General features: G+C 58.7%; 67 protein-coding genes and 1 other RNA gene (1 of these 68 running past the window's edge). 14 read left to right on the top strand and 54 right to left on the bottom strand.

Annotation, left to right across the window (positions count from 1 at the left end):
- From EAY64_RS06245 to EAY64_RS06235, 3 genes are all read left to right on the top strand, one after another.
- On the top strand, nt 1-486 hold the end of the coding sequence (locus EAY64_RS06245; protein ID WP_103523921.1) for a transporter. The gene continues 534 nt to the left of window position 1, outside the view; the window shows 486 of its 1,020 coding nt (coding positions 535-1,020); its start codon lies off the left edge, out of view; the stop codon is at nt 484-486.
- Between the two features lie 125 nt (nt 487-611).
- Nucleotides 612-953, top strand: coding sequence for a zinc ribbon domain-containing protein YjdM (locus EAY64_RS06240; RefSeq protein WP_103523920.1), 342 nt, complete (start codon nt 612-614; stop codon nt 951-953).
- A 104-nt stretch (nt 954-1,057) separates the two neighbouring features.
- The gene (locus EAY64_RS06235; RefSeq protein WP_103523919.1) at nt 1,058-2,425 is read left to right on the top strand and encodes an MATE family efflux transporter; all 1,368 of its coding nucleotides are present in this window, start codon (nt 1,058-1,060) and stop codon (nt 2,423-2,425) included.
- Between the two features lie 9 nt (nt 2,426-2,434).
- Here EAY64_RS06235 and EAY64_RS06230 read toward each other — a convergent pair whose 3' ends face one another.
- The 4 genes from EAY64_RS06230 to EAY64_RS06215 form a co-directional block, all read right to left on the bottom strand.
- Nucleotides 2,435-3,772 carry a Y-family DNA polymerase gene (locus EAY64_RS06230; protein WP_103523918.1) on the bottom strand — a complete coding sequence of 446 codons (1,338 nt, stop codon included), beginning with the start codon at nt 3,770-3,772 and terminating at the stop codon, nt 2,435-2,437.
- Nucleotides 3,772-4,200, bottom strand: coding sequence for a LexA family protein (locus tag EAY64_RS06225; RefSeq protein ID WP_103523917.1), 429 nt, complete (start codon nt 4,198-4,200; stop codon nt 3,772-3,774). Before EAY64_RS06225 ends, EAY64_RS06230 begins: the two co-directional genes overlap by 1 nt.
- A 144-nt stretch (nt 4,201-4,344) precedes the next feature.
- The gene (locus EAY64_RS06220) at nt 4,345-4,533 is read right to left on the bottom strand and encodes a hypothetical protein (RefSeq protein WP_103523916.1); all 189 of its coding nucleotides are present in this window, start codon (nt 4,531-4,533) and stop codon (nt 4,345-4,347) included.
- Nucleotides 4,534-4,608: 75 nt separating this feature from the next.
- The gene (locus EAY64_RS06215; RefSeq protein ID WP_103523915.1) at nt 4,609-4,872 is read right to left on the bottom strand and encodes a hypothetical protein; all 264 of its coding nucleotides are present in this window, start codon (nt 4,870-4,872) and stop codon (nt 4,609-4,611) included.
- A gap of 215 nt (nt 4,873-5,087) precedes the next feature.
- On the opposite strand from EAY64_RS06215, the gene EAY64_RS06210 reads away from it, so the two are divergent.
- Nucleotides 5,088-5,747 carry a YkgJ family cysteine cluster protein gene (locus EAY64_RS06210; protein ID WP_158604622.1) on the top strand — a complete coding sequence of 220 codons (660 nt, stop codon included), beginning with the start codon at nt 5,088-5,090 and terminating at the stop codon, nt 5,745-5,747.
- Here EAY64_RS06210 and EAY64_RS06205 read toward each other — a convergent pair.
- Complete coding sequence (locus tag EAY64_RS06205) at nt 5,738-6,373, bottom strand: LysE family translocator (protein WP_059285629.1); 636 nt, start codon at nt 6,371-6,373, stop codon at nt 5,738-5,740. The two genes, EAY64_RS06210 and EAY64_RS06205, sit on opposite strands and share 10 nt — an antisense overlap.
- 68 nt (nt 6,374-6,441) lie before the next feature.
- On the bottom strand, nt 6,442-6,576 hold the full coding sequence (locus tag EAY64_RS20775; RefSeq protein ID WP_255424533.1) for a hypothetical protein: 135 nt from the start codon (nt 6,574-6,576) through the stop codon (nt 6,442-6,444).
- A gap of 94 nt (nt 6,577-6,670) precedes the next feature.
- Here EAY64_RS20775 and EAY64_RS06200 point away from each other — a divergent pair, with 94 nt between their 5' ends.
- From EAY64_RS06200 to EAY64_RS06185, 4 genes are all read left to right on the top strand, one after another.
- Nucleotides 6,671-7,102 carry an EamA family transporter gene (locus tag EAY64_RS06200; protein WP_199104939.1) on the top strand — a complete coding sequence of 144 codons (432 nt, stop codon included), beginning with the start codon at nt 6,671-6,673 and terminating at the stop codon, nt 7,100-7,102.
- 98 nt (nt 7,103-7,200) lie between these two features.
- Nucleotides 7,201-7,566: a transfer-messenger RNA gene (gene ssrA / locus EAY64_RS06195) on the top strand.
- 177 nt (nt 7,567-7,743) lie between these two features.
- Nucleotides 7,744-7,863 (top strand): Arm DNA-binding domain-containing protein, encoded by a 120-nt coding sequence (locus EAY64_RS20510; RefSeq protein ID WP_147456193.1) that lies wholly within the window; start codon nt 7,744-7,746, stop codon nt 7,861-7,863.
- A gap of 613 nt (nt 7,864-8,476) precedes the next feature.
- The gene (locus tag EAY64_RS06185) at nt 8,477-11,353 is read left to right on the top strand and encodes an RNA 2'-phosphotransferase (protein ID WP_103523912.1); all 2,877 of its coding nucleotides are present in this window, start codon (nt 8,477-8,479) and stop codon (nt 11,351-11,353) included.
- Nucleotides 11,354-11,484: 131 nt separating this feature from the next.
- On the opposite strand, the gene EAY64_RS06180 is transcribed toward EAY64_RS06185, so the two are convergent.
- From EAY64_RS06180 to terL, 30 genes are all read right to left on the bottom strand, one after another.
- Entirely contained in the window at nt 11,485-12,279 is a 795-nt protein-coding gene (locus tag EAY64_RS06180; protein ID WP_103523911.1) for a DNA adenine methylase, read from the bottom strand.
- Nucleotides 12,242-12,442: a Com family DNA-binding transcriptional regulator gene (locus EAY64_RS06175; RefSeq protein ID WP_103523910.1), complete on the bottom strand. Its 201-nt coding sequence runs from the start codon at nt 12,440-12,442 to the stop codon at nt 12,242-12,244. The genes EAY64_RS06180 and EAY64_RS06175 overlap by 38 nt, the downstream gene beginning before the upstream one ends.
- A gap of 148 nt (nt 12,443-12,590) precedes the next feature.
- Entirely contained in the window at nt 12,591-13,121 is a 531-nt protein-coding gene (locus EAY64_RS06170; RefSeq protein ID WP_103523909.1) for a phage tail assembly chaperone, read from the bottom strand.
- Entirely contained in the window at nt 13,118-13,933 is an 816-nt protein-coding gene (locus EAY64_RS06165; RefSeq protein ID WP_103523908.1) for a hypothetical protein, read from the bottom strand. The genes EAY64_RS06170 and EAY64_RS06165 overlap by 4 nt, the downstream gene beginning before the upstream one ends.
- Before the next feature lie 9 nt (nt 13,934-13,942).
- Entirely contained in the window at nt 13,943-14,539 is a 597-nt protein-coding gene (locus EAY64_RS06160; protein ID WP_103523907.1) for a pyocin knob domain-containing protein, read from the bottom strand.
- On the bottom strand, nt 14,540-15,109 hold the full coding sequence (locus EAY64_RS06155; protein WP_103523906.1) for a YmfQ family protein: 570 nt from the start codon (nt 15,107-15,109) through the stop codon (nt 14,540-14,542).
- Complete coding sequence (locus EAY64_RS06150; RefSeq protein WP_103523905.1) at nt 15,106-16,170, bottom strand: baseplate J/gp47 family protein; 1,065 nt, start codon at nt 16,168-16,170, stop codon at nt 15,106-15,108. The genes EAY64_RS06155 and EAY64_RS06150 overlap by 4 nt, the downstream gene beginning before the upstream one ends.
- A complete protein-coding gene (locus EAY64_RS06145; protein WP_103523904.1) occupies nt 16,170-16,523 on the bottom strand; it encodes a phage GP46 family protein in 354 nt (117 codons plus the stop codon). The genes EAY64_RS06150 and EAY64_RS06145 overlap by 1 nt, the downstream gene beginning before the upstream one ends.
- A 70-nt stretch (nt 16,524-16,593) precedes the next feature.
- Nucleotides 16,594-17,148: a YfbU family protein gene (locus EAY64_RS06140; protein WP_103523903.1), complete on the bottom strand. Its 555-nt coding sequence runs from the start codon at nt 17,146-17,148 to the stop codon at nt 16,594-16,596.
- Nucleotides 17,149-17,274: 126 nt separating this feature from the next.
- Nucleotides 17,275-17,529: a hypothetical protein gene (locus tag EAY64_RS06135; RefSeq protein ID WP_103523902.1), complete on the bottom strand. Its 255-nt coding sequence runs from the start codon at nt 17,527-17,529 to the stop codon at nt 17,275-17,277.
- A 74-nt stretch (nt 17,530-17,603) separates the two neighbouring features.
- Nucleotides 17,604-18,215 carry a phage baseplate assembly protein V gene (locus tag EAY64_RS06130; protein WP_103523901.1) on the bottom strand — a complete coding sequence of 204 codons (612 nt, stop codon included), beginning with the start codon at nt 18,213-18,215 and terminating at the stop codon, nt 17,604-17,606.
- A complete protein-coding gene (locus EAY64_RS06125) occupies nt 18,212-19,360 on the bottom strand; it encodes a phage baseplate assembly protein (RefSeq protein ID WP_199734394.1) in 1,149 nt (382 codons plus the stop codon). Before EAY64_RS06125 ends, EAY64_RS06130 begins: the two co-directional genes overlap by 4 nt.
- Nucleotides 19,344-20,615 (bottom strand): DNA circularization protein, encoded by a 1,272-nt coding sequence (locus EAY64_RS06120; protein ID WP_158604621.1) that lies wholly within the window; start codon nt 20,613-20,615, stop codon nt 19,344-19,346. The genes EAY64_RS06125 and EAY64_RS06120 overlap by 17 nt, the downstream gene beginning before the upstream one ends.
- On the bottom strand, nt 20,615-22,726 hold the full coding sequence (locus EAY64_RS06115; protein ID WP_103523899.1) for a phage tail tape measure protein: 2,112 nt from the start codon (nt 22,724-22,726) through the stop codon (nt 20,615-20,617). Before EAY64_RS06115 ends, EAY64_RS06120 begins: the two co-directional genes overlap by 1 nt.
- Nucleotides 22,727-22,838: 112 nt before the next feature.
- Nucleotides 22,839-23,216 carry a hypothetical protein gene (locus EAY64_RS06110; protein ID WP_147456192.1) on the bottom strand — a complete coding sequence of 126 codons (378 nt, stop codon included), beginning with the start codon at nt 23,214-23,216 and terminating at the stop codon, nt 22,839-22,841.
- 2 nt (nt 23,217-23,218) lie between these two features.
- Nucleotides 23,219-23,590, bottom strand: coding sequence for a phage tail protein (locus EAY64_RS06105; protein WP_103523897.1), 372 nt, complete (start codon nt 23,588-23,590; stop codon nt 23,219-23,221).
- Nucleotides 23,591-23,733: 143 nt separating this feature from the next.
- Nucleotides 23,734-25,158: a phage tail sheath subtilisin-like domain-containing protein gene (locus EAY64_RS06100; RefSeq protein WP_103523896.1), complete on the bottom strand. Its 1,425-nt coding sequence runs from the start codon at nt 25,156-25,158 to the stop codon at nt 23,734-23,736.
- Nucleotides 25,158-25,418, bottom strand: coding sequence for a DUF2635 domain-containing protein (locus tag EAY64_RS20570; RefSeq protein ID WP_226034148.1), 261 nt, complete (start codon nt 25,416-25,418; stop codon nt 25,158-25,160). Before EAY64_RS20570 ends, EAY64_RS06100 begins: the two co-directional genes overlap by 1 nt.
- Nucleotides 25,415-26,080 carry a DUF1834 family protein gene (locus EAY64_RS06090; protein ID WP_103523895.1) on the bottom strand — a complete coding sequence of 222 codons (666 nt, stop codon included), beginning with the start codon at nt 26,078-26,080 and terminating at the stop codon, nt 25,415-25,417. Before EAY64_RS06090 ends, EAY64_RS20570 begins: the two co-directional genes overlap by 4 nt.
- A complete protein-coding gene (locus tag EAY64_RS06085; RefSeq protein ID WP_103523894.1) occupies nt 26,080-26,499 on the bottom strand; it encodes a gp436 family protein in 420 nt (139 codons plus the stop codon). The genes EAY64_RS06090 and EAY64_RS06085 overlap by 1 nt, the downstream gene beginning before the upstream one ends.
- Nucleotides 26,499-26,765, bottom strand: a complete 267-nt coding sequence (locus EAY64_RS06080) for an HI1506-related protein (RefSeq protein ID WP_147456191.1) — start codon at nt 26,763-26,765, stop codon at nt 26,499-26,501. Before EAY64_RS06080 ends, EAY64_RS06085 begins: the two co-directional genes overlap by 1 nt.
- Before the next feature lie 13 nt (nt 26,766-26,778).
- The gene (locus EAY64_RS06075; protein WP_103523892.1) at nt 26,779-27,687 is read right to left on the bottom strand and encodes a Mu-like prophage major head subunit gpT family protein; all 909 of its coding nucleotides are present in this window, start codon (nt 27,685-27,687) and stop codon (nt 26,779-26,781) included.
- Between the two features lie 10 nt (nt 27,688-27,697).
- Nucleotides 27,698-28,102, bottom strand: a complete 405-nt coding sequence (locus tag EAY64_RS06070) for a hypothetical protein (RefSeq protein WP_103523891.1) — start codon at nt 28,100-28,102, stop codon at nt 27,698-27,700.
- A gap of 4 nt (nt 28,103-28,106) precedes the next feature.
- On the bottom strand, nt 28,107-29,174 hold the full coding sequence (locus EAY64_RS06065) for a phage protease (RefSeq protein ID WP_103523890.1): 1,068 nt from the start codon (nt 29,172-29,174) through the stop codon (nt 28,107-28,109).
- A 61-nt stretch (nt 29,175-29,235) separates the two neighbouring features.
- Entirely contained in the window at nt 29,236-29,865 is a 630-nt protein-coding gene (locus EAY64_RS20255) for a hypothetical protein (protein ID WP_147456190.1), read from the bottom strand.
- Complete coding sequence (locus EAY64_RS06060; RefSeq protein WP_103523889.1) at nt 29,862-30,902, bottom strand: ParA family protein; 1,041 nt, start codon at nt 30,900-30,902, stop codon at nt 29,862-29,864. Before EAY64_RS06060 ends, EAY64_RS20255 begins: the two co-directional genes overlap by 4 nt.
- Nucleotides 30,903-31,136: 234 nt before the next feature.
- Nucleotides 31,137-31,700, bottom strand: coding sequence for a phage virion morphogenesis protein (locus EAY64_RS06055; protein WP_103523888.1), 564 nt, complete (start codon nt 31,698-31,700; stop codon nt 31,137-31,139).
- Between the two features lie 98 nt (nt 31,701-31,798).
- On the bottom strand, nt 31,799-33,073 hold the full coding sequence (locus EAY64_RS06050) for a phage head morphogenesis protein (RefSeq protein ID WP_103523956.1): 1,275 nt from the start codon (nt 33,071-33,073) through the stop codon (nt 31,799-31,801).
- The gene (locus EAY64_RS06045; protein WP_103523887.1) at nt 33,060-34,643 is read right to left on the bottom strand and encodes a DUF935 domain-containing protein; all 1,584 of its coding nucleotides are present in this window, start codon (nt 34,641-34,643) and stop codon (nt 33,060-33,062) included. The genes EAY64_RS06050 and EAY64_RS06045 overlap by 14 nt, the downstream gene beginning before the upstream one ends.
- A gap of 8 nt (nt 34,644-34,651) precedes the next feature.
- On the bottom strand, nt 34,652-36,268 hold the full coding sequence (gene terL / locus EAY64_RS06040; protein ID WP_103523886.1) for a phage terminase large subunit: 1,617 nt from the start codon (nt 36,266-36,268) through the stop codon (nt 34,652-34,654).
- A 21-nt stretch (nt 36,269-36,289) separates the two neighbouring features.
- Here terL and EAY64_RS06035 point away from each other — a divergent pair, with 21 nt between their 5' ends.
- On the top strand, nt 36,290-36,781 hold the full coding sequence (locus EAY64_RS06035) for a hypothetical protein (RefSeq protein ID WP_147456189.1): 492 nt from the start codon (nt 36,290-36,292) through the stop codon (nt 36,779-36,781).
- Here the strand turns inward: EAY64_RS06035 and EAY64_RS06030 are convergent.
- From EAY64_RS06030 to EAY64_RS06010, 5 genes are read right to left on the bottom strand one after another with little or no spacing between them, the layout of a single operon-like run.
- Nucleotides 36,778-37,278 carry a DUF1804 family protein gene (locus EAY64_RS06030; RefSeq protein WP_103523884.1) on the bottom strand — a complete coding sequence of 167 codons (501 nt, stop codon included), beginning with the start codon at nt 37,276-37,278 and terminating at the stop codon, nt 36,778-36,780. The genes EAY64_RS06035 and EAY64_RS06030 overlap by 4 nt on opposite strands.
- On the bottom strand, nt 37,278-37,499 hold the full coding sequence (locus EAY64_RS06025) for a hypothetical protein (protein ID WP_103523883.1): 222 nt from the start codon (nt 37,497-37,499) through the stop codon (nt 37,278-37,280). Before EAY64_RS06025 ends, EAY64_RS06030 begins: the two co-directional genes overlap by 1 nt.
- Nucleotides 37,486-38,091, bottom strand: a complete 606-nt coding sequence (locus tag EAY64_RS06020; protein ID WP_103523882.1) for a hypothetical protein — start codon at nt 38,089-38,091, stop codon at nt 37,486-37,488. The genes EAY64_RS06025 and EAY64_RS06020 overlap by 14 nt, the downstream gene beginning before the upstream one ends.
- A complete protein-coding gene (locus EAY64_RS06015) occupies nt 38,088-38,315 on the bottom strand; it encodes a DUF2644 domain-containing protein (protein WP_233566470.1) in 228 nt (75 codons plus the stop codon). The genes EAY64_RS06020 and EAY64_RS06015 overlap by 4 nt, the downstream gene beginning before the upstream one ends.
- Entirely contained in the window at nt 38,263-38,727 is a 465-nt protein-coding gene (locus tag EAY64_RS06010; RefSeq protein ID WP_226034147.1) for a M15 family metallopeptidase, read from the bottom strand. Before EAY64_RS06010 ends, EAY64_RS06015 begins: the two co-directional genes overlap by 53 nt.
- An 823-nt stretch (nt 38,728-39,550) precedes the next feature.
- On the opposite strand from EAY64_RS06010, the gene EAY64_RS06005 reads away from it, so the two are divergent.
- Together EAY64_RS06005 and EAY64_RS20250 are read left to right on the top strand one after the other, a co-directional pair.
- Nucleotides 39,551-41,095, top strand: a complete 1,545-nt coding sequence (locus EAY64_RS06005) for an AAA family ATPase (protein WP_158604620.1) — start codon at nt 39,551-39,553, stop codon at nt 41,093-41,095.
- A gap of 8 nt (nt 41,096-41,103) precedes the next feature.
- The gene (locus EAY64_RS20250) at nt 41,104-42,204 is read left to right on the top strand and encodes a hypothetical protein (protein WP_147456188.1); all 1,101 of its coding nucleotides are present in this window, start codon (nt 41,104-41,106) and stop codon (nt 42,202-42,204) included.
- Nucleotides 42,205-42,575: 371 nt separating this feature from the next.
- Here the strand turns inward: EAY64_RS20250 and EAY64_RS05995 are convergent, their stop codons facing one another.
- The 12 genes from EAY64_RS05995 to EAY64_RS05940 form a co-directional block, all read right to left on the bottom strand.
- Nucleotides 42,576-43,025, bottom strand: a complete 450-nt coding sequence (locus tag EAY64_RS05995) for a Mor transcription activator family protein (RefSeq protein ID WP_103523878.1) — start codon at nt 43,023-43,025, stop codon at nt 42,576-42,578.
- A complete protein-coding gene (locus EAY64_RS05990; protein WP_103523877.1) occupies nt 43,022-43,441 on the bottom strand; it encodes a gp16 family protein in 420 nt (139 codons plus the stop codon). Before EAY64_RS05990 ends, EAY64_RS05995 begins: the two co-directional genes overlap by 4 nt.
- A gap of 81 nt (nt 43,442-43,522) precedes the next feature.
- Complete coding sequence (locus EAY64_RS05985) at nt 43,523-43,828, bottom strand: HU family DNA-binding protein (protein ID WP_226034146.1); 306 nt, start codon at nt 43,826-43,828, stop codon at nt 43,523-43,525.
- A 27-nt stretch (nt 43,829-43,855) separates the two neighbouring features.
- Nucleotides 43,856-44,464 (bottom strand): DUF3164 family protein, encoded by a 609-nt coding sequence (locus tag EAY64_RS05980; protein ID WP_103523875.1) that lies wholly within the window; start codon nt 44,462-44,464, stop codon nt 43,856-43,858.
- Nucleotides 44,461-44,841 carry a helix-turn-helix domain-containing protein gene (locus tag EAY64_RS20505; protein WP_181836551.1) on the bottom strand — a complete coding sequence of 127 codons (381 nt, stop codon included), beginning with the start codon at nt 44,839-44,841 and terminating at the stop codon, nt 44,461-44,463. The genes EAY64_RS05980 and EAY64_RS20505 overlap by 4 nt, the downstream gene beginning before the upstream one ends.
- Nucleotides 44,842-44,858: 17 nt before the next feature.
- Nucleotides 44,859-45,176, bottom strand: coding sequence for an HI_1482 family protein (locus EAY64_RS05970; protein WP_226034145.1), 318 nt, complete (start codon nt 45,174-45,176; stop codon nt 44,859-44,861).
- Nucleotides 45,154-45,501: a hypothetical protein gene (locus tag EAY64_RS05965; protein WP_103523874.1), complete on the bottom strand. Its 348-nt coding sequence runs from the start codon at nt 45,499-45,501 to the stop codon at nt 45,154-45,156. The genes EAY64_RS05970 and EAY64_RS05965 overlap by 23 nt, the downstream gene beginning before the upstream one ends.
- Nucleotides 45,488-46,129: a helix-turn-helix domain-containing protein gene (locus tag EAY64_RS05960; RefSeq protein ID WP_103523873.1), complete on the bottom strand. Its 642-nt coding sequence runs from the start codon at nt 46,127-46,129 to the stop codon at nt 45,488-45,490. Before EAY64_RS05960 ends, EAY64_RS05965 begins: the two co-directional genes overlap by 14 nt.
- A 10-nt stretch (nt 46,130-46,139) precedes the next feature.
- The gene (locus tag EAY64_RS05955) at nt 46,140-46,880 is read right to left on the bottom strand and encodes an AAA family ATPase (protein ID WP_103523872.1); all 741 of its coding nucleotides are present in this window, start codon (nt 46,878-46,880) and stop codon (nt 46,140-46,142) included.
- A 10-nt stretch (nt 46,881-46,890) separates the two neighbouring features.
- A complete protein-coding gene (locus EAY64_RS05950; protein ID WP_103523871.1) occupies nt 46,891-48,966 on the bottom strand; it encodes a Mu transposase C-terminal domain-containing protein in 2,076 nt (691 codons plus the stop codon).
- Nucleotides 48,963-49,445, bottom strand: coding sequence for a hypothetical protein (locus EAY64_RS05945; protein WP_103523870.1), 483 nt, complete (start codon nt 49,443-49,445; stop codon nt 48,963-48,965). The genes EAY64_RS05950 and EAY64_RS05945 overlap by 4 nt, the downstream gene beginning before the upstream one ends.
- 65 nt (nt 49,446-49,510) lie before the next feature.
- The gene (locus EAY64_RS05940) at nt 49,511-49,816 is read right to left on the bottom strand and encodes a helix-turn-helix domain-containing protein (RefSeq protein WP_103523869.1); all 306 of its coding nucleotides are present in this window, start codon (nt 49,814-49,816) and stop codon (nt 49,511-49,513) included.
- 261 nt (nt 49,817-50,077) lie between these two features.
- On the opposite strand from EAY64_RS05940, the gene EAY64_RS05935 reads away from it, so the two are divergent.
- The 3 genes from EAY64_RS05935 (at nt 50,078) to EAY64_RS20355 (ending at nt 51,206) form a co-directional block, all read left to right on the top strand.
- Nucleotides 50,078-50,425: a hypothetical protein gene (locus tag EAY64_RS05935; protein WP_103523868.1), complete on the top strand. Its 348-nt coding sequence runs from the start codon at nt 50,078-50,080 to the stop codon at nt 50,423-50,425.
- Between the two features lie 117 nt (nt 50,426-50,542).
- The gene (locus EAY64_RS05930) at nt 50,543-50,812 is read left to right on the top strand and encodes a hypothetical protein (RefSeq protein WP_147456187.1); all 270 of its coding nucleotides are present in this window, start codon (nt 50,543-50,545) and stop codon (nt 50,810-50,812) included.
- A gap of 223 nt (nt 50,813-51,035) precedes the next feature.
- Entirely contained in the window at nt 51,036-51,206 is a 171-nt protein-coding gene (locus EAY64_RS20355) for a hypothetical protein (RefSeq protein WP_158604619.1), read from the top strand.
- 722 nt (nt 51,207-51,928) lie between these two features.
- Here EAY64_RS20355 and EAY64_RS05925 read toward each other — a convergent pair.
- Nucleotides 51,929-52,987, bottom strand: coding sequence for a hypothetical protein (locus EAY64_RS05925; protein WP_158604618.1), 1,059 nt, complete (start codon nt 52,985-52,987; stop codon nt 51,929-51,931).
- Nucleotides 52,988-53,243: the final 256 nt, after the last annotated feature.

Raw genomic sequence — 53,243 nt, 5'->3', positions numbered from 1 at the left:
GTGGACCACATCGAAGATCGTTTCCTGGCCGAGCATTTGCAGGATCACCGTGCCGAGCTGTCCGGCATGCGCCGCACCCTGGTGCGCATGCAGCGATTGCTGGCGCCAGAACCCGGCGCCTTGTTCCGTCTGCTGAACCGTCCGCCCGTCTGGCTGGCCGAGCACGACGTGCAGGCCCTGCGCGAATCGACCGAGGAGTTTTCGCTGGTACTGAACGACCTGGCCTCCCTGGTGGAACGCATCAAGCTGCTGCAGGAAGAGCTGGCCGCCAAGCTGAACGAGCAGACCAACCGCACCTTGTTCACCCTGACGATGGTGACGGTGCTGGCACTGCCCATCAATATCGTGGCCGGTTTTTTCGGCATGAATGTAGGCGGTGTGCCGCTGGCCAATCATCCGCATGGCTTCTGGGTGCTGGTGCTGCTGGTTGCCAGTTTTACCTTTCTGGCCGGTTGGTGGGCGTTCAGTCGGCAGAAGCCGCGCTAGGCCGGTAGTGGCCAGACCATGAGCGCAGTGGGTGATCTTGCCGGCGTGCTGGCGTACAATACCGCCTTTGCGCCATCGGCTGCGGTCGATGGATTTGATTCTTTTGTTAGCGAGCAAGGTATAGCATGAGCGGTTTGCCCAATTGTCCCCAGTGCGGTTCCCAATTCACCTACGAAGACGGTGCCATGCTGGTTTGCCCGGAATGTGCCCACGAGTGGTCGGCCCAGTCCGATGCCGCTGGTGAGGAGCAAGGGCGCGAAGTGCGTGATTCCAATGGCAACCTGCTGCAGGATGGCGACACGGTGACGGTGATCAAGGATCTCAAGGTCAAGGGCTCGTCGCTGGTGGTCAAGGTGGGGACCAAGGTTAAAAATATCCGGCTGGTGGACGGTGACCATGATATCGATTGCAAGATCGACGGCATCGGCGCCATGAGCCTGAAGTCGGAGTTCGTGAAAAAGGCCTGAGTCTGCCGCAGCACTCCGTTGATGAAAAAGCACCCCGCGCGGGTGCTTTTTCATTTCTACTCTGGCGCTGCCGCCCTCCGCGATGTGGGTGGCGCTCTGTTACCATGCTGTTTTCCCGCCTGTCCGCTTTTCTCATGTCTGATGCTGCTGCTCCCCTTGCTGCACCTTCTTGGCGGCAATTGATCGCCTTTGCCGTGCCGGTGATGCTGGCCGCACTGGCTACGCCCTTGATGGGACTGGTGGATACCGCCGTGCTGGCCCGGCTGGGTCATCCGGTGGCGCTGGCCGCGGTGGCGGTGGGTGGCAGTATTTTCAATGTGGTGTACTGGTGCTTCAGTTTCCTGCGCTTTACCACGACCGGGCTGGTGGCCCAGGCGGCAGGTGGGCAGGGGCGGGAGGCCGTGGTGCTGGCCGGCTTGCGTCCCATGCTGGCGGCCATGCTGGGTGGTGTGGGCTTGCTGTTGCTGCAGCAGCCGATTGCCTGGCTGGCCTTGCGCCTGCTGGCCCCACCGACCGAGGTGGCCGGGCTGGCCCGGCAGTATTTTGATGCCCGTATCTGGTCGGCCCCGTTTACCTTGCTGGCTTATGCCCAGTTTGCCTGGCTGCTGGGGCTGGGGCATTCCCGCCAGGTCATGCTGCTGCAAGTGCTGATGAATGTCCTGAATGCGGCGCTGGCCATCAGCTTTGTATCCGGGCTGGGCTGGGGCGTGTCCGGTGCCGGCTGGGCGACCGCCATCAGTGAAGCCGCCGCCAGCCTGCTGGCGGGGTGGGTGATGCTGAGGCAGGTGCCGTGGCCGCAGTGGCGTGCCGCCTGGCACCGCCTGGGGGGCATGGCGCCGTGGCGGCAGCTGTTTGCTGCCAACCTGGACATCATGGTGCGGACCTTGCTGCTGACGGTGTCATTTGCCCTGATGACGCGCAGCGGGGCGCAGCTGGGGACGCTGACGCTGGCGGCCAATCAGCTGTTGCTGCAGGCCTTCATGGTGTGCGTCAGCCTGCTGGATGGATTTGCCGTGGCGGCCGAGGTATATGGCGCACGGGCCATTGGAGCGGGCTCGCGTTCAGGGCTGGTGCTGGTGGTGCGGCGTTGTGGCTGGCTGTCGCTGGGCTGGAGCAGCATGCTGGCGCTGGCCATGGCGGTGCTTGGCTTGTTTTACCTGCCGCTGATGACGCCGGATGTGCAATTGCAGCATATGGCGGCGGCCTTCTGGCCCTGGCTGGTTGTGTTGCCGCCGGTGTGTATCTGGGCCTTTTTCTGGGATGGCGTGTTCATGGGGGCGATGCAGACGCGAGTATTGCGCAACGGCATGTTGCAGAGTTTTGCGGCCTATGTGCCGGCCTTGTGGCTGTTGCAGCGCGGCTTTGGCAATCATGGCATCTGGGCGGCCTTGCTGGTGTTGATGGCCATGCGCGGCCTGCTGCTGACCCTGGCCTGGCCGGCCCTGCGTGATGGTGTGGGCCAGCCGCGCTAAGCCTTGGGCTTATTCATTGCCACTATCGGGCTGGCGGCGTGGCCAGTACAGGCGATAGCCGGTGGGTGCGCTGGTGTGTGCTTGCCGGTTGGCCATGATCGCCTGCTGCGGATCTGTGCTGTAGCAGGGTGAGCGCATGGCCTGGCGCATCTGCCAATCCTGGCTGATATCCTCGACGGCCAGCCGGATGCTGCCTTTGCCCAGTCGGCGGTTGAGCTGGTCGATGGTGGACATCAGCCGGGCGCGGCGCGGGTCTGGCGCAGGGGCGAACATATCCTGTTGCTGGATGGCCTTGTCACCGATTTCCATCAACACCACCCCGGCCTTGTGATAACGCAGACCGGGCTGGAACAGCTGGCGCAGCCCGGCCTGGGCCGCCTGGTTCAGGCTGAGTGTGTCGTCGCTGGGCTGCAGCAGCGGAATGCAGGTATAGCCGTGATAGGGGGTGGCGCTGCCAAAAGCGTTGGTCTGGATGCTGACGCCTATCATCGCCGCGGTACTGCCCTGGGCGCGCAGCTTTTCTGCCGCACGTGCAATGTGATGGGCGATGCTGGCCGATAGCGGTGGCAGACTGCTGACCTGGCGGCTGAAGCTACGGCTGGAAATGATGTGCTGCTTGCTGCTGGCGACATCATCCAGCGCCAGGCAGGATACGCCGTTGAGCTCGGCCACCGTGCGTTCCAGCACCACGTTGAAATTGCGCTTGAGCTGGCGGGCGTCAGCTCTTTGCAGATCCAGCGCGCTGCGGATGCGCAGCTGGTGCAGTTTTTCTGCCAGTCGCCGCCCCACACCCCATACTTCGCGCACATCCATGCTGGCCAGCAGGCCTTCTGCCTCGGCCGGTGTCAGATCGGCCCAGTCGAACACGCCTTGCCAGTGTGCTTGTTGCTTGGCCACATGGTTGGCCAGCTTGGCCAGTGTCTTGCTGGGGCCAATGCCCACGCAGCTGGGCAGGCCCAGCTTGTCCAGCAGGGTCTGACGGATATGCCGGCCATGGGCCAGTGGAGTGGCCATGCCGCTCAGGTCCAGAAAGCATTCATCAATACTGTAAATGTCCTGCTGCGGTGCAAAGCGCGCCAGGATATTCATCATGCGGCGCGACATGTCGCCATACAGGGTGTAATTGCTGGAAAACACCGCCACCCGGTGCTTGCGGCACAAGCTCCGCACCTGGTAGTAGGGCAGAAAGGCCGGAATGCCGATGGCCTTGGCCTCGGCCGAGCGCGCCACCACGCAGCCATCGTTATTCGACAGCACGATGATGGGCTTGCCGATCAGGTCGGGCCGGAATACCCGCTCACAGCTGGTATAGAAGCTGTTGCCATCCACCAGGGCAAAGCGGCTCATCAGTAACGGCGCACGCAGCCGCAGACCACGCCCCAGATCAGCAATTCCTGCTCGCTCTGGGGCACCAGTACCGGGTAAGCCGGATTTTCCGGCAGCAAAGCCAGCCGGCCATGGCGGCGGTGCAGGCGCTTGACGGTGAAGTCGCCATCCACCACGGCCACCACGATATCGCCATGCAGTGCCGGGCGGCCCTTGTCGACAATCAGCAGGTCGCCCTCCATGATGCCGGCGCCGCTCATCGAATCGCCCTGTACCCGTACCACGAAGCAGGCGTCAGGGTCGCTCATCAGGTAGCCATTGAGGTCGATGCTGCTGTCGAGGTAGTCGTCGGCTGGCGAGGGGAAGCCGGCGCGGATGCCCATGCCGGCCAGCGGCAGGCTGCAGGGCGGGCTGGGCGCGATACGGCCGCACAGGGTGATATCAGACATGGCGGGTTATTTTGAAAATGTACATAATCAAAATATAGCAGATGAGCACACCATACGGGCTGGTTTTTTCATGCGTTCATGGCTGGGACAGACAAAAAAAGCCCGCCTAAGCGGGCTGGGTGTGGCGGGGATTCCGCAGGAATCTCAGGCCGTGGTGTTGATGGTATTGCCGATAGTGGCGGAAACCGGGCGGTTTTTGCTTTCTGCCACACCAGGCTTGCTGCCGTCATTGTCGCCATCGCTATCGCTGCCGCGCTGGGCCAGTGGCTGGCTGACGGGGCGCAAGGGCTGGGAAGGCGCGGTACTACCGATATTGCCGATACCCGATACCATGATTGATCTCCAGAAGGGGCTTATTCCCCGTGCGGATTATTATCGGGGCGGCTTAAGCCAGGCTTAAGCGTGTCATCAGGACTGATGGGTGGTGGTGAGGATGGCCAGCAGGGCGCCCGTGGTAGCGGCACTGAAAGGCTGCTGGGCCTGCGCGCCAACCAGTTCGCACAGCTGGTTGAAAACGCTGCGTGCCGGATGGCTCAGGGCTTGCAGGTCGTCCAGTTTCAGCTGGCTACCCAGGTGGCTGGAACCCAGCAGCAGCGCCAGTTCGGCCAGGATGGCCCGCTCGGCGGCAGAATCGATATCCCGTATCAGCCGGATAATGTCGGTTTCCGTCATGGCTTGTTGTATGTTGATTTGTCATTGGCATTATTTTAACCCTGCCGGTGTCAGGCAGAATGGCCTCCTTGCAGTCGGTATGATCATGATCAACTAATTGAAACATGCGTTGGTTTTGTCGCTGCGCACACGATGGACTGTCACGATCCGGCTGGCCCGCTAGCGGCTATAATCAGCCCTGGTCTCCGACTGGAATGACTGAAACGATAGGGAGGATGGCTATGCTGCACGCAGGCGAAGCCGCTGCCTTGCAGGCTTCGATAGAGCGGGTGGGTGCGCGGGTAACGGCAGCGCTGCAGGCCAATCCCGGCGTCGCGTATGCCGTCGCGTTTGTCGGCAATCTGCATCGTGGCATCGATCAAACCATGGCGCAGGCCGCATTGCGTGGCGAGCCGGTGGCCTGCCAGGCGCGCTGCACCAGTTGTTGCAGCCTGCGGGTGGAAGTGGTGCCGGCAGAAGCCTTGCTGATTGCCCAGCAGCTACGCAGCGGCCCGGCTGACCGTCTTGCGCAGTTGCGGCAGGCCCTGCAGCAGCAACAAGCCTTGCTGGCGCAAGGTGCTGCCCAGCGGCCAGCTTGTGCGTTTTTGCAGGATGCGCTGTGCAGCATCTATCCGTGGCGGCCGGCCAGCTGCCGCAAGGCGCATTCCTTTTCTGCCGAGGCCTGCCTGAGCGCGGCAGCACAACTGCCGCAGGATCTGTCCATCACCCTGGCGGCAGAAGCCTTGCAGCGCGGCACGGCATTGGGCTATCGCCAGCGCGGGCTGGATGGTGTGGTGCAAGAGTTGAGCGCCGCTGTATTGCAGGCGCTGGACGACGACACGGCGGCCAGCCGCTGGTACGCCGCGGCGGACAGCGGCGCGACCGCTCAGGGCTGACCCGGACGTTGCAACAGCAGCAGTCGGGCGGCCAGTCCGAGAAAGACCAGGGTCAGCGCCCGGCCTTGCCACAGTGCAAAGCGCGGCTGTGTCTGCAAATAGCGCCCCAATGCCCCGCTGAACTGTGCCAGTAGCGCATTGAAAGCCAGCCCGGTCACCGCCAGCACCAGCCCCAGCAGCAATACCTGCTGTGCTACGTGGCCGTGGGCGATATTGACGAACTGCGGCAGGAATACCATGAAAAACAGTAGCGCCTTGGGGTTGAGCAGGCTGTTCAACATCGCCATGCGTACCACCTGACGGTGACTGCGGCGCTCACCGCCCAGCAGGGCCAGCATGCCGCCGGCTCGCCAGGATTTCCACGCCAGCCATAGCAGATACGCAGCCCCGCCCAGCCGCAGCAGGTCGAACATCGGCGGCCAGCCTGCCAGCATGGCGGTAATGCCGCTGGCGGTGAGGATGGTGAACACCATGTCCGCCACGGCAATGCCCAGCGCCGCTGCCAGCCCGCCGGAGCGGCCCATGGTGGTGGAGTACGACAGCACAAACGCCATATTCGGCCCCGGCGACAAAAACAGTAGCAGCACGGTTGCCATGAACAGCAACAGGGTTGAGGCAGAAATCATGGTCTGTCCTTGATGTTTATCGCGGCGGGCAAATGGCCGTTGCCTGGCCTGCCATACGTGTTCAGCATTTACAGAATGCGGATGATGTTCTTGATCAGCCTGGTCTGCCCCGCGCTGGCCGGCTTGTTTTCCTGGCGGTGCCCGGCCAGCAAGGCCAGCGCCAGCAGCAGGGTAAACAGAAGTATCGTTTTGGATTGAGACATGGCGGCAGCCGAAGCAATAATGTTTGAGCGGCCATTTTAGGCCGGTCGGCGCTGGCCGGATAGCTTCGGTTTCAATGAAAGGGAGAAAATCATGATGGGAACGGCCAGCTGGTTGTTCTGGGCCTTGTTGTCGGCGGTATTCGCCGCACTGACCGCGATTTTTGCCAAGATAGGCATCCGCGGCGTGGATTCCGACCTGGCCACGCTGATTCGTACCGGCATCATCAGCGTGGTGCTGTCGCTATTTGTCTGGCTTGGCGGCAAGTGGAGCAACCCGCTGCAGCTATCAGGCAAGACCTGGCTGTTTCTCGGCCTGTCCGGCATTGCCACCGGCCTGTCCTGGGCCTGCTATTTCCGCGCCCTGCAAATGGGTGATGCCTCGAAAGTGGCCCCGGTCGACAAGCTGAGCCTGGTGCTGGTGGCGGTGTTTGCCGTGATCTTCCTCGGTGAGCGCCCGGCCCCGCGCGAATGGCTGGGTATCGCCATGGTGGCTGGCGGGGTAGTGGTGCTGGCCTTCAAGCGTTAAGCCCCCCGGCCATTGCCCGGCATGCTGCCGGCTGATTTTGCTGCGGCAGCCAGACTAGTCGCCACGGGTGTTTCACTGTATACTTGTCAGTCTTATCTGGGGGCGACTCTGGTTTCGACGGGGGTTGCGAAGCGGATGAGGGCATACCGGGATTTCAGTCACCCCGTAAAAAGCTGAATTTTTTTAGTCGCAAACGACGAAACTTACGCTCTAGCAGCCTAACGGCCGGCTAGACACTACAACGGTTCGCAGATGGGCCGGGGGCGTCAAAACCCTGTAGTGTCACTCTACATCTGCTAGTGCTGTGCCGGGTTACTTGGCACCGTGCGAAACTCAAGGTAACTCGCCAAAGCCCAGCCTGTCCGTCGGCGTGGTGGAGGTTAAATCCAAATGACACGACTAAGTATGTAGATCTCACCGTAGAGGACTTTCGGACGCGGGTTCGATTCCCGCCGCCTCCACCAAATTAGCATTTCACACCGTGTCATGGTGTGCCAAGAACCCCGAGAAATAAGCCTCTCGGGGTTTTTTTATGGCTTTTTACCGTGTCATGACGTGTCTTGACATGCCCCCACCTCAGGGGGCATAAAAGGGGGCATAAGCAACGGGGGCACAAGTCGATGCCCCCAAGCCCCTGAAAGATGCCCCCTATGCCCCTGACCGCCACCGCCTGCAAGAACGCCAAGCCACGCGAGGACGGCAAGCCCCTACGCCTCAGCGACGAAAAAGGCATGTACCTGGAGGTCATGCCGAATGTGTAACTTTGCGGCAGTTTTGGCACTCGTTTGCACTTTTATTGTCACCGCCAATTTGCAGGGTTTTTGGCACTATTTGCGCTTATTTTGTCACCGGCGCTCAAAAATATAACGCTTCCTTACTGCTTCCTTTTGCTGTGATGGAGCAGGGTGCCCAGCCTTACTTCTCTGTGTTCTACCACTACCTGAAAATGAAAACACCTTGCGTGAAGGTAAGGTGTCGAGTCTGTGTAACTTTGCGGCAGTTTTGGCACTCATTTGCACATTAATTGTCACCGCCGATTTTCAGGGTTTTTGTTACTATTTGCGCTTGTTTTGGCACCGGTGCGCAAAAATCTAACGCTTCCTTACTGCTACCTTTTCCTGTGATAGAGGAGGGTGGTCCAGTCCTAGTTCTCTGTGCTCTACCACTACCTAAAAATAAAAACACCCTGCGTGAAGGCAGGGTGTCGAGTCAGTAGTTCGGCCAAAGCAGACGTTCAACTAGCAAATGGACGGTGCCCGCTTACCGATTAGAAGCGGACACAGAAGTATCTAATAAACGTAGGGCGATTCATCTCAATTGAATACGCTATGATGAGTGGGTTGAAATTTCTCGATCTGGAAGAAATGGCAGGCTATGGCACGAACTGATGAAATCTCCTGTGCGCTACAAGTATGGACACCTGAATTGACTGAGAGTTTTCACTCGCTGGCATACCTTGGATCAGAGCCCTCTATCAAATGGCTCACCGAATCTGAGTGGTCATCGCAACTGGAGTCTCTGACTCATCAGGATGGTCACGTGATCGCAGCTGAGATGTGGCGCAAGGTGCTCAAGGAGTCCGCTCAACTCTCAGCGCCAGTACTACTCCTAATACTTGAACACATGCGCCGAAATCCTGCCAATACGGGAAGTTCATTGGCGGCAGTCGGACTTGAGTTCTCCAAAACGTTAGCAAATCTTGCGTTCCGAGCAGCAGATGCTTTGCACGAGGGGGCTAAACAGAGTTTTGCTGGTGATGAGATTGACGTGGCCATTGCTCGATTCCAAGCAGCACTCTCAGAATTCCGGTTCTCCATCGAAAGCCAACTACTTACGGGCCCCACTAGGCGACTAGCTACTGGTAAATACGCAACTGCAGTTGCAATGATTGGCCGTTGGGTCAACGTATCGCCTGAAGCCGTCTCAAGAGCTCTGTTATATTCCAAAGAATCAATGACGCTGGGAAACCTGAAACCCGAGACACTTATCTATCGACTTGAGCTTCTGGTTTTACAGTTCGATCAAACTGGTGATGCCCAGCTACTGCGGGAGGCACTAGAACTTCTGTCGGAGAATCAGAAAATTGCAGAGGGGTCTGAGCTCGCCGAGGCAGAGGCCCGATTTCGGCTTGCACAGATCTCAGAGTCCGGGCCCAGAGACTCCAGGCGCTACCTTAAAGCCGCTGAGAGAAGACTCGTACTGTTTCGTCCAAAGAGCGGTGTTGAAGAGTCCCGGCGCAGCGTATTGTCTACGCTAGTAGCGGAGGCCAAGCAGGGACGGCTCGTTATGTCTGCTCGTTCAATGGGTATCCCGAGAGGTTTGCTCGCTTCAATGGCGACGAAGCCATCTACTACCCTTTGGGTAACTATAAGACGAGTAATTGATGAACTCGAAAATTTGCGAATCAATCGTGGATCGGTACCTGCGGCAGTGTTGAGTGCTCGGTTCTTGCGGCAGATGATTGATGGGCCTCCGGAATTGCTTGATGCAAGCAATCTTTCTAACTACGTTGAGGCCACGAGTTGGCTCGCAACGAAATCCTCTTGGAACCGCCATGTTCAATGGGAGGCTGGAGCGGCTGCGTTATCAGTGGCGAAGCGAACTGGAAATCAAGAGTTGGCACAACAAGCTCAGTTGATATTTGATGAGCTGGCCACATTGCATTCGACTTGGCCGCTTCCACGAATCGGTCTTGCGCGAGTGCGCGACTACCTTGTTGGAAGCAACAATAATACTTCATCTACAGATGACAGTTGGCAAGATGCGGCATCACTTGCTTTAAAGTCAGCAGACTACGCACGATCAAATCTTGGCGGACGCAATGAGGTTTTTGCTGTTGCTGACGCCAGGGGTTTTTTATCAGAGACATTTGTGTTTAAGCGTACTACCAGAGGAAAGGCTGACCACGAAGCATCTATGCTCAGTGCACTGCGGGAGGAAATCACACGGCAGGGCAACGCACATCGGTTTGAAGTGCCACGCTCGCTTGCGATCGTAAAGGTTCCCGCTGACGATGAACGGCAATGGGTACATGTCTCTCAACGAGCTGCTGGACGTTTGGTAAGCGAACTCCGTGGGGAGGAGGTATCAGAAGTACTTGACTCAATTGTTGACCTTCTCGCCGTCTTTCATCGTGTTGCAGGTGAGCCTCCTGCCGGAAAATCAGCGTGGCGTTCGCTAAAGGACCACCTTAAGTTATGGTCGAAAGCCCTCTTCGAGCGTGAGCAGGCAGACCGCTTTGTCAAATCTTTACACGGTATCTTTCCCAGCAAGCTTCCGTTGGTAAGAAAGCGGGATGGTCATGCATCCAATTGGCTAGTGGACTCAGCAGGACGCATCATAGCCATTGATCTAGAGTCAGTCGATTTTATACCGATTGGCTATGACGTTGCGCAACTGATTGAAGATGACGCCCTGATTCAAGCGAATCCAGATGGGTGGCACAGACGCTTAGCAATAATTAAGCGCTATATAGAAAACATGGGTGAAGAAATTAGTAGCTCTGATGTGGCCGCTGCATATGGTTGGTTTGCCCTTACCCGAGCATTGCGGCTAGGTACTGAAAGGGAGGCCGGTAAGCAATTACGCCGCCATGCGCGCGAACTTTGCGGACTACTGGTTGAGTGCGGTGATGACTCAATCAAAGGCTTAGCTCGGGACCTAATGCATGCGCTTTCACGGATCGAACAGCTAGATACAAATGAATCAGCCCCAGGCCCTGACCATCGGAGACTAAGTAAAGCAATGGCATACCAACTCCGTCATCATGGACCTTCAAACGATATTCAGATCGATAAAGCTGGGTTCGCGTCGATGGATAAGCTAGCACTTGTACTCAATGTGGATTCAAGTCAGTTACTGGCCGTCGCAGAGTATCCAGGTGAGCCAAGATTCGAGATTCGAGATGGCCGCATCAGGGCGCTCTATGGTCACTCGTTAGATGTTGTCATTGATGCTGGCATCAAAGTTGGTACACCGACCTCACTGTTTCATGGTTCTAGCTGGTCTGCCCTAGATAGGATCGTCCATGACGGCTTGGTTCCGATGCAGCGGCGTATGGTCCATTTGACGAATATTGCAGAGGAGGCCATGGCCGTGGGGGCGAGGAAGGGGGTGCCTCTTGTTCTTGCGATCGATCAAAGCCATGATGAAGTACCCGTTGCCGAGGGTATTTGGGTTGCTGAGAGAGTTAGCCCTGATCGCATATCAATTATGAATCCATTCGTTGGGGAGGCCGGGGTAATTCGATGAGCAAAAATGGCTTCTCAAGCGAATACCCTCAAGTGTGGAGATGCCGGCCATTCGCCTAAGACCCTCGCAACGACTGCTCTGGCCGATTTTCTGCCGCACAAAGGGAGCATAAGCTCCCTTTGTTTTTGCCCTCAGAACAATCCCCCCATCACCTCCGGCTGCCAGTTGGTGATCACAAGTTCCTTGCTGCTATCCGCTGCCCCGTGGCTGTTGCCGGTGTTGTATTTTATTTCCAGCCCTTCCATCCAGAAGCCGTTAAACACGTCACGGATATCGGGATGGTCGTTGATGCTCACCATCACCTTGCCTTTACAGCGCTTCATCAGGTTGGCAAGGCGTTGGTATTGCTCCAGGCCGAAGGGGACGCCGTAGCCTTCGGTTTGCCAGTACGGCGGATCGGCATAGAAGAAGCTGTGGCTGCGGTCGTAGCGCTGTAGGCATTCGTCCCAGGGCAGGTTTTCGATATTGGTACCGGCCAGTCGCAGGTGGGCGGCGCTGAGGTTCTCCTCGATGCGGCACAGGTTAATCATCGGCGTGGTGGTGGCGGTGCCATAGTTTTGACCCTGTACCTTGCCGCCGAAGGCGTGCTGCTGCAGGTAATAAAAGCGGGCAGCGCGCTGGATGTCGGTCAGGGTTTCCGGGCGAGTCATTTGCTGCCATTTGAATACTTCACGGCTGCTGATAGCCCATTTGAACTGGCGTACAAACTCTTCCAGATGGTGTTGAACCACACGGTACAGGTTGACTAGTTCGCCGTTCACATCGTTGAGCACCTCGGTTTTTGCCGGATGATGGCGCAGGAAGTACAGGGCTGCGCCGCCACAGAACAGTTCGACATAGCAGTCATGTGGCGGAAACAGCGGCAGTAGTTTGTCGGCCAGACGGCGTTTACCGCCCAACCAGGGAATGATGGGTTGGCTGTGCATCAGTTGGTGTCCTGTCTGGCACGCCCTGGTGCGCTGGTGAATGGCTCGTGGCCTGGTAATGATTTAGCACCCGGCAGCGCGGGCATTTGATGCTGAGGACCAGCACGTGGCCCTCGGCGAGTTTGCGGCCGCAATGGCCGCAGCGGATTTCGGGTAGTGACATCGGCAAGGTGGTCCGGGACCGTTTAACCGTTAGACTGTCCGGGCTTTCTGCGCAGAAAGTGGCAGCCTTGGGGTGACTTGCAGGGTCGTTCTGCGGGTCAGCTGGCCGGCCTGATGTTGACGCATCATGGTCGGTCGCTGTCTCTCACTTATTCAGATTCGGGCAGGGTGGTTGTGGCTGCGTCCTCCTCTCCGCCTGGCGTTAGCGCTGGCCACGCAACATCAGGCCAGTCCGGCGCTTGGCTCAAATCCCGCAGCTGCTGGCGGTAGGCCTTCACTGCGTCCAGGTCGGCCGTGCTGATGGGGTAGTCCGGCATCAGCAGGTAATCGGTGGCCTGCAGGCGGCGGTCGCGTTCGGCGCGGGTCAGGCGCTCCTGTTCTTCCGCTGACAGCGGCGCGGGCCAGGCAATGGCATTGGCCGGGTCGAAGTCAGTGATGAAGGTGTCCAGCTCGGCGCATTGTTCGGCATTCAGCTGCCAGGTGTAGTCGGCGTCGTCCAGCTCCAGCACCGACTTGTCGGCCGGCTCCGCCAGCAGGTAGCGGATGCGAATAGGCACACCTTGCTGCGTGCTGTCCTCGCTGGCCGGGCGTGGGGTAAGGACTGGAATAAGCCGGGTGTGGAAGGTGCCGTGAGCGCGCTGCAGGCGGGTGATGCTGCCGTCAAAGATCAGGCTGTTCATGGTGCGTTTCCTCGGATGTCGCCGCGATTGATCCAGCCAAAGGCAGCGTTACTACAGATGATGGCGGAGCCGGCAGGGCCGCCAGCTACCGGGTAACGGGCACCTCCAGCCTGTTTGAACAAGCCGTCGCCGCCTTTCTCGCCCCAGTTGCCACCTGGAACATTGCCCCCCGGCCCTCCACCGCTGCGGCCTGGCGTGTCCAAGCTGGCGGCCGATCCCCACCATTTGCCATTACTGCCGCTATTGTTTGGCCCACCCGGACCGAAGGGGGCACCACCGCCACCGGTGGAGTTGTAGTTGCCACTGCCGCCGTCGTACCAGCCAGTGGCACCGCTGCCGCCGCCACCGCCGCCAATCACGCCATAGTTGGCCACCAGCAGTGGCACGCCATTGCTGACGATGCCATTGCCGCCAGGCAAACCTGCCTCCTGCCAACCCGAGCCAGTATTGCCGCCCTGGCCACCACGCCCCAGCAGGTAGCCGTGGTTTTCGATGATGATCTGGCAGCTTGCCAATGTGCCATTCCACCAGCTACCGTCCAGGCGGAAACATTCGCCGACATTGGCGGCCACCAGCTGGATGCCTGACTCAATGACCAAGCGGATGCTGGCTCCGGCGGGTGGCGCACCTGCAAATGCTGTTTGGATACGGTCGATCACCCATTGGCCCGTGATGCCATGGTCGTGGGCGCTGATGCGGATGACGGTTTCTTTCTGGAACACCAGGCGGCCATCAAGATAGGCACGGCTGACTTCGCGGCCATCCAGCCACCAGCGCTTGATTTCCCGGCCGTCGATAAAGGTCTTGGGCATGGCGCGGCCTCAGTACTGGAAAGTCATGCGTTGGTTTAAGCGGGTGTCCCACTGGCCGGGGAGTTCGACCAGCGCCGTGCTGGCATTCCAGCTGGACCAGGCATCGCGGTACTTGACCCGCCACCACAGCCGTTTGCCCTGGTAATCCTGGAATTGCTGGTAGCACATCAAGCCAGCACTGAAGACAAACAGCATGCCAGCATAGGGGGTCGGGTAATTGCTGCCACTCTCCGCCGCCGCATTATTGGACTGATGATAAAGGCCGGTTTCACTGATGCTGTTCAAGTCCACCTTGTCAGCTAGTCCCGGTTTGAGTGCTAGTGCGTCCCCAATCCCATACCCCGCCAGCGTGGTGGGGGTTTTGCTGATGTCTGTCCAGAGATGGCCATGCTTGAGTGGCGCGGCGGCATCGCTCACCAGCTTGGCGATGGCTTGCAGTAGCTGGTTGGTTTTGCCAGCATCCAGCTTGATGCCGGCCGCCTCGATCACGCTCACCAGCTCGCCCTGCATGGCATTCAGCCAGGCGGCGGTGACGATGGTGCCCAGCGCGCCGGTTGACGGGTCGCCATCGTGAAACAGGCTGTCCGGGGTGTTGATCTTGTGCATTCAGCCCTCCTGATAGGCGAAGTAGACAAAGGTGTGCGCCGGTTTCAGCTCGCGGAACACGGTTTCAAGCACCGGGTCGCCAAAGCTGGTGAGCGCCTCGCTGGCAGCGGACTGGCCAGCACGGAAACGCCAGGCCTGCACCTGGGCGGCATGCACCACCACCTGCCACACCCAGATAATGTCGGCCACCTGCAGCATGTCGCCGGCGCGGTTGATGCCGGCACGAAAAGGCTGCGGTTCGACAATGTCGATGCGGTAACCCAGGCTGCTGGCCAGTCGCTGAAAGTAAGGAATACTCAGCCCCCCGGTAGCCGCCAGCTTGGCCAGCACCGCCTGCAGCCGCTGCTGGTAGCCGGCACCGCTGGGCGGGGTGAGCGCACACACTCGCTCCCAGTCCGGCAGGGTGTATTCGGCAAAGAAGGGGGAGATGGCGGCAGCAGCCTGCAGGCCATCGCGCTCGGCCACATCGAGCGCCCGGCCCTCGGCCTGCAGCTCGATCTGCAAGGGCTGGGCATTGCGTGCATAGGATTGCGGTGGCAGCAGCAGTGCCAATAGTGTGGCGTGGCTCATGGCATGGCCTTGATGTCGAGTCGGCCCAGGCGCAGCCATTCCACCCGCTGTTCATTCACCAGCGGCTGCACATTGGCGGCCGGTAGCACGATGCGCCGGTCCACCACGCCGGGCAGGCTGGAAGCCAGCGTTTCCAGCTGGCTGCGGATCAGCAGCTGGCCGGGGGCCAACTGGTCGAAACGGGTGTGCAGCTGCGGTGTCAGCTGTAGTCGGGCTTGTTCCAGCGTCAGGCCGGACAGCGACAGCAACAGCTCCACATCCACCAGTCGCACCGCAGGTGCAGCGACCAGGCTGTGCCTGGCAGTGACCGGGCGCAGCGCGTCGATATGCGCCTGTGCGGCGGCCAGCGTCGCCACCGATGGCAGGCCACCGGCCGAGGTGATGATGATGTCCACCGTGCCCAGTCCGCGCCGTAGCGGGTAGACATAAGCTGCCGACACGCCCGGCACTTCCAATGCCCAGCGGCGGTAGTCATGCACATTGCCGCCAGCGGGTGGACGGCGGATCAGATCCAGCAGCCGCGCCAGCAGCTCGGCATCGCTTTCTTCCTCCACCCCACCGCGCATCTCCACCAGTTGACCTGCCGACTGCATGCCTGGCGGTGGGGCCAGCAGCTCCAGCCGGGCATCGTCCGGCGCATTGCCAGCAAATCCTGCCAGTGCTGCACTGGCGGCCACTGTCGCTGTGCCATCTGCACCGATCAGCCCGGCCTCGCGGCTGACATACAGCTGGTCGGTCCACTTGCCCTGTATTCCGGCAGCGATGGGGCTGCCAGGATTACCACGCAACAGCATGCGGCCGCTGGCGGCCACGGCCGGCTTGGGCTCCAGACCACGCAGTCGGGCATGCAACAGCAAATAATCATGATCGGCGGTGTCGGGGAAAATCTGCCGCACCATCCACGCCTGGTGCTGGTACAGGCCTTCTACCGCGCTGGCTACCGAGGTGGCGCGGATGAAGTAGTCCGAGTCCGGGCCTGTATCGGCTTCGGGCAGCAGGTTGCGGATGTCGCGCAGCATGTCGGCGCGAATCTGCGCCATGGTGAGCAAGGGATAAGCCATCAGCCGGCCACCCGCACTGGATAGCGGAAGGTCTGTAGTGTGCCGCTGGCCGCGGTGACGGTAATCAACAGCACCAGCCAGCCGGGCCGGGGCCGCTGGCTCTCTACCGAAATACGGCTGGCACGGCCATCCTGCAGCAAGGGAGCCAGAGCCTGCTCGGCATACTGCCGCGCCAGCGCGTCGATACGGCTGAGGTCTTTGGCGCGTTGCAGCTCATGCAGGCGTGAGCCAAGCGAGGGGTCTGCCCACCAACTGCCCAGCGGCGTGGCCAGGCGCAGATAAACGGCATTGGCCAGGGTGCTGGTGCGGCTGCCGGCATAGCTGGCGGTGTGAGGGTCGAGTAAAGCGTCCATGCCCCGATTGTCGGGGCATGGTGGGGGATGGGATTAGCTGAGGGGGTTCAGTGGGTAACCGTTTATTCGATTATTTACGCGCTGTTGGGTGTTTTCTAGCTTCAGCAATATCACGAATTTGCTCAAAGCTCATTGGATAAAGTGGCTCTCCCAACTCTTCCCATTTGGCTAATTGTCTTTGATAAATGCTCACCATGGGTGCATGCGAATTTAGTCCCATTTTTCCATCAAGAATGGTGAAAAATCTATTGTGCTTTGCAAGTGCGTCTACAAATCCAAGAAGCTCGGTCTCATGATTTCCGTCAAAACCATCAAATGAGATCCCTTTTGCATAGATTTCAGCCTGCTGTGCTTTATCAAGCTCATCGTAACTAGCTTTTAGTGTGGAGAACAGATCTAAGGTGTTTAATACAAAGCTTTCATCATCTTTGTCTAGGACGTTGGAAAGTACTGCATCAAAAAAACCATCATAGAAAAAGCTGTAGCCATCTCGAAGGTCATTCGATAGCTCTGAATATTCTTTCCCATCTCCATGCTTATTAAGCACTTCAAGTTCGGCAAGAATTTGGTACTGATTAGCTAGGATCAGTCGCTCGGCATCAGTAATTTTCAGGGAATTTTTCATTGACAAAACCTCTATTCACATAGTCACCCTATCATTGGGATGATTTTGTATCCTTCAAGCATAAACAATGATATTTTGACTACAATTTTGCATATTAAGAAATGCCTGAGCTACGTGGCACTATCACTACTGACTCGATAGGTATCGTTTTGCCTCCTTACGCAGCTCCTCCAAGTTTGCTTGTAGTCTGTCTATCACAGCATCAACTTGCAGGGCATTACTGATATAGCCGTCACCTCCGAGAATCTGTCTTTCTTGATAGTCATAGCCACATGATTGAAGGGCAATGCTTACGGTATTTGTCATGCTGTCTAGCGTATGGCTCTTGGCTGCGCGCATATCTTGGGCAGTGTGACGGACAAGAACGAATGTTTTGGTCATGTTGTACTCCTGGAGGAAAGAGGTTTCAGTCTGACCTGTCTTGTCTCACCGAAACAGGGGGGGGAAATGTACAACTAGCCTCCATCTACCGGCATGCCGTTGTTGGTATGCCTCCTCAAACTCACCCCTCTCGCCACCACATCGCCATCCGTCTGGTAGCAGCCTCCCTCCTGCCGCACATCCCCGCTGAACACCGCGCCATCGCCCCCCTGTATGGCCATGCCGCCTTGCCCGCTTAGCTGCTGGCGTACCAACACCTGGCCGGTAAATTCGGCCTGTGGGCTGTCAAAGCGCATGCCTTCCGTGGCGGTGAGGGTAAAGGTTTTGGTGCTGCCTTCGATCTTGCCGTCTTTAAACACAAAGGTATCGCCGAAAGCGTTAAACACGGCTGTTTCGCCGGGGGCCAGGCCCTGTACGCGGAACTGGCCGTTTTCGGTGGCGATGATGATGCCGTGGCTGGTTTTGCCACCCAGCGGCAGCACGATGACGGCGGTACCGGGCGGCGGGTTGCTGCTAAAGCCAAACTGCTGGAACAGCTCCAGGTCGGGCAAAGGCTCGTCGGCCAAGCCCTCCACCTGGGCCAGCTGGCTGCCGGCTCCGTTGCTGGTGAGGCCCAGCACACCCCGGAAGGCCTGGCGGATGCCGGCCAGGGCGCGGCTGATGCGGCGGTCGATGTCCGGAGTCATGGCTTGCCTTTGCTTGAATTGGGCGGGCCAACATCCACCGCCACCAGGGTTGTGCTGGCGCTGCTGTTCTTGCCCTTGCGATGGCTGCGCTGGTGAGGATGGGCATCCAGCACCCAGGCCCCGTCTTCTTTCAGGGTGAGCAGGGTGTGGCTGGGGCGGCCACGGCCGCCGCTGAAGCGCCGCGCCATCAGGAAGTAAATGCCGTTGATGTCGTGCGGCTCGCTCAATACATGCAGGCGCTGGCCCGGCGTCCACAACAGGCCGTCGCTGCTGCGGTGGCCTTTTACTGTGGCTTGTAGCGTCAGCCCCTGCAGGCGCGAGTCAGACAGCAGCTTGCGTGCCCGGGCACGGGCGGCGGCCAGGCTGTCGGCATCGTGGTCGATGACGATGCGTGGCCGGTAAACACTGACGCTGCTGTCACGCTCCACCACCTTGATGGCATGGCGACCGGCCTGCAGCGCACTGCCGTGTGACTGGCCCAGTACGGTGACGTCCGAATAACGCCCGGCCATGCTGCGCACCCGGTGCAGGCGCTCAACATTATTGCCCTGGCCATCGCGGCGCAGGATCAGGCTGGCCACTGGGGGCCGCTGGTAGTCCGGCCCTCCGATCACCAGCGTGCCATCCGGTTCAAACCACGGCCACAGGCCATTGGCTTCTGCCGCATTGCGTAGCGTGTCCCAGGCGCTGTCGCCGGGTTCAACACTGACTTTCTCGCGGGTGACGGTGCGGGCGGCGTCGATGCGGATCTTGTTCAAGCCCAGCGGCCGCACGACATCGGCGACGATTTCCGCCAGGGTGGCCTGGCGGCGGGTGAAGATGGGCGAGGAGCAATCCACCAGGATCGCCGCACCATCCCGGCCACGCAGGGTCAGCGTGTGCGCGCCGTGTTCTATCGGGTCCTCGATGTCGTCAATCTGCCCGGTCATCACCAGGTCGCGGCCGATGCGCAGTTGTACTGCCACACCTTCCTGCAGGGCTGGCGGCAGGCGGCCATCCGGCAGGCCCAGCTGCAGCTGCCAGGCATCGGCCGGGGTGAGCAGGTCGGAGTCGATCTCGTAGCTGCTCCAGCTTTGATGGACTTTGCCAGCCAGCAGCAGGCTGACGATGTGGTCGGCAGGCACGGCGTTAGCGGGCGTAGGCATGGAGCAGGTCTCCGGCTTGCAGGTGGTTGGGGTTGCGCAGTGTGGGGTTGAGTCGGGCCAGCTCGGCGGCGCGGCGGTAATCGCCATACCAGGCAAAGGCCTGCAGATGCAGATTGCCGTCCTGTTCCACCCGGCGCTGGATCAGCGGCGGGGCCAATGCAATGACGGCGCGGGCGGCTTCCTGTACGGCCTGCGCAGTGTCTTTTAACGCCGCTATCACCGGGCGGGCCAGCTCCAGCGGGTAGGTCGCCTGATGGCTGTCGATGCTGGTTTGCAGCAGTTGGCGCACATCGTTGGCGATGGTTTCCAGCTGCGGCGGGGTGAGCGTGGGCTGTTCGGCCTGGTCGGCCAGCAGTTCACTGGCGGTGCTGGCCAGCGTGCTGGCGGCCACGGCTTGAACCAGGGCGGTGAGCTGGGCCACATCCTGCGGGTGTGGCGGCAGGGTCGGGGCCGGGATGGGCTGACCCTCAGCAACAGACGGAAAGTCACTGAGCGGATCTGCCGGCCGCGATAGCTGCACCGGCAGCAGCACGATGCGGTCCAGCTGCCTGGCGAGGCTGTTCCAGTCGCTGGCGATGGTGTCGGTATCGAAGCCGCGCAGATCCACCAGCCCATCCAGTAGCCCCACCAGCTCCGCCGCAAAGGCGCGTGGACTGTCCAGCAGGCTGGCCCCGGCCACCAGGCCATGCAGCTGGCTGCGCACGGCCGCCAGCGTGCCGGTCATCACCGTACCCAGCGCCTGCAAGGGTGCCAGATTAGCCTGCCATTGCTTGAGACCGGACAGCGCCTGGTCGAACACCGCAATGCCGGCCTGCCGTACCGTATCCGCCTGCAAAGCCAGGCTCTGCGCCTGCTGTGCCGGCAGCTGCTGCACAAAAAAAGGCTGGCTCGGCGTGGCTTCCTTGAAGGTCAGTTCTACCGTGCAGTAATCCACGTCCTCGGCCGAGTGGCGCACGACATGGCGCAGCAGCTGCATGCGCGCCATGCTGCCGAACACCGGGTGAATCAGCTCGCCATGGCCGGGTTCATCCAGCATGGCCAGAAAAGCCTGCAGGCGGCTGTCGTAATCATCGCCAAAAAACACCGCCGTCAGCCGCAGCTGGCGCGCCTTGCGTCCCAGGTCCTCCACATCCTCGCCATCCATATAGGGATAGGCATGGCTGGCGGTATCGCGCTCGGCCTCGTCCTCGGTCTGCAGGCAGTCGAACACCATTCCACGAAAGCTGGCGTCCAGCAGATTATCTTTCCAGGACATCAGTTTCTCCTCCATTCCAGCTTATTGGCCTGGTTAACAGCGGCCACGATATTGCCGTTCTGCACGTCCACCGTGACATGCAGCGGAATGGGCTGCTGGCTGGCCTGCTGTATCTTGTCGGCGGCCAGGTTAAAGCGGGTGGAGGAGTCCATGACAGATTGCAGCAGGGCCAGCGGTGGCGCTGGAGCCGGGGCGTTCACGCCGGCCTGTGGAATGGGTGCACCGGGGTCGGGCGCGTTGCGCTTGATGGGCTGAGCCGGAAACAGCTGTTCCCGCACGGCGGCAAACAGGGCTGGGGCTGGCAGATTAAAAGAGGCATTCCACCAGTCACCTTTTTTGACATCTTCGCGGCCCTGTTTTTCGTTGGTGTCTGGCACCATGGAAAACAGCGTTCCTCCCACCAGGCCGGCCAGACCCAGACGCCCCAGCCAGCCCTTACCGGCATTGCGAGCGATGGTGGCTCCACCACCGCCACCAGGCAGTCCAGGCATCCCGCCCTTGCCGATCAGCGCCAGCGGAATGGCGGCGGCTGCGGCGGCGGCCGCCAGGGCTGCAGTAGCCGTGCCGGCAGCAACCAGCGCAGCCGTCAGGCCGGGGTATTCCTGGGCGTACTCCACCAGCTTGCTGGCGGCGTCGCCCAGTGCACCGTTCAATCCTTCCATGGCTTTTTGCGTGGCAATGGCGCGCTCATTCGCCAGCTGCTCGGCCTTGAAAGCCGGGGTGTCGGCAATCAGCTGATAGTTGGCCTGACCCGTCCCTTTGGCATTAGGCAAGGCGGTTTCGATGTCCTGCATGTATTTGCGGTTGTTCATGATGGCCACCAGGGCCATCAGCGCCTGGCGGTCCTGGATCAGCTTGCCAATGGCCGAGCCCTGCAGGATGTCGCCCTGTGATTCCAGCAAGGCGCGGCGCTCGTCCTTGTTGTCGGTGCGCTTGAGTTTGTCCTGGATGGTCTGGTAGCGCTTGTCGCCGCCGATCACTTTTTCAGTCAGGCCAACAAAGCTGTCCAGCGAGTCCATGCCTTTTTCGCGGCCACGCGCCAGGGTGGCGGGCAGATCTATGCCTTGTTCACCTTTGCGCTTTTCGCGGAATGTCGTCGCGCTGATTTTGGCGGCATCGCGGGCGGTGTCCTGGCTGTTGATCTTGGTCAGCAGGTTCACCAGGTTGTTGCCGGCCTCATCCTTGCTGCCGGCGGTAATCACGGCAGCCTGGTTGGCCGCCAGTAGCTTGGCCATGCCCGGCATGCCGCTAATGCCGCTGAGCTTGGCGGCCGCCATTTGCTGCGGCAGCCATTTGGCCATGTCTTTCAGTTCAAAGCCGCCTTTCTGGCCGGCCATGATGGCTTGGTCTAGCAAGACAGGGACTTCTTGTGGCTTGATGCCCATGGTCTGCATGGCACGAATCGCGATATTGCCCAGCTCTTTGGGGTCGGCACCGGTGCCAGTGGCCATTTTTTGCAGGGTGGGCAACAAGCTGCTGGCCGTCTTGATATCCATGGCCCCGGAGGCAATCAGATTGTCCAGGGTGTCGGCGGCTTCTTCGCGGGTGCCACCTCCATGACGCACGGCGGTGTTGATGGTTTTATCCAGCTCGACCATGCCTTGCTTGCGGCCGGACAGATTGCGTTCGGCATAGGCGGTATTGGCCATCATCGCCAGGCGGCGCTCATAGCCCATGGTCTGTTTCACCGGGCCGGACAAGACCCGCGCACCGACGGCCACCCCTGCGGCTACCGCTGCCAAGCCCTTGGCCCCGCTAATCAGCTTGCTCTGCTGCCGTTCCACTCCGTGCATTTCCTGACGCAGCTTGCCCACCTTGTCGCGCATGGCGTCAAAAGCGCGGACCTGCTCACGGGCCGACAGCGTGCCACTGCGGCTCAGCCGCTGGTAGGCGGCTTCGGTCTGGGCGATTTCGCGCTGGATGGTGCGCTCGGCGCGGATGCCCAGGGTTTCGCGGGCACTGGCCATGCGCTGGCTTTCCCGCGACAGGCCCACCACCGCCCGTTCGGCGCGCTGGCTTTCCTGCCCGATGGTCTGCAAGGCGCGGCCCACGGTGCGCGACATGTCGTCGCGAGCCTTGAGCGTTAACGCCAGTTCCATGTTGCGGCTCATTTAACGGGTTTCCTGCGCAAGGAAGTAATGCGTTGCGTCTGCCCCCGGCTGCCGGGCTTGTGACCGTGCAGCCGGGCCAGTGCGGCCAGATAGCCGTCCAGCTGGGCTTGGCTCAGCTGGCGGATGGCAGATTCGCTGATGCCGTAGCGGCCGAGGGCAAGGACGGTGAGTCGGTAGCCGGCAAGCTGCTGCTCGGCCGCCTGCGCTTTTTTTTGAGCGCGTCACGGGCGGTGGCCAGGGTGTCGAAGTCGTCATCCACCAGCCGGCTGAGCAGCGCAAAATCCAGCTGCTCGGGCGGGATGTCGCCCAGGCTCACCAGGCAGCTGGCCATCATCGCGGTGTTGATGCGGATATTGGAAGCCACGCCGTGGTTCTCGATGGCGGCAATATTGTCACCGATGGTGGGCAGGCGCATGGCGAAGTCGTAATGCAGCTGACCAGAGCCTTCTGGCCACTCCACGCCGTACAGCAGTTGTCCGGGTTCAGTCATCATCATTCTTCTACCTTGCGTAGTGCCTGCAGCTTGATGTCGCGGCGGGCTTCGTTATCAACACTGTATTTTTCGCCCACTTCGGTACTGAAGCAGTCCAGGTAACTGGTGCGCTTGCCGCCCGGGCTGAGCGGGTAGATGGTGAGTTTTTCGCCCTCGATGCCGTCCCAGTCCAGATCCCCGGACAGCGGGATTGCCACGGTGGCAGCCAGGTCGAATTCGGCAATGCCCTTGGCAAAGCCCTTGGCGCGGCCGGTCTTGTTCATGGTTTTCACCAGCTTGCGGCCGGTCTTGCCGGTGACGGACAGGTCGATGACTTCCACTTCCTGGCCATTCACTTCCAGCACGATGGCCCCGGCGTATTCTTCGAGCATGGTGTGCTCCTGGTGGTGGCAGCGGCCTCAGGACTCGCTACCTTGGTTAAACAGGTAAAAACGTTGTCACCAGGCGCGCTGCCGCAGACAGTACAAGGAGTACGGCAAGGCAGCGCAACGCCGTGACAACGCTTTTACGGCGGCTACAGCAGCAAGTCGATGCGGCCGGCGATCACATGCAAACCATTCACCACATCGGCCGGAATCTTGACGCACAGCCAGCCCACGTTCTGCAGGTCGCGCTCCACCAGTACGCCGTCCTTGTTGGCATCGACAGCTTCCAGGATTTCCAGCTCCTCCAGCTTGTAGAGCACATCCAGGATTTCGCTGCGTACTTTGTCCGGGGTGCGGGCCGACAGCTTGTCGCGGGGAAAGCGCAAACTGACCCGCTCACGGCAGGCGCGGCGCACATAATCCAGCGTGCGCATGGTGGTGATGTCCAGCAGGGATTCGTCTTCCACGCCTTGCGGGTCGCGGGTGTAGCTGCTGACGGCGCGCACAATCTGCACCCGGCCACCGGGGCCGACTTCCAGCGGGGTCAGGCCGTTGTACAGGGCGTTCTCCTGCTCGGTGCGCATGGTCTGGTCGGCAATGGCCGGTACATCCAGCCCCTTGATTTCCAGGGTGTTGAGCGGGCGGGCCGGATCTTCCTCGCTGGCCAGTACGGCGGCGTAGCCGGCAGCAATCTCGCAAGGCAGCTTGTTCGACCCTCGGTGCCAGGCCATGCTGATGCGGCCGCTATTGCTCTGTGCCATCAGTGCGGTGCCGGTGGCAAGGCTGCCCGGCCAGCCGGCAGTGGCAATGGCACCGCGCTGTTCCATGGCCCCGGAGACAAACTCAAGATGCTGGCGCAGCTGTTGCAGCGGCTCGGCCTCGGGCGTGGGGCAGGCAATGATGTGATGGCCAGCGGCCACCACAGCGGCCGTTGCCGGACGCAGGTCCGGGTCGATGCTGCCGCCACTCAGGCTGGCATCGCTGACGACCGTCAGCCCCTTGGCAGTGCTGCTGGCGCGCAGCTTGATCCAGTTGCCCTGGCTCCCTTTGTTACGGGCGGTGAGGTTGAGGACGGGGGCCGCGAGGCTGGCCTGCAGCGGCAAATCGGCATGGCGTGTCAGCGCGGTGTGCAGCGCACTGGCCACGATGGCTGCCGTGTCACCAGCGGCAATGGCCACATCCACCCGCTGCGTGCCTACCCACAGGCTGAGCACACCATTACTGTCGGCCTTGCCGGCCAGGGTGAGCTTGCCAGTGGCGGCAAGGCCAGCGGCGGCATCGTCCACGCTGATGACGGTGAGTTGCAGATAGGGATTGGCCGTAATGGCTGCCCGGGCCATCAGGTGGACCTGGCTGCCACGGCCAAACAGCTGGGCGGCCTGCTCGTCGCTGAATACCTCCACCGCCTGCAAGGCAGCCTGGCTACCTGCAGCCAGGCGCTGGCCAATCACCAGCACCCGCTGCGGATTGCCCGGCAGGGTGCGTACCGCCAGCCGGGTGTTGAATTCAAAATACTTGCCCGGCTTGCGCGTACTGGCCGGGATGGTAGCGAAGCTGATATTGCGGCTGGCCATCATGCTGCTCCTTTCTTGCTGCTGGCGGTCTTTTTGACACCGACTGCTGCCTGCTCGGCACTGTCGTCGGGCAAGTCATCCGGCGCAGCGGGGCTGATGTCGTCGGCCAGGTCTGCAGCGACTTCCAGCAAGTCGCCATCGGCCAGCTGGCGCATGTAATAGGCGCTGGGCTCTACGGTCACGGCTTCGCTGTCGCTGATGTAGCTGCGCGGCTGGTCTTCCTTCGGCACTTGCAGGCCGGGGGCGGCAATCACTTTCATGGGGTACTCCTGAGGATGTCCTGGGCGTCGGCCTGGCCATCGTCCGGGGCCAGGTGGTAGTTGAGACCGATGCCCAGCAAGGGTGGGTCGGCCTCGCCGGTCTGGCCCCGCGCCAGACTGAACACGGCGTCGGGGTTGCTGGCATCGATGCTGCCGAGTGCATCCGGCGCGGGCGGCGTTGGCCATTGGCCCAGCGGCAAGGCTTGCTCCAGCCAGCTGCAGGCAAATTCGCAGGCAAACACGCTGAAGGCCTGGTCGGCCAGACGGGTGTTAAACAGGGTGCGTACCTTGCCCGGCGTTAACGGGCTGATGGCCAGGCCCAGATCCTGTTCGGTTAACAGACGGCGCACGGCGCGCACCAGGGCATAGCTGCCGACCTCACCAGGGCCGGGGCCGCCCTGACGGCCCGCCAGGTGACTGCGCAGCGAGCGTTCGCCCACCATCACCACATACTGGCCCTGCACCCGGTATTGCTGACGGCTGGTGCTGCGCGGCTTGCTGTCGACAATGCCGCCAAAGGTGACCCATGCCGCTGGAAAGCGGCGGATGGCCTCGGGAAGGTCGTCGTCCAGCTCGCCGCTATAGCTGCCCACCTCGCGTACCAGCTGACCCAGGCCCAGCTGCAGGCGCTGGATGATGGCGTTTTCGATCAAGGCAATCATCAGTAGCCTCCGGCATCACGGGCAAACACGCGGCTGCCCGGCTGGAACTGCACGGTGTTGTCGGTGGCCGCTACGCCACCATGCGGCATGCCACCCAGCGTGACCTTGCCGGCCGCCGCCAGGGTGAGAAAGCGGATGGCGTCCTGATAGCGTTCGCGGATCAGCTCGGTTTGCAAGGTTTCGCTGCCGCATAGCCGATAGCGGGCAATGTCGCAGCAATAGCCGCTGATGATGCGCGGCGGCCCGGCCAGCGGGACGGCATAGCGGGCGGCCAGATAGCCGTCGATCTCCGCCGAGGCGTCCACCAGCGCCGCCTGCAGCACGTCCGCGTCGATCACGCCATGCAGGCTGCGGTCGGTCAGTGCCACCACTTCGCGCATGCTAAACCGCGCCACCATGTCATCTTGCGTGGCGTACATCAGGCGGCCCCCTTGGTTTTGCTGCTGGTCTTGGCCGGTGGCTTGGCGGTGTCGGCAGGCGGGTCGGTTTCTTCCTTCACCTGCTCGTCCTCGCCGGTTGGCGCTGCTACCGGGTTGGGCAGCACTTCCACCAGCAGCAGCCGTTCGGCCTGCAGCTCCTGCAGCTGTTCCTGGGAGAAGGTGTCGTCCGGGTGTTCGGTGGGGGTGGCGCTGTGTGCCATGCCGGCACGGCGGAAACCGTCGGCCAATGCGGTGATGCGGATCATGTTGTGCTCCTCCTTATGCAGCAGTGCCATCAGAGCCATAGGCCAACTGCCAAAAGCCATAACCCCCGGCCGCACGTGCCTCCGCCCCGAACTTGTAACGCTTGCGCATGAACACGTCGTCGGCCTGCGGGTCGGTTTGCTGCACGAACTCCGGCTTCTTGCGCTCCTGGTAGACAAAGGGCTTCACCGGCTTGCTGGTATCCAGCAGGAACCAGGCGGTGTCGGAATTCAGCCACGGTGCGACCACGACTTTTGCCGTGCCCTTGTACGGGTTGGCCTTGCCATCCTCCAGCCGCTCCACCGTCATCAGCGCGTTGGCTTCGTCCTCCAGCGCCGGGCCCACCAGCAGCACATTGGGGGTGATGTTGAGGGGGCGGCCTTCCTCGTCACGGAATTTGCGCATGGCGGTGCGGGCGGCACCGTAGCTGTTACGGGCAGCCACCACACTGGCGGCTGACAGCCGGGCACTGCCACGGTTGGATACCGACTTGCCATTGACGGGGTGGTCACGGTCAAAGAAATACTGACCGTCGTAGCAGCGGCTGCTAAAGCCCAGGTTCGCCAGCTCGAACACGATTTCATCCGGCAGTTGCTTGGCGGAGAAACCGGCCATCTCGGCCTGCGGCTTGTAGATGCCCAGCTGGTCGTCCTCGATGTCGTTACGGTCCACCTCGACTGTGGCTTCCCAGTCGTCGTTGACGATGGTGTATTTGGACGCTTCCAGCGCCTTCACCGCCTTGTCACCGATCCACTTTTTCATGCGCGGAAAACGGCTGAGCCAGGCGTAATCGTTCTGGCGGGCGCTGGACGGCACCAGCATGGCCACCTCCTGCCACTGGCTGGGGGCAGCGTCAAAAGCGTTGTTGAAGATGGTCTTCAGGTTGAGAAAGATAGTCTTGAGGTTGTTGGCATTGATCAGCATGAAGTGCTCCTTACATCTGTACCCAGACGCCGTCCGGGTCGATCTGGATGATGGTGCCGGCCAGCGGCAACTGGCCGTTCAAACTCCCCAGGCGCACCGTCTGGTTGTCCTGCACATAGCAGGGGCGGCACAGGGCGGTGGCGGTGATGGGGTCGTTAGGGCTGTTGTCCCACTTGAAAGCCTTGCCACGGCGCACCAACACAAACTCGCTGCCGGCAGCGCCGCTGTTTTGCTTGCTTTCCTCCGCCCGGCCTACCGCCACCATGCTGGAGTTGGCCACGCCATAGGCCATGCCATCACCGTTGGAAACCATGACGATGGTGCCGGCCGGGATGGTGACGCCCGCTGCCATTGGCAGCCGTAGCAACTTGCCATCCATCATCGGGGTGTTGCGGTCCTTGCTGGTCTGGGCCATGGGCTTAGTCCTTCAGTGCGGCCGGATCAAGGCCGAACTGCTGGCAAATGGCCAGCGTGTCGGCATCCGGAGTGGTGGGCGTGGTGACAGCTGGCGGCTGGCCGCCGGTCTGGGTGCCGGACAGCGCGGCAATGCGTGGCGCGGTGGCCAGGTAGCTGGTGAGCGCAGCCAGATTGCTGCCAGCCAGCTCACGCGCCCAGGCTTCCTGCGCCGGCAACAGCCGGCCATCGGCCAGCGCAGCACTAATCAGCTGCTCTTGCGTGCCGCTTTGCAGCTGGGCGCTGAGCGTGGCCACCTGCTGTTGCAGGGCGCGCATGGTGTCAATCGGCACAAAGCGCGCCGGATCAGCCTGATTGGCGCTGAGCGCGGCAAGCTGCGTCTGCTGGCTGGCCAGCAACTGGCGCAGGTCCACGCTGGCGGCAGCCTGGCCTTTGCCGTCTGACAATTGGCCAATCAGCGCCGACAAGGCCGCCTGCGCCGCTGCCTGGTCGGCCTCGGCCGGCAGGCTTAGCAGCCAGCGCAGCTGCGCCAGCAGTTCGGTGATATCCATGGAGGTCTCCGTAGCGGGAGTGGGGAAAAGCGAGCCGGCCAGACGTGATAGGGCCGCCAGTTGCAGCTCCGGCAGTTCGTCCAGCGCGGGGTTGTTGGTGAGGGCGACATGAAGCAGGGCGATGACATTGCCCGCCTTGTCGTAAGCGAATACCGGCGACAGATAGCGGTATTCCAGCGTGTCTATCATGGCGGCGGCGCGGGCCGTCCATTGCACATCGGTGGCGTACAAGCCGTCCTCGCGCCATTCCAGCGTGCCGAACCAGCCGGCAGCCGGCGCAGGTTGGCCATTGGCCTGGCTGTAAAGCGTCTGGTGCTCGTAATCAATGACAAAGCGCGTCTGCCGCTGGGCCGCTGCAATCACCAGTGCCGCAGCCAGCGCGGCATCCATCCGCCAGTAAGGGCATTCGGTGGGGCGACCATCGCGGGCACGGAAGGTCCCCGCCGGCAGCAGCTTGAGGGCTGTCTGTCCGGGGGTAAGGTCAACCGTCAGTGCGGCGATGCGGGGTGCAAGATGTGCCATGCCCCGCAGTGTGCGGGGCAGGGTGGGGGTAGGACTGTGTGAAGGGGTTCAGTGGGTTGGTCTAGGTAGTTACAGACTCGATTGATTGAACTATATTCAAAATGGTTCTATTTACATAGTCTATATCTGTTGAAGAAATTGGCCACGGTTCTCTCGGGAAGTTAGGCTGTAAATCACCTTCGTGAGCGATTTTGTTTCTTCGAGAAACAATGATGGATAAACTTCTCTTTATCTCTTTTGCCTTTTCTGATTTGTTTGCTTGTGTAGCCCCGAGATGTATGGCTACTGAATTCCAAAGCTCAATGTTCGATATTAATCTGACGCCATCAGCAATTTTATCTGGATCTTGAAATGTAAGGGTGCTGAGTTTTTCTCGAATTTCCAGATCAAATGCGGTGCAGCATACTTGTGGTGAGGCGGCAGTTCGGATTTTACTTATCACATGATTTGGAAGCTGGAATTTGGAGTATGCTGCTGTTTCAGGCTTAATTCCTGAGAAAATATCTAGCATTCCTTGCGCAATTTTCTCGTGGATGTACAAATCTAAAGCACTGACTCTTGCTACCCACTCGGCGCGTAGAATTTCATCTGGATCTACTGCTGCTGTCAATTTTGATGAGACAAATTGATGCAGTACAGATAGTAGATCACACCGATTCCATACCATATTAAAATGATCGATGGGCTTCATGCGGTAAGACGGATGATTTTATCTGCGCATTCTGAGAATGCGTGGTTAAATCGAGCCATGTTCGCTTCTGATTGCTCTAGTACGGCACCTTGCTGTGCAAGCATTTCAGCTGTTAGTTCATAAACAGGTACTTGGTGCTCTTGAGACTTGGCAATGAGTCCATTGAAATCAGCAACTTCAAGAATTGGATTCCAAGCACTTGATCCAATTTTCGTTGTGAAGTCTGAAATATTAACCAAGCCTGAGTGAACTAAGCTGGGGATGAGTTCATGTTCTAGTCCATTGGTAAGTCGATCTATCCAATGTTGAAAAGCTGCACTAGCATTGCCATTTCTGGGTCTGTATTTTTGGATAATTGCCCCAATGAATTTTGTTTTTGGCTCCGGAAATGGATAATCCGCATTTTTTAATGCGTCAACTTGGCTGGCAGTTGATGCCCAAGCTGCCCATCTGGGCAGGGATTTGGAAAGTGAGCTAAGGGCCATCGAAGAGAAATAATCAGGATGCAACGGTACTAAAAAGTAGTCCGATGTCATTAATAAGTTCTGATTGATAGGACCAAGGCTAGGACTCATGTCCACCAGTACGTATTCGGCCTCATATTTTTCAGCAGTTTTGTCCAGTAGGTAGCGTAGGGAGCCGGGTAAGTTACGTAATGCTAATACTGAGCCACTTAATTCTTGAGCAATGCCTAGAGTTGTTTCGTATTCTGCAAGTCCAATATGACCGCGCAAAAGGAAAAGATTGTCATTGCCTTTCAATTGAACACACTCAGCCCCTTGAATCATTTGAGGTTTTGATTCAAATGCAGGTGCCAATGCATCTCTTATGTTATTGGGTGGATTGCATTCATATGTGCTCTCAAGATCATCTATACCTTCGTAGCCCATTGACATGCCTGTCAGGTTGCATTGCGGATCAAAGTCGGCTAAAAGAACTTTCTTGCCCATCCGTGCAAGCATCCAGCCTAAGTTGAATGCGGTTGTGGTCTTGCTGACACCACCTTTGTGATTGAAAAAACAAATTACATGTGCCATGTCAATATCTTTATTGAATATTTTGATAAAGTATTATGTCATAAATTGTATATGTTGCGCGGCAAATGTGAATTGCACTTTGGACGTTCCCTGTGACCTATGCACAGATTGAACTGCATAGTTCATCTTGCTAATGGTGTTTAGGTACCCGTTAGATTTATCAGAACTCGATCAGCCCTTATGGTGGTGGATTCTGAGAGTTGGAATCGCCTAGTAGCCTCTGCCTTGTCATCTTCAGTCCTCTACCTCCCCGCGCAGGTAGTCCTCCACCGCCCGTTCTATCTCCCCCTCATCCCAGGCCGTTAGCTGCAGGAAGGGCCGGGCCGGGATATTGCTGCCGGGGTGATTGACCTGTTTAACCGGGTGGCGGCCGGTGGCCCAGGCCAGGGCTTTCTTGTTACGCGGGCGGATGGTGTGGGGGCTGGTCTGGCCGCCGAATTGGTGGATGGCGGCATATTTCAGATTGCTGCCGACCTGGGCGCTGCTGGCGTCGCTGGCCTGGGTAATGCTGCTGGCCAGGCGGCCGCTGTCCTGCAGTATTTTCCCGCCGCGTACCTTGCGCTCAAACCGGGCGGCCGATACCTGGCCGCGCTTGGTCAGCGCCCCGGCGCGGGCCAGCCAGGATGAAGGCTTTAGCCCCAGCCAGGCCGGACGGCCTTCCTGGGCAAAGTTTTCTTCCACGGCATCGGCCATGATGGCGGCGATATTGCGCATCAAGGGGGTGGTGTTGACTGCCGCCTGCTGCAAGCTGTCCAGGGCGGCAGTAATCGCCTGATGGTCTACTTTGATGGTGATCATGGCTTATAATCCTGGCAAGCCCGGAAACACGGTGAATCTCCCGGCCGTAGGACGTTGCAAGACGGATCGCGTGAGGGGACAGGGAGTCCCTCCCGGGCTTACTTCTCCCATACCAGTTTGCTGCTGCGCCTGAGCCGGGCCACTTCCCGGTCGTTCATCGGGTGGAAGGTTTGCAGCCAGTTTTCCTTGCCGTCCCTTGTTACCTTGACCACCGCAGCCCACCAGCGGCCGTGTTGTCGTACAAACTTCAAATGCAGATCCTTTTCGGCTAGCACCAGCTCCGGCTGCTCCAGCACCTGTTGCACCCGCCAGTAATCTTCCAGTGCCACCGCTTGTCCCTGACGGTGGGCCAGCTGTTTGATCAGCGTGTCGTCGGATAGCCATACCGTCTGGCTGTCTGTGCCCAGCCTGGCCATGTCGGCCGGCTGCAGCACGCCCACCGGCCAGCGTTGGCCGCTGCCCATTGCCCGGCGTAATGCCGTGCTGTCCTGCCCATCGTTTAGCTGCTGACTGACGGCTTGTTCCAGCCGGGTATAGCTGCGGGCGAAGTCCGGCCCGCTGAGGCTGCCTTGCACATAGTGGCGGGCGATATCGGCAGGGTAATTGTCCAGCTCCGCTTGCCAGGCTGCGCGGCCGGGGTTCCAGCCAAAACCGGCATCGGCCATGAAGCGCTGGCCGGTGCACGGGTTGGTCCAGGCTGGGGCTGGGCGGGTGTTGCCCTGGCGGTCGATGGGCTGGTCTACGGTGTCGAGCTGGCCGCTGCTGTCATCGGCCTGCAGGCCCAGGCGGCTCAGGTCGGCACTGCTGCGGGTGCGGACCCGGCAGCGGCAACGCCAGCCATTGGGTGGGTAGAAGCTGCGCCAGAACGGGTCGTCAAAACGGAATACACGGCCATGCAGCTGGCGGTGCATGGGGCGGGTGCGGTTGTCCATTACCGCTACGTATTCCCACCATGGCCGCGCCTCGGCATTGTCCAGCTGTGCCTGGTAGCGCCCAGCCATATAGGCCGACTGCAGATTGGTGCGGAAGATGGTATCCAGCCGGCGCGGGTTCAGCCGCTTGCCGATGATCTCGCCGCTGTCCTGGTCGACGATGCGGCCCTTGCCCCACCAGCCTTTGGCCTCCAGCAAGGGCTGCAGGCGGTGCTGGAAGTCAGCCAGGGTTTCGCCCTTGCTTAACGCCTCGCCCAGTGCCTGCTTGATGTCGGCCAGGATGTCGAGCTTGGTAACACCGGCCACGGTAAAGGCGCGGGCGTGGGCTTCGCCCCACACCTCCTGCCAGTTAAAACCGATGGTGTAGCCCTTGGCTTCGAAATAGCGGATGGCCTGCTCGGGAGGCAGGTCGATGGCAAAGCCTAAGTCAGCTGTCGCCATGCAGGCGGCCCCACACATCGGCCACAAAGATGGCCTGGGCCAGCAGCTGTTGCAGCTGGCTGTCGTCCAGCTCCGGCCAGGCCGTGGCCAGGCTGGCCAGCACGCTGTCCGGGTGCTCACCGGACTGGATGCGGGAAATCAACGGGGCCAGCAGCTGCTGCACGGCGCTGTCCAGCTGCGGCAAGCTGATGTCGTCGATGGCCTGCTGGTCCGGGTAGACCAGTTCGCCCTCACTATTGCGCAGCACCGCACGGTAATGCAGCGCGGCCTTGTCGGCCTTGGGCTGTGGCCGCAGTGCCGGTGGCAAGGCCAGCTCTGGCCGTGGGGTGCTGAGCACTTCTTCATCCTCGGCAGGGGCCGGGATGGCCAGTTTGTCGCGCACCCAGCTGACCGGCACTTTCAGGCCCAGTCCCACCAGCTTGGGCAGGCTGTCGGCATAGCTGGCCATGTCTTCCACGGCGCGGGTGTCGAATACCAGGCGCGGCAGGCGGCGCGGGTCGATCTGGCCGGCGTTGAGTACGGCCAGCGGGTAGAGCAGATCGCGGGTGAGCGTGCCTTCCAGCTGGCGCGCATCGCTGACGGTGAGGTCGTGGCGCACTTCGTTGTGGATCTGGCCCAGCGCATTGGTGCTGGTTTTGCCATCGGCCTGGCTGGTGAGCGTGCCGCCCAGAATGGCTTTGCTCTGGGTACGCTCACACCAGTCCATCATCGCCTGGAAGGGGTCATGGCTGCCCTTGGCCGCTTCCTGGAACTCGATCAGCATGCCTTCCGGGATGATGCCGGCGGCGTTGTGGCCAATGCCGGCCACCGCCTGCAGCAGCGTGGCTTTTTCGGCATCGGTGGCCCCGCTGGGGTATTTGCCCACCCGCAGCGGCAGGCCATAGATTTCCAGAAACTCGGCCAGATCGCGCACCGCGTAGTTCTTGAACAGATAAGGCCAGCACAGGATGCGATGCAGTCCGGCGCGGGTGAGATAGCCAGACTTGGCGCGGTGCTGGTGCAGCACCCAGCCGAAGGGCCATAGTTCCGCACCTTCCATGGTGCCATCGCGCAGGCGCAGCGCATTGCCATCGGTCGGCAGGGTCTGGAACCAGCGCTGTGGCCGATGGCTCAGCCGCTCCGGCAGCCACTCCCGCCCCAATTGCTGCCACTGAATTTCCAGCGCGGCAAAGCCGTGGCCGATGCCGTCCAGACAGTCCAGCAGCACATCGTCCAGCTCTGGCATGTTTTCCAGCCACTCCTGCAGGCGGCCGGCCAGCGTCTTCTCGGCGGCACTGGCCTGTGGCGGCGCTTCGACAGACCAATCCAGCGTCAGCAGCACGCGCTTGCGCTTGCTCATCTCGGCAAAGATGTGGCCGTCTTTTTCTTCCATATCGGTAAACAGATCGGCCTGGGCGCTGAGCACGCCCTGTTCGGCTTCTTCCAGTACGCGATGCAGCCGCGCCGGGGTCAGGCCGCGTGAGGGGTGCTCGGCAAATGCCCGTGTCACCCAGCCGATGCGGGCGGTTTGTGCCTCGCCCAGTACCTTGCGTTGAATGGGCTGGCCGTATTGGTCTAGTAGTCTTGTCATGGCGGCTCCTACCAGGCACCACCGCCAAAGGCAGCGGCCTGGTCGCGGTGGACCGGGGTATAGGCGATGGCTCCGCAACCGCCAATCGCTGCAGCCCACAGCATCTGCAGCGCGTCCGGGCCGTCGTCGTGGTCGGCCTTGGGAAAGTGGCGCAGCTGTTCGATCAGGGTGTGCTGCGAAGGGTGCAGGCGGATCAGGCCATTGGCCATGTGTGGCTGCAGGGTTTCAATGCGCAGTAGCTTGTCGGCAATCGGCGTCACACCTCGTGCCGGCACCGGAATGCCACGGGCGGCAGCGCGCTTTACCAGCTCGGTGCGCATGAATTCCTGAAACTGCACCGACTCCACTAGCCACAGCAGGCAGCGGTATTGCTGCTGGAAGGCGATGACGTCTTCAATGATGCGGTCCGGCAGGCGCTTGCGGATGCTGGCTTCCACCACATCCAGCACGCCGCTGTGGCGGTTGTAGCCGCCCACCAGGATGGCAGACGGGTCACGGCTGGCACCGGCGCGGCCCAGCGAGGGGTCGCAGGCTCCGTAAAACAGCCAGTCGGCCAGCCGGTTGACCCAGAAATGAATGCACTCGGCAAACGGCGCATCGTCGCCGGATAGTGGGTCGTTTTGCTGTTCGCTGTCGAATGCCGCCTTGCCATCGCGGGCGCGCTTCACCATCAGCTGGTAAAAGCTGGTGCCGCCCGGCCAGCAGATCTGCACCCCGGCATCCATCTCCGGCTGGTGTGCCTGGTAGTAGGCGAGGGCGGCGTCCACGCCCTGGGATAGCAGCAGCTCGGTCCAGTGGTCCCACAAGTCCATGCGTTCCGGCCATTGCTCCACGGCGCGAAACTTGGCCCCATGCCACAGCGGGTTGGCCAGCAGCCGCGCCAACACCGAGTCGTAATGCAGGATGGTGCCGATGATGAACACGTCCAGGCTGTCGTCGGCATCACCCAGCGACAGCAGGCTCTTGTTGAGCCAGGCATGCAGCTTGTCGCGCTGCTCCGGGCTGCGCACATTGTCGTCGTTTTCCAGATCGTCACCGATCACCAGATCCGGCCGCCACGGCCCATGCCGCCGGCCACGAATGCGCTTGCCGGAGCCGAACACTTCGATCTTGGCGTCGTTGCGGGTAAGGATGGTACCCACCTGCCACACCCGGCCCTGGCCGCAGGCTTCGGGGAAATCGCGCAGCAGGCGCGGGTTGAATTCCAGCTCGGCCTTGATCGCTTCCAGCATGGGCAATGCCTGGTCCAGCGCGTCCATTACCAGGATGGGGTAGTGCTTGCGGCCGGTGATGACGCACCACAGCGTGCCGATCTGGGTAATCAGCGTGGACTTGGCATGGCCACGCGGTGCGGCCACTGCGTCGTGGTCGCCTGCCTGGTTGTCGATGATCTGCTGGAAGCGGGTAAACAGATAGTCATGCAGTCGCGCTGGCTCGCGCCGGGTGTAGTGCGGAAAGTAGGTGAGGGCAAAAAAGCGGAAGCTGGCCATGGCCTGCAGCCGGCGTGCCTGACTGGCGGCCGGGTCCGGGTCGAAGCCTTCACATTCGGACTCCAGCTGGCTGCGGTAGGCGGCGGCCAACTGGGCAAGGTCCTGCAGGAAGGATTTTTTGGTAAGCTTGCTCATGTCATTTCCGCGAGGTGCTAAATGAAACTTGATCGAGAAATACAACGCCAAGTATTAAATTCATTGCGTGAGATTTATCCCGAACTCACAACTATCCATTCAGATATTTTTACTGGCATTGAAATAGATGTATTACGTGCAAACGTTGCATATCTTCATGGACATCGTTTGATTGAAGCGTGGAATTCACATCTCGATGATCAGATTGGACTTCCCTCTACAACACCACCTCAATTTAAAATCTCTTCATCTGGATTAGACTTTCTTGAACAAGATGGTGGACTTTCCGCCATCCTCGGCACGGTTACCGTCAAGCTTCATGCCGATACCATCCGTGATCTTCTCGAAACCAGAATCATGGAATCCCAGCTCCCCGTAGCAGAGAAGAAACGCTTCGTGGATCAGTTAAAAGAGCTACCGGGAGAGGCGTTAAAAACACTCACCAACAAGCTGATTGAAAAAGCCTGTGATAACCCGGAAGCCGTGGTATCTGTGTTTAACAGCATTTTCTAGCCATACACCCGCGCCAACTCCTCCCCAAACGGCTCCAGCACCTCGACAAAGGCCTGAGCGTGTTTGGGGTAACGCTCCCGGATAAATCCGGCCAGTTTCTGCACCACCTCCATCGCGGTGGCCAGCTGGCTGGTTTCCGGCAGCACGCGCTTGCTGGCGGCCACGGTTTTATTAAATGAATCCGCCAGGCTGGCCAGAATCTGCACCTTCTTTTCCGGTGGAAAGTCCGGGTTGGCGTTCAGCGCGTCCATGGTGGCCTGGTACTGGGTCATGAAGCCGGCCAGCGCGGCGCGGGCTACCGCCTCGATGCCATCGCCGGCCAGCAGGTGGGCGGCGCGCAGCTTGTCCCAGTCGTCGCCCTTGTCCAGTGCCTCGCGCTTCCAGCGGCTGGCGGTGGACTGCGAGATGGCGCATTGCAGGGCGGCAATTTCCAGGCTGATGCGCTCCAGCACATAAAGGCGGCGCAGCTTGTCGCGGGTGTCCTGCCCGTGTGCCACTACAGGATTCCACGCTTGATCATTTCAGCCGCAATGGCGGTGCCGATGGCGGCAATGGCACCGCTGATGGCCCCGTTCTTGGAGGCGCGGATTTCCACATCACGCAGGCGGCCGTCCATTTTGTCGATACGGTCGTTGTGGATGTTCTGCCGTGCCAGCATCAGGTCCATCTTGCCTTCCATGCGCCCCAGCGCACGTTGCAGTTCTTCATGGTCTGGCATGGGCTTCTCCTTGTTGCAGACTGGACGGGCCAGGAAACAGCGCCCGCCAGCCATCCAGTTGCTGTTCCAGCTGCTGGCACCACTGGCCATAGTCGGCCGCGTGGTAAAGCAGGGCTATGGGTGGTAATCCGCCTGCGGAGGCGGTGGTTTGATCGGCTTGAACCGCAGCTCTGGCGTCGGCTGCGGGCAAATATTCATCGTCACTGGTGTAACCGAGCGCGGCGCGGTAGAGGCGCAAGCTGTCAGGGCCAAGGCCAGTAAAACGCTCGCCATCCTGCTGTACGACATGGGTAATCCTCCGGCTGAGTTGTGCCTGGCTGCGGGCCAGATCGGCACGGGCCTGCAACAGTGCCACGCCCACCTGGTAGGCCTGTTCCTGCAGTTGTTGCTGCTCACGCAGCGCGCTGGCCAGCGCCTCGGCCTGGGCTTCTGCCTGCAGGCGCTGTTGCTCGGCGTGGGTGGCTTGTTGTTGGGCGATGTCGACCAGATAACCACGCTCGGCCCAGCGGTAACCTGCAGTGAACAGCCCGGCAGCCAGGGTAGTAGCACCCAGCAGCCACACCCAGCGACGATTAGCAAAGGGCAGCGTCATGGCCGCTCCTCCTGCTGCAAGGCATCGCGGGCAATCGCCGCCCGCTTGGAGGCCTGGTTCTGCGCCACCCAGGCCGCCAGATAACCGACATACAGCCACTCATCCAGCTTGCCCTGCACGGTAATCCACAGCAGCACCAGCGAGCTGACCACGAAGGCCCCCACCAGCGTGCTATCGCTGGTGGACAGCCGGCCACTGACCGGGTTGCGGATCAGATCGAGCAAGCCCATTACTGCCACCCCCTGGCCAATTCAAAATGCGGAACTCGCGAAACTTCGCCCTGGGGTTGCCATACCAGTTCAGCCCCAGCGCCTCGCCAATGCGGCCCATCACCTGCCAGTGCGGGTGGCTGGCCGACCATTGCGGCTTGCCGCCCAGCATGGGCACAGCGTCAAAAGCGCGCGACGCGGCCTTGCCCTGGATGGTGTGGTTGTGGGCGGACTGCCCGGAGCGGGCATTGGTCACCTTGGGGCCCGGCTTGCTGCGGCCCTGGGCGTACAAGGCATCCTGCTCGGCCCCGGAACGCCAGGTGCAGTAAATCAACACCTCCACCCCGGCATCCGCGCACTGGCGCACGAAGGCATGCGCCAATGGCTGCAAGTCGGGGTGAAGGTCGGTAAGAAGGCGGCTGGCCATGGTGCTGGCGTCCATCAACAGTGAGTAATGGCCACCAGAATAGAAAAGCGCCCCGGGCGGGGCGCTGTGAAAGGGTTCAGTGGGGGCGAGTCAATACATGCTGACAAACTGACAGCAGGGCATCGTTGGTGCTTTCTCTTTGGGCTGAAGAACAGGCTAGGGTGGGGGAGCTGTTTCCTGCCAATCTGGTTGACCATGACGATGTGGTAATATGGCTGCAGTTAGCCAGTTCCTCTCGGTCGTTATTTCTGCAGACCAGCAATTTGAGGGGTTGCTTCGATCGGTTAACTACCGGATAGCCTACGCGTATAACTTGGCCACAGCTGTTAGCATTTATTCATGGTTCTAAGCGGTCATTCTTATTCTTTGATGACGAACAGCGACCTTTGCTTCGGAAGCACTCATTAAGGAAGGCCTTTTATAGAATATGTTCATCTAGAGTTGAGACACATTCTTGGGTAAATCCAAGCTAATTATCCTACAGTCCATAGTGATGCCCCTAGAACCGTGAGGCGATAGCCCTCTCAGGATGGCACCGCGGTGCTGATGCAGGAAGGAGCATCTATTACATCAATAAAATCATTCATGTCTATATTCTAAAGCTTTGGCATAATAATTTTGTATTACATCATATTTATATGCTAATGAATTTTTTGTACTTTTGTCGCAAGCTTGGCAGAGATAAAACTTTATCTGGTTAATCAATAGGCATGCGTCTGGGTGCCACCTCTTCGGGGGATTTTTGAAGTCATACTTTGTGCACATGCCACTAGAATCGTGTGGTTAAGTTGCATTGATATTAAATTTTGCAAAGGATACGTGCGTGAAGCTTAACTCATTGAGAGTAAGAAACTTCAGAGGTTTTTTGGATACGGGAATTGTCTCATTAAAACCAATCAATTTAATGATTGGAAAGAACAGTATTGGAAAGAGTTCCTTTTTAAGGATATGGCCACTCTTTTCGCAAGGCTCTTTGGTAAATAAAACATCGCCAATTCTTTGGAATGGAAATTTGGTTGATTTTGGCTCGTTTGGCGATGTTATTTCTAGGTATTCTGATAATAAAATCATTAGTTTTGAATTTGAAATGCTGCATGGTGGATTTGCACAAAATTACAAAAGATCAGTTGCTTCCAAGGCTTTTGTAAGAATGTTTGGGCCTTCGCGCGTGAAGGTTTCAATTGATGTTGGAACTAATGAGACAAGAACTATTTATAAGAATTTAATATTAGATGTTTATGGTTATAGGGTTGAGTATCATTTTTCTGATGATGGTGTTTTAAATAAAGTTTCTTGTGGTCCAGATAATTTACCATATCCAAAATATTATACAATCGTCCCGGTGCAAAGTTTTTTGATGCCTTTGTATGACTTTCTAATAGAAACTAAGGTTGATAATAGACTCATTCCTGCATATTCGCCTTTGTACATGAATTTATTTTGGTTTCTTAGAAACAGGTTGCATGGTCGACTTTCTGATGAGCGTGTGCATGAAATTGCTGCAAAATTAAGAGTGATGGGTAGTGAAGATGCGATAATTAAACTGGCGTCTAATCTTCCGTATGCATATGCGACGTGGAAGAAATTTATTAGCGAAGTGTTGGAAGATAAAATATTGGCATCCTCGTTTGCTAGGGCTGTTGTTATGGCTGCGAGTGAGTTACTGTTGGCTGATATGGATTCGGATATCAAGAAATATTTTGAAGCTGTTAATTACATTCGCCCAATCAGGGCGACCGCTGAGAGATATTATAGGAAACAAGAGTTATCTGTAGAGAATATTGATGCAACTGGGTCAAATGTTGCTTTTTTTATAAAATCCTTGGATAGAGGTAGTCTTAATAGATTAAATGATTGGCTAAATGATACGTTGGGTATTAAGGTTGCAACCCATGATGCGGAAGGTCATGTCTCAATCAAGATAGAAGATACATCAACTGGAAGAATAGACAATATTGCTGATATCGGGTTTGGTTTTTCCCAGGCCTTACCCCTAGCGGTACAGGCATGGTTGGCGTTTGATAATGGTAGATCAAGCACCAGTTCGAAAGGGGCAGTTGAAAAAATTTTGGTTTGGGAACAGCCAGAATTGCATCTGCATCCAGCGATGCAAAGAAAGTTGGCTAGATTGATTGCTACGGTAGTAGAAAAGGCGCGAAATGAAAGTATTAAATTCGTAATTGAAACTCATAGTCAATCAATGGTAAATGAGATTGGTGATTTGATCGAGCGGCAGACTTTGTCTCATGAGGATGTTCAGATTTTATTGTTTGAGCAAGAGTCTGGCGGTTCAACAGTTATTAGAACCACAGGTTACGATGAAGAGGGTCAGTTGATAAATTGGCCTTACGGGTTCTTGTCTGTTTAAGGTCTGCCATGCTCGTCTTTCTTGAAAACAGTTTGGCGTCTGAGATCTGCGTAGCAGATAATGATGCTTTGTCACTTTTTAATCAAATTATTCAGTTGCACGCAGCGCGTAGTCACTTTATTTTGATGGCTAGAAGTGCCATTAATGATGTGCTAGAAAGCGTTCCAGAAAAACTTTGGACTACAACCCCTGTTATTTTAGATCAAATAAAAACTCAAGCAAGTGATGGTTTTTCTATTAAGAGTCAATTAAAATATTTTGTGGAGATTTCTCATATAGATAAGCCAGAAAAAATAAAGCGGGTAACGGTTTCTGGTAAGCATGTTTGGAAAATGTCACTTAGTGCAGCACTTGATTGGCTTTCTTACCCTTCGAATTTGATAGGGGAACACATGAGAGATGCTAATATTTATGCCGAGGCGGCAAGGCACTATGCGATTTTAAAGGGGTTTGACCAGAATTCATTAAGGGTTTCGAAGGATATGACTGGCGGATGTGGAAATGGCCCAGGGGTTGCGCAAGAGAAAATAAGAGAAAAATCAAGACCGATATTGCTTATTTTGGATAGCGACAAATTAACGCCAGGTCATCAAGGATCTGACGCTGTAAAGGAATGTAATAAAATACAATCACAAAATGATGCAGTGTTCTTGTTTAAATCTACGGATGCAAGAGAGTTAGAAAATATTCTTCCTCTTGGTTTAATTGAAGGGGCGGTTCTTGAACGGCCAATTTCTCCCGATCGAGATAAGTGGCTTGAAAATATCAAAATATTAAGGAATATACTTTCCGCTCACCCCGTTGAATATAGTTATGTGGATATTAAGAATGGGACGTGCAAAAAATGGATCCAGTCAAAAGGTGGTGCCGTCTTGAAGTTTTTCGTAAAAATGCCTGTTGTATCTGAATGCAATTGCTCTGGGGGATGTGATGGGTATGTTAGTCCGCCCGTTGTGGAAGATATTCTCGATTGGGTCAAGGATTTTCTTTCGTTGAAACGAGCAGATTTGACGCTGAAAATGGTGGACTCTAACATTGATCAAGAATGGATGGAGGTTGGTGAGGTTGTTTACTCGTTTGGTTACGCGAATAAGCAGCGGGTAATTTGACTTCTTCGGTTTAGTATAAAAAATAGTGGTGGATTTATTAAAAAATAAATCCACCACTATTTTCTCTTTAAGGTTAAAAACTTTATCGATTGAATCGCCCTTTGTTTTCTAGATGCTTTTGTAGCTGCTTTAACATGTAAAGAACAGTGTCGGCCGAGAAGTTCTTGTTCAGTAAATACTCTGAGCTTCTGCTCTGCTCAGTAAGTAGCCTTGGCTACCCTCGGCGACTAAGGTCCGCAGAGGGACTTTAGCCGACTGTGCGAGTTCTGGCTGGCTCGTCATATTGGCCATACTCTAAATCTTCCCCACCTGATGTCATTCTTGGTCAGCATCAGCAAAAAGTGCCAGAACTAGCCAGACAGGCACCAGCCTTAAAACAAATCCCCTTGCCCAGTAGCTTGCGATTGCTCATCTTTTTTCAAAATACTCCACACGTGCCGTTCGGTAATCTGGTACTGCCGCGCCAGCTGGTGCACGGCGTGGCTGGCGGGGTGGTGGCGGGTGAGGGTGTCGAAGCTGTCGCGGATTTGCTGGTTGCGCATGGCGCGCAGGGCGGCGGCGCAGCGCGGGATGGCCAGTACCTCGCCACCAAAGTGGCGGGTAAGGATGTTGGCGGCGTCCACGCCCACCACCTCGGCCAGGGCTTCGTAGCGGATTTGTCCCTGGCGGCGCTGGTTTTTACTGACGGGAAAAGTGGTGCCGCCCCAGGCTTCGATCAGCTTGAGCGCCCTGGGCAGGCCGATCAGGCTGGCGATGAGTTGCGCCATTTCCGGTAGCAGGTGCTGTAGCTGTTCCAGCTGCTTGGCGTGTTCCGCTTTCATTCGGTTTTCCTCCCGGCGCGGCGTGCGTCGATCATCAGCGCGGCGACCAGCTTGTGCAGCTGCTGCGTGTCCAGCCAATCCACCTTGTCTATTGCATACATGCGCCTGGCCATGGCGTCGGCGTAGCGCCAGGGGCGGCGGGCTTCGGCCAGCAGCGCCGCTATCTTGCCCATCAGCGCCTGACGGCCTGCGCTGGGCTGTGGCCGTTTGCCATGGCGGGGGCCGGGTCTGGCGACAAAGCCCAGGCGCTGCATTTCTGCCAGCACCTGTACTAGCTGCGGCTGGTCCAGCTGGGTACTGCTGCTGCAGCCGGGGACGATGCGTGCCAGCAGGCTGCGGTAGTCGGCATCGTGCATGGCCAGTTGCTGGCGGGCGATGTGCAGTTTGGCGATCAGGGCCTGGCGCGTGTCTTTCATCTGCTTCCCCTTTGTTTCTTCTTGATGCGTTAAAACCTGTTACGGAGCCGGCCGGGTTAACGGTCGGCTCGATGTCGGGTTTTAGTTGAGGCTATCCTTCAAGGCCTTGCCCGGCAGGAACACCACCTTGCGCCTGGCCGGGATGGCCAGGCTTTCGCCGGTTTTGGGGTTGCGGCCGGTGCGGGCGGCGCTGGTGCGTACCTTGAAGCGGCCGATGCTGGCGAAGGCGACTTCATTGCCTTGCTGTGCTTGTTCGCGGATGGTCTGTTCCAGCGCATCGACCAGGCGCAGGGCGTCCACTTTGGCGAGGCCGGCCTTGTCGGCCAGGGTGCTGATGAGTTGTTGCTTGTTCATGGGGTGCTCCTTGGTGGTCGTGGGTTGCTGCAATGTGACGTGGCCGGTCTCCGGTCGCGTTCAAACACTGGCGATGTCCAGCGGCAGCGCCTGGTACTGGTCGCTGTCGCCAATGCGCTCATAAATGCGGATGTAGCTCTTGGAGCATTGCACCCGCACCGAGTCGGACAGCGCCTGCATGGCGCGCTGCCATTTCTCGTCCTGGATATCGAGCCGACGCAGGCCGAGAATTCGGCCGGTGCTGATGTTGCCGGCCTTGTCCACATTAAAGGCGTCGCCGACGATGGCGCGGATTTCGCTGCGGGCGCCTTCGGTCCACTCATGCAGGCATTCGTCGATCAGGCTTTTGGCGGCTTGCAGCCCTTCGTCGAATGCCAGCGTGTCCTGAATGGCGCGCAGCAGCTTGTAGCGGCCGTCAAAGCTCAGCAGCGAGACATTGCCCTTGCAACCGCCCAGCTTGGCGCCATAGCGTTCGCCGGACAGCTCGACAAAGGCATTGATGTCACCGAATACGGCGGTTTTGAATTCGGCCAGGCTGCGGTTGAGCAGACGGGCGCGGCTGACGATGTCGTTGACCAGTTCGTCGCGTGCCTGGTCGATGGGCTTGATGTGCTCCAGCGGCACCAGCCGGCCACGGGCGTCCTGTTTGTAACCTTGCGGGGTGCTCATGGCTGCGCCTCCTTGCTGTTGCCCAGTACCTGGGAGATGTGGCCGCTGAGGGTGAGCAGTTCGCTGGCTCCGTTGCCCAGTGCTGTCATGACCAGCCGGCAGCGCTGGGCGGTGGCTTCCAGCATGGCGCTGTCGATGTCGCCAGCCAGCAGGCTGCGTACCAGGTCGGCATTGGCCGGGGTGATCTTGCTGGTATCGATGCCCAACTGGTGGCGCAAGCGCACCAGCTCGGCCACCGGGGCGGGCACGCTGCGTTCGTTTTCGTAGCGGCTGCCGCCGGACTGGGTGACGAATACCCGGCTCCAGAACTGTTGCTGGTTCAGCCCTTTCTGGCGGCGCAGCTGGCGGTAGTCTTGCGGGATGTTGGTGTCGCTCATGGTGGTCTCCTGGTGGCTTAGTGGCCGAACTCGGTCCAGACAATGCGGCAGCCTTCCAGCTGGAACTGCCCCTGGCGGTAGTGGCCGAAATAGGTGTCGTGGCCAAAGCTGTAATAGACGGCGTCGCCGCTGGCGATCAGCCGTTGGCAGCGCGGGCTGGTGCGGATACGGATAGTGGGGCGTTCGGTGTGCTGCAGGTTGGCGCTCACCACCGACAAGCCGCGCTCGGTGAGCTGGCGCACTGCCTGGGCAATGCGCAGCGCGGCCAGCAGCATGCTGGCGTTGTCCTGGGCATGGGGAGGCAGGGTGGGGTCAGGCAGCATGGTTTGGATCATGGCTTTCTCCTTCGGGTCGGTGCGGGCAGTGCTGGCAGGCGCGCCAGTGGGCCAGCTTGCTGGGGTGATGGGTGGGGGCACGGGCCAGCGCCACGGCGCGGCAGTCTTCCTGGCGGATGTCCTGTTGCAGCCAGGGGCAGTGCAGGCTGTCCAGCAGCGCCAGCGCCTTGCGCGCCACATGGCGGGTGTTGCCGGGATATTTGCCGGCCAGCACCAGGCTGAGGGTGGTGCGGCTATAGCCCAGGCGTTTGGCCAGCTGGCCAATGCTGCTGGCTGCGGCGGCGCGGCGCAGCAGAGCCAGCCAGCGCGGCTCAGTCGTCGTCATGGCGGATGTCCTCTTGCCAGACCACCCTGGCCAGGTTGGGGTCGTATACGCATTTGCTGCGCTGGATCATCGGCGGGCGCGGGCCGCTGTATTTGCCGGGCAGCAGGCGGTAGCGGTTGAGGGTTTTGCCCTTGCCGATGCCCAGCGGGCGCGAGGCTTCCACCAGTTGCAAATAACCGGCGCGGTACAGGATGCGCAGATAGGTGTTGGCGCTGTCGTCGGCAATGTGGATGCCGGCGCTGGCGGCATGCTGGATCAGTTCGCGACTGTTGAACTGGCCGAGAATGCGCATGGTGCGCCACAGGGTTTCGTTGCCACTGCCCTGGCTGACCGGCTGGCCGCTTTTGTTCAGGCGCGGGGCTTCCACGCCGTTGTCACGCATCAGCCGATAGCGCTTGCCGTTGCCATTGCCGCTGGCCGGGCTGTGGGCGTGCAGGTAGCCGCCTTTTTCCAGTGCGCGCAGGTAGCTGACGATGGTGGCGCTGTCCACGCCGCTGGCGCGGGCAAGCTCGGCGGCGCTGAGGTCTTGTTGCCGGGCGCGGATGATTTCCCAGATGCGCTGGCGTTTGCTTTTGCCGCCGCGTTGTTCCAGCTGGGCGGGCAGGCGGTTAGGGAGCGGGGTTTTCATGGCGGGCTCCTTACGCGGCGCTGCCATGGCGGCGCGGGGCTTCGCCGGTGTACAGCGGCCGCTGGCCCCAGGCGGCCAGGTCCACACTGTCCAGCCCTTCCACCAGGGCGGTGTCGTAGACATTGACCAGATTCACCGACACACGGCGCACGCTGCCATGGCTGAGGGTGACCAGGTGCTGCAGCAGATCGTCGGCCAGCGGGATGTCCGGGCAGTAGATGGCGGCCAGCTGGCGGCTATCGGCCAGCGTGACCGCAGCGGCCGGCAGCCAGGACAGCACGCGGCCATGGAAGCGTTCGAAGCGCTTGAGCTTGTGCGGCAGCTGTTCTTCGCCCACCAGCAGCAGGCTGGACTGGCTGCCTTCGTAGATGTCGCGCACCAGTTCGATCATGCCGTGCTTGTCGGCGCAGTAATCAAACTCGTCCAGGATGAGCGGGCGGCGGCTGGCAGCCAGTTGTTCGCAGATCTGGTCGAGCAGGGCGGGCATGGTGCCGCCGGGCTTGATGCCCATTTCAAACAGGATTTTTTCCAGCAGGGTCTTGCGGCTCCAGGCGCTGCGCAGTTGCACGTAATAGGCGCGGCTACGGTTGGCCACCGCCACGGTGGCGGTGGTTTTGCCCCAGCCGGAGGGGCCGTAGTAGACGGCCAGGCCGGGCAGGCTGTCCTGGCGGTTGACCAGTTTTTCCATCACCACCGCGACCAGGTCGAGGTTGGCAATGGGGGCGATGCGGCCGGTGTGGGTAGGGTGCATGGTGCTGTCCTCAGGCGGTTTTCTGGTGCAAGACCTTGTATTCGTGGCTCTTGGCATAACTGACCAGCCAGCGTTGCTGCTGCGGGCTGAGCGGGGTGGCGCTGGCAGTCAGCTGGCGGTGCAGCTGTAGGCGTTGTTGTGGGTCGGCGGGCACGGCAAACTCGTCCGCCTTTGCGGTTGGCGTGCTGGCCGGGCTGCTGTGCAAGCGTTCGAACGCCCCGGCGATGTCCTGGCCGCGCAGGCCGGGCAGCACCTCGTCGGCCTGCAGGGTGAGGGCGGGCTGGCCGTACCGTTCGGCGCGCACTTCCTGCAGCTGGTTTTGCAGGCGGCGTTCGCGGCCCTGGGCGCGCTTGTCGCGGGCTTGTTGCAGCAGGCTGCGCGGCAAGTAGTCGCGCTGGTTGCCGTCCAGCTCGGCATGGCACAGAAAGTGGCCGGCGGCGTCGTACACCCACACGCGGCTGGGGTCGTGGATGTCGTAGCCGACATGCAGCTGCTCGCCGTGGTGTTCTTCCAGGGCGCGGGCAAAGTAACGCTGGCCTAACAGTTCGATTTCGCAGCGGCGCACGGTGCGCAACAATTGCGGGCGGAACAGCGGGCGCGCTTCATCGTCGCTTATGCTGTGCGGCACAAAGCCCTGGGCGACATGGATGGCCCATTGTTCATCCGGGCTCATGTGGCGACGGCGGCCCGTGGCCGGGTCGGTGATGCGTGGCAGGCTGCGATGCGGGCGGGCGTTGTAGTCGGCCACCTGTTGCTCGCAAAACTGCACAAAGTCGCCCCAGCCCAGCAGTGGCATGGCGGCGGCGCTGCCGCTGGTGCCAGACTGGCGGATGGCCTGGCGGGTGATCTTGAAGCTGCTTTGCCGGGCCTGCTTGTCCATGTCGCGGCCGACATAGCCGGGCAGGGTTTTGGCGGCCTTGACCCAGATGCTGTGGTGCAGCCGCTCGATCACCCCGCGTGCCTGCGAGTTGTAGGGCAGGCTGTTGATCATCTCGATGCCGAGGCGCGCCATGAAGCCAGTGGCGCTATCCAGCATCATCTGGTTTTTGTAGCCGCTACCGTTGTCGACATAAAACACCGCCGGAATGCCGTGCTTAAGGCAGGCATCGCGCAGCGCGTCCAGCACCACCAGCGCGCTTTCAGCCAGCCCCACCGACCAGCCAACAGCCTTGCGGGTGGCGATATCCACCAGCGTGGTGATTTCCGGTCGGAAGGGGCGGCCGTGCAGCGGGTGCTGCACTTCGGCGTCGAAGGTGTGGCCATCGGCGCTATAGATGTCGCCCGGCAATAGGTCGGCAAAGCTGCGGCGGATAAAGGGCTTGAGGGTTTTGAGTTCGCGTTCGCCCATGCGGCCGCTGTGGCGGCTGATTTCGCCCACCTTGCTGACAAAGCGCCGTACCTGCCACACGCTGGGCAAGTCAGCCTGGCCCTGTTCGGCTTGCCATTGCACAGCAAACTGGCGGTAGGCGTGTTCCAGCGTGGGTTTTTCCGGGCGCTGGTAATGGCGCATGAAGCTGGCTGCCCACGGCGGCACGGTCAGTTGCGGCTGGCGCTGCGCCGGAGCCAGCCGGCCTTGTTGCTGGTATTCAGCCAGCCGCAGCAGGCTGCGCACGCTGGGTAGCCCATCCGCGCTGGGCCGGCCCCGCTCGTTACGGGCCAGTTTCAGCATGGCTTGCAGCTGTTCGCTGGCCGTACCAAGCCGCGCCATGTCCAGCAGCAGGGCGGCGGCTTTTTTCATGGGGTAGCCGGTGCGCTGCATCAGCGATTGCAGCACCTGCAATACGCCAAGACGGGCATCGGCGCAGAGGGATTGCGCTGTAGTTTCTGCTTGGCTTGTTGCTGCTGGCGCGGGAGTGAGCGCTGGGGCAACTTGCTGTGTGAGCAGGCTGTTGACCTGGGCCTGCTGCATGGCCTCCACCACATAGGCGGGCGGGGTGTAAACCCGGCGCTTGCCACCCCGGCCGCTGACTTCCTGATAGGGCCAGAGTTCCTTGTCGGCACGGGCGAGCAGGGCAACCTTGCTGCCGGGCAATACCGCTAGTTTGAGAGCCAGCAGGTCGGTGGCGCTGTAGCGCGTGCTATTCATGCGTCACCACCGAACAGGGCTAGTTCCGGCACTCCGCTCTTACTGATGTTTTCGCGCTGATAAGCGAGTTTGGACAGTGTGCAGGTGAGGGCGGCCACCGTTTCGTCCAGCGATTCGCCATGCTGGTAGAAACGTACAAGTAATGACATGGCATCCGCAAAGCTGGCGTGGATATCGGCCAGGTCGGTGTGGTCAGCCTTTTTGCCACTAGCAATGCGGATGACTACCTTGTCGCCATGGGCCAAGCAGAGATAGTCGCTGATGAAGCTGGCGCCACTGAATGCTTCGAACTGGCGCAACCGGTTAAGTGGCATGGATGTTTCGGCCAGCCAGCGGTAGTAGGTTTTGAGTTCGACGCCCATCAGATCCGCCATCACCTTTGCCGGCCGGCGCAGCTTGTCAGCTGCGTGATCGGCGCATAGTTCGATGGCTTCTTCCAAATTGCTGGCGTAGCGGCTTTTCCAATTGGGTTTTCTCACCAGGTGTTCCTCCAGGTTGAGAATCGTGCTGCTGGCGCAATGCGTGGTGCTTGCATACGATTCATTCAGACAAAGGTGCTGGCGCTGTCAGCCAGTACCATGGCGGAAACCAGGGGAGGCAAAACCGGTTTAGAATGGCGCTTCTCGTAGCGGCTGGGCCAGATCACCTCCGGTGGCTGGCCGATGGTGGCAGCGATGATGCGCTCAGCCTTGGGCCAGGGACGATCCAGGGCATTGTTGAGTGCGCCCGAACTCAGGCCGATTTCCCGAGAAAGCTTGCGCAAGGACCAGCCCTGTTTGTGCAGGGCCGCTACGATGTCCGCACGGTGCCAGTCCGGTGCGGTTTTTTTGACGGCAGCAGATGTGTTCATGCCTTAATCCTTTGCGGTGATTAGGTGTGAACACGTTAAGTGTTAAGAAATTAACGGTCAATGTGTTAAGTGATTAACACTTACCGTTTCTGTACTTTATGCCTGCTGCGCCAATATTCAGCAAAACCGTTGCCTTTATTGGCAAATTGTTAGCTCTTTGACAGTTTAAGTGTCAGGCGAGGCTTAACGGTTAAGTGAGGTAAGTGTTAGGTGCAGGATTTGTTATCAGCCAGTGAAATTGCAGCACTGCGCCTTCCCGGCATGCCGACGTCGAAGCCGGCAATCATTGCCCGCGCCGAGCGTGAGCAGTGGTATCACGAAGTGGTGACCGGAAGGGGTGGGGAGCGCCGCGTGTATCGTCTGCCCGAGCAATATCTGGCAGAGCCGGCAGCCTGCCGCGTGCCTGCTGCTGCAGAGGGCATTCCCACGACGCTAGACCTGGGTAAGCTGCAGTTGGTGGAGTCGGTGCTGGACCGGATGCTGCAGGAGCGCGGCCTGGTGCTGCATTCAGACCGTCGCGGGATGGTGGTGGCGTTTCTGTATGACTATGTAGCCAGGGGTGGGAGTTACGACACCATGACCCAGGCGCTGGACGCGCTGGTGGCCTGACTCTACTTTTCGACAGTTTCCAAAAGGACAGGCTGGAACTAGTCTAAGGGCCTGTCCAATTGCTAGGCCCCACCCAACCATGCCGGAAATACGGATGTCGAGCGCCTCAAGCGGCTATTGAATGATGCACTCGACTTTTCTCATCAATCCGGCCCGCGCTATCTCCATCCTTCACCCGTCATGCATTCTGCCGCCAACGATGATGCCTATTCGATTGCGCATTCCGCAGCAGAAATTGATCAGTCTGGTGTCAAAAGCACTGCAAATGCAGTCAGTCTTCAATCATTCCTGCTCATTATTTTGCAAGACCTTCTGGATGGCCTCATCAAGCTGATAACCTCGTGCTTATTGGCTTTCGCCCCGATATCACCCATCAAATACCGGTGACAAAATAACTACTCCCCCACACTGTGCTGCACTTGCCGAGCTTCGAGTCAATCCTGCGCCTTCCCCCTGGTGATTACATTGTCGCCGGCCGGTGTATTGGGCCCTGTGGTGGCCCGATGTGGATTTTGCGGCAAGGCAATGAGACTTTCTTGCTGGATCAGGCATTTTATGACTGGATGCATGAGCAATAAGTGGCGCTGGCGTCTCGCTGACAGATAAGCGCATGGCACCGGAAACCCTACACCAGGTGCGAGGGCTGCATGATGATCCCGATATAGGGAGGGGCTGCCCGGTGTGGAAATGGAGCAGCATCATCAATGTGGCGGTATTTTTGACGCTGCCTTTAAAACTCAAGCCGTCGCATTCATTACCGGGAGTGGCTGCCAAGCCATGATTCGGCAGACTCCCCGCCAGAACCTCTAAATGCCAGCACTGAAGCGGAATTTCGCTGATCTGCTGGCTTTTTCTTAGCAGCCATCCGCAGGCCCGTCGCCAGCTGTACGCGCCAAGGCTTACGCAGCAGCCCAACGCTCTGCTGGCCGGCATTGCCTATGCTCGTAAATATCTGCTTACGCGAACGATAATTTGCATTGCCGCTTCCGTACGGCGGTGGGGAAGGGACCTTTGCATGGCCAAAAATCCGCCTCACTTCCAAAGGCCATCTGTTGGCATGCTCGATCTGGAATGGCTGACTACTTGCCAGGGTCGACCAAAGGTGATGGTAAGTGCGAATTACTTTCCAGCAGAGGAAAGTTGATTTTTCAGAATAATGGCAATAAAGATCGCTATCATTACTTGCAGGATGATAGCCCATCGGGTGAGTTCAGCATCTTTATACTTCAAGTAACCGAAAAAAAGGCAATATGCAGCTTTGAAGAAATGACTTTATTGGGGGTTGCGAATATATGGAACTCTTCACCAATCAAATAGCACAGCCTTTTGTGAAACATAAAATTGGCAGTGCTGAAAAATAAAAACAGTATCAATAGCATTTTCAGACCTGATTCAGACCAGACACTAGAAGCCTGCTCCCGAGGATGGTTTTTCCTGCCGCGTCTGCGCGAGGGGTGAGCAAAGAGGAATTGTCTGGCAATTAACTCGAAAGCTTATTATTTGCTATTGCATATCCATATATTTTTTAGGTATGCGAATAATTCCGTTTTGATGTTTTAAATTTTCGTCAAGTGAGCATACTTTCACAGACTTTGATTCTGGAATTGAAACGTACCATGCGTCACTATTTGCGTACCAATAGCACAATACCACAGTATTGTTTTCTTCGATTGCTGAGATATTTTTTAAGTAGTTTTTGTCTTTGAATAAAATTGGATCAATTTGAAATTTCTTGGCAATCCCACCGCCGTTGCCATTTGCGATGAGCGAAACCGCACCGAGCCGTTCACCTTGCAGTATAAGAGCAAGGCATACCACGCAAATAAACGTAAACAAAGAGATGCTCATCACCCCGTTCGTATTTCTCCTGGCATCGTAGAATACAATGACTGCCATTAGTGACATGGCAGCCTGGATGCAACAAATAAAAATTATCCAGTCAGTATCATTATTTATTTTTAAATCGTAAATACTTCTAATTGCGAGTGCGTTGGTTATTACAAAATAAAATGATGCAAAGTTTAATACCGTCGCCAAAAATAGGGCCGTGCTTGCGTTTTTATTTTTTTCATCCCCGCTGAGATAGAAATGAATAAGTGCAAGTGCTGTTGTTGCAGCAAAAACAGAGAGTTGGGTTATGAAGAAATTCTCTGCATTGCTGGCTAGGGCATGAATTGTGGCGCCAAGAATAATCGTGGAAGGTAGTATGTGATACCAAATAATAAATAATTTATTTTTTTCTTGGGAAATAAAAGATCTTACTTCTTTGTCTGATAGCATCTGATGTGGTACTAAGATGCCAGCACCTAGAAGTCCTGCGCCTAAAAGGGCGATTGTTCCTAATACTCCAGAAGATTCGCCGGTTATGTTGATTGGAATTCCTGTTGCCATTCCAAATTTCATCAGCAGCCAAGTGCCGATTGTGGTTAGTGTTATCCCTATAATTAATAGCGACTGAAATATTATTTGTATTTTTTTTGCCTTGATGTCAATTCTGTCTTTTAGTGGTAGTGAATTGAATTCCTCTATTTCGGTTATTTTGCTATCTTCCACGGGTTGCACGATATTTAGAGTCTTTCAAGTAAGAAGTTTCAGAGAGATATTTTTAAGCTGAGCTTTCTTAGAACCTTTGCGGACAATGACCGCTCCCGTCAGCGCGAGCCGATACAGTCGTGCCGCTCAGGGTGTTAAGCGGTCGGCTGTCCGAAGCGGCGCGACGCTAGCGCGCCGCAAGTTCCGACCGCGCCCAGAGTGGTACGGCTGGGGCGGGGTTTCGACGTGCTGCGGGTCGCCTTTTCTTTGGGTACTTTCTTTTGGC

The organism is Aquitalea palustris (assembly GCF_003693445.1).
Lineage (GTDB): Bacteria > Pseudomonadota > Gammaproteobacteria > Burkholderiales > Chromobacteriaceae > Aquitalea > Aquitalea palustris.
Note: the sequence above shows the minus strand (reverse complement) of the source record. Positions and strands in the feature narration are given on the sequence as shown.

Coding starts and splice junctions, on each gene's coding strand:
- EAY64_RS06100 (WP_103523896.1), bottom strand. CDS start 25,158: ATGGCCAGCCGCAATATCAGCTTCGCTACCATCCCGGCCAGTACGCGC.
- EAY64_RS06160 (WP_103523907.1), bottom strand. CDS start 14,539: ATGCACAAGATCAACACCCCGGACAGCCTGTTTCACGATGGCGACCCG.
- EAY64_RS06200 (WP_199104939.1), top strand. CDS start 6,671: ATGGGAACGGCCAGCTGGTTGTTCTGGGCCTTGTTGTCGGCGGTATTC.
- EAY64_RS05955 (WP_103523872.1), bottom strand. CDS start 46,880: ATGCACCCTACCCACACCGGCCGCATCGCCCCCATTGCCAACCTCGAC.
- EAY64_RS05950 (WP_103523871.1), bottom strand. CDS start 48,966: ATGAATAGCACGCGCTACAGCGCCACCGACCTGCTGGCTCTCAAACTA.
- EAY64_RS06165 (WP_103523908.1), bottom strand. CDS start 13,933: ATGCCCAAGACCTTTATCGACGGCCGGGAAATCAAGCGCTGGTGGCTG.
- EAY64_RS06140 (WP_103523903.1), bottom strand. CDS start 17,148: ATGAAAAATTCCCTGAAAATTACTGATGCCGAGCGACTGATCCTAGCT.
- EAY64_RS06120 (WP_158604621.1), bottom strand. CDS start 20,615: ATGTCCTGGAAAGATAATCTGCTGGACGCCAGCTTTCGTGGAATGGTG.
- EAY64_RS06070 (WP_103523891.1), bottom strand. CDS start 28,102: ATGGCCCAGACCAGCAAGGACCGCAACACCCCGATGATGGATGGCAAG.
- EAY64_RS06220 (WP_103523916.1), bottom strand. CDS start 4,533: ATGGTATCGGGTATCGGCAATATCGGTAGTACCGCGCCTTCCCAGCCC.
- EAY64_RS06080 (WP_147456191.1), bottom strand. CDS start 26,765: ATGATCCGCATCACCGCATTGGCCGACGGTTTCCGCCGTGCCGGCATG.
- EAY64_RS06180 (WP_103523911.1), bottom strand. CDS start 12,279: ATGCACAGCCAACCCATCATTCCCTGGTTGGGCGGTAAACGCCGTCTG.
- EAY64_RS06125 (WP_199734394.1), bottom strand. CDS start 19,360: ATGCCTACGCCCGCTAACGCCGTGCCTGCCGACCACATCGTCAGCCTG.
- EAY64_RS05980 (WP_103523875.1), bottom strand. CDS start 44,464: ATGAGCACCCCGCAAGGTTACAAACAGGACGCCCGTGGCCGGCTGGTG.
- EAY64_RS06215 (WP_103523915.1), bottom strand. CDS start 4,872: ATGACGGAAACCGACATTATCCGGCTGATACGGGATATCGATTCTGCC.
- EAY64_RS20775 (WP_255424533.1), bottom strand. CDS start 6,576: ATGTCTCAATCCAAAACGATACTTCTGTTTACCCTGCTGCTGGCGCTG.
- EAY64_RS06050 (WP_103523956.1), bottom strand. CDS start 33,073: ATGGCGACAGCTGACTTAGGCTTTGCCATCGACCTGCCTCCCGAGCAG.
- EAY64_RS05970 (WP_226034145.1), bottom strand. CDS start 45,176: ATGATCCAAACCATGCTGCCTGACCCCACCCTGCCTCCCCATGCCCAG.
- EAY64_RS06210 (WP_158604622.1), top strand. CDS start 5,088: ATGGCTATGCTGCACGCAGGCGAAGCCGCTGCCTTGCAGGCTTCGATA.
- EAY64_RS06065 (WP_103523890.1), bottom strand. CDS start 29,174: ATGGCACATCTTGCACCCCGCATCGCCGCACTGACGGTTGACCTTACC.
- EAY64_RS06240 (WP_103523920.1), top strand. CDS start 612: ATGAGCGGTTTGCCCAATTGTCCCCAGTGCGGTTCCCAATTCACCTAC.
- EAY64_RS20570 (WP_226034148.1), bottom strand. CDS start 25,418: ATGAAAGTGATTGCCGCCCCCGGCCTGCAAGTGCCGAAGGAAGACCAG.
- EAY64_RS06170 (WP_103523909.1), bottom strand. CDS start 13,121: ATGAACAGCCTGATCTTTGACGGCAGCATCACCCGCCTGCAGCGCGCT.
- EAY64_RS06025 (WP_103523883.1), bottom strand. CDS start 37,499: ATGCCAGACCATGAAGAACTGCAACGTGCGCTGGGGCGCATGGAAGGC.
- EAY64_RS06010 (WP_226034147.1), bottom strand. CDS start 38,727: ATGGCCAGCCGCCTTCTTACCGACCTTCACCCCGACTTGCAGCCATTG.
- EAY64_RS05960 (WP_103523873.1), bottom strand. CDS start 46,129: ATGAAAACCCCGCTCCCTAACCGCCTGCCCGCCCAGCTGGAACAACGC.
- EAY64_RS05965 (WP_103523874.1), bottom strand. CDS start 45,501: ATGACGACGACTGAGCCGCGCTGGCTGGCTCTGCTGCGCCGCGCCGCC.
- EAY64_RS06230 (WP_103523918.1), bottom strand. CDS start 3,772: ATGAGCCGCTTTGCCCTGGTGGATGGCAACAGCTTCTATACCAGCTGT.
- EAY64_RS20355 (WP_158604619.1), top strand. CDS start 51,036: ATGGCACCGGAAACCCTACACCAGGTGCGAGGGCTGCATGATGATCCC.
- EAY64_RS06155 (WP_103523906.1), bottom strand. CDS start 15,109: ATGAGCCACGCCACACTATTGGCACTGCTGCTGCCACCGCAATCCTAT.
- EAY64_RS06035 (WP_147456189.1), top strand. CDS start 36,290: ATGAAACTTGATCGAGAAATACAACGCCAAGTATTAAATTCATTGCGT.
- EAY64_RS06105 (WP_103523897.1), bottom strand. CDS start 23,590: ATGCTCGAAGAATACGCCGGGGCCATCGTGCTGGAAGTGAATGGCCAG.
- EAY64_RS06225 (WP_103523917.1), bottom strand. CDS start 4,200: ATGTCTGATATCACCCTGTGCGGCCGTATCGCGCCCAGCCCGCCCTGC.
- EAY64_RS06110 (WP_147456192.1), bottom strand. CDS start 23,216: ATGACTGAACCCGGACAACTGCTGTACGGCGTGGAGTGGCCAGAAGGC.
- EAY64_RS20250 (WP_147456188.1), top strand. CDS start 41,104: ATGCTCGTCTTTCTTGAAAACAGTTTGGCGTCTGAGATCTGCGTAGCA.
- EAY64_RS05935 (WP_103523868.1), top strand. CDS start 50,078: ATGCCGACGTCGAAGCCGGCAATCATTGCCCGCGCCGAGCGTGAGCAG.
- terL (WP_103523886.1), bottom strand. CDS start 36,268: ATGAGCAAGCTTACCAAAAAATCCTTCCTGCAGGACCTTGCCCAGTTG.
- EAY64_RS06135 (WP_103523902.1), bottom strand. CDS start 17,529: ATGACCAAAACATTCGTTCTTGTCCGTCACACTGCCCAAGATATGCGC.
- EAY64_RS20255 (WP_147456190.1), bottom strand. CDS start 29,865: ATGAAGCCCATCGATCATTTTAATATGGTATGGAATCGGTGTGATCTA.
- EAY64_RS05940 (WP_103523869.1), bottom strand. CDS start 49,816: ATGAACACATCTGCTGCCGTCAAAAAAACCGCACCGGACTGGCACCGT.
- EAY64_RS05995 (WP_103523878.1), bottom strand. CDS start 43,025: ATGAAAGCGGAACACGCCAAGCAGCTGGAACAGCTACAGCACCTGCTA.
- EAY64_RS06085 (WP_103523894.1), bottom strand. CDS start 26,499: ATGTACGCCACGCAAGATGACATGGTGGCGCGGTTTAGCATGCGCGAA.
- EAY64_RS06145 (WP_103523904.1), bottom strand. CDS start 16,523: ATGGACGCTTTACTCGACCCTCACACCGCCAGCTATGCCGGCAGCCGC.
- EAY64_RS06075 (WP_103523892.1), bottom strand. CDS start 27,687: ATGCTGATCAATGCCAACAACCTCAAGACTATCTTTCTCAACCTGAAG.
- EAY64_RS06130 (WP_103523901.1), bottom strand. CDS start 18,215: ATGACTCCGGACATCGACCGCCGCATCAGCCGCGCCCTGGCCGGCATC.
- EAY64_RS06115 (WP_103523899.1), bottom strand. CDS start 22,726: ATGAGCCGCAACATGGAACTGGCGTTAACGCTCAAGGCTCGCGACGAC.
- EAY64_RS06045 (WP_103523887.1), bottom strand. CDS start 34,643: ATGACAAGACTACTAGACCAATACGGCCAGCCCATTCAACGCAAGGTA.
- EAY64_RS06185 (WP_103523912.1), top strand. CDS start 8,477: ATGGCACGAACTGATGAAATCTCCTGTGCGCTACAAGTATGGACACCT.
- EAY64_RS06235 (WP_103523919.1), top strand. CDS start 1,058: ATGCTGTTTTCCCGCCTGTCCGCTTTTCTCATGTCTGATGCTGCTGCT.
- EAY64_RS06055 (WP_103523888.1), bottom strand. CDS start 31,700: ATGATCACCATCAAAGTAGACCATCAGGCGATTACTGCCGCCCTGGAC.
- EAY64_RS05990 (WP_103523877.1), bottom strand. CDS start 43,441: ATGAAAGACACGCGCCAGGCCCTGATCGCCAAACTGCACATCGCCCGC.
- EAY64_RS06175 (WP_103523910.1), bottom strand. CDS start 12,442: ATGTCACTACCCGAAATCCGCTGCGGCCATTGCGGCCGCAAACTCGCC.
- EAY64_RS20505 (WP_181836551.1), bottom strand. CDS start 44,841: ATGAGCGACACCAACATCCCGCAAGACTACCGCCAGCTGCGCCGCCAG.
- EAY64_RS06060 (WP_103523889.1), bottom strand. CDS start 30,902: ATGGCACATGTAATTTGTTTTTTCAATCACAAAGGTGGTGTCAGCAAG.
- EAY64_RS06205 (WP_059285629.1), bottom strand. CDS start 6,373: ATGATTTCTGCCTCAACCCTGTTGCTGTTCATGGCAACCGTGCTGCTA.
- EAY64_RS06020 (WP_103523882.1), bottom strand. CDS start 38,091: ATGACGCTGCCCTTTGCTAATCGTCGCTGGGTGTGGCTGCTGGGTGCT.
- EAY64_RS20510 (WP_147456193.1), top strand. CDS start 7,744: ATGCCCCCTATGCCCCTGACCGCCACCGCCTGCAAGAACGCCAAGCCA.
- EAY64_RS06090 (WP_103523895.1), bottom strand. CDS start 26,080: ATGATTGCCTTGATCGAAAACGCCATCATCCAGCGCCTGCAGCTGGGC.
- EAY64_RS06150 (WP_103523905.1), bottom strand. CDS start 16,170: ATGGCTTATCCCTTGCTCACCATGGCGCAGATTCGCGCCGACATGCTG.